Source organism: Corynebacterium sp. CCUG 70398 (genome assembly GCF_024454055.1).
Classification (GTDB): domain Bacteria; phylum Actinomycetota; class Actinomycetes; order Mycobacteriales; family Mycobacteriaceae; genus Corynebacterium; species Corynebacterium genitalium.
The window spans coordinates 115,344-172,251 of record NZ_JAGPYZ010000003.1; the positions used below are offsets into that span (position 1 = coordinate 115,344).

A 56,908-nucleotide genomic window follows, 5' to 3' on the forward strand; every position below is an offset into this window, starting at 1 on the left:
AAGAACAACCGGGAGACCGGTGCCGCGCTCGTCGGCATCGAACTGGCTCGCGCCACGGATCTCGATCCGCTGCTTGCACGCATGGAGGATGCCTCCTTCGACTGTCAGCGCCTCATGCCGGGCACACCGGAGTACGAATTCATCGTCACCGGTTAGCGCAAGTCAAGGCGCGGGGCTATCGTGCGATGATCGCGAAGTCCCATGCGCCCAGCACCGTCTGCTGCTTATCGACGCGCGGCGAGCCGTACGAGTACACCAACTCACCACCCGCGGGCACTGTGACTTCCTCGTCGGAAAAGTTGGCGGCGAGGAAGACGTCGTCGTACCCCATGGTCAACCACTTCTCGCCGTCTGCTCCGTGATCGACCTGGAGCTCGCGCAGGTCGTCTTTGGCCAGCCCGAGCCGGCGGCGCAGCGTGAGCAGATCCTTGTAGATCTCGTACATCTTCACGTTGTCGCCGGCGAAGTTCCAGTCGAGTTTCGCCGACTCGAAGGTCGCGGGGTCGACCGGGTCGGGCACATGATCGAAGTTCCAGCCGTAGCGGGCGAATTCGTGCGCGCGACCTTCGCGGGTGAGCTGCTGCAAGTTCTCGTCCGTGTGGGAGACGAAGAAAGGGAACGGGGTTTGGGCGTAGAACTCCTCGCCCATGAAGATCATCGGTGTGAACGGGCTGAAGAAAATCACTGCCGCCTTCAACGCGTGCTGCGCCATCGTCAGGTTCTGCGACGGCCGGTCGCCCGCTGCGCGGTTGCCTACCTGGTCGTGCGTGGTGGTGTAGGTGATCAGCTTCCACGGGGCGATCTGCTCTAAGTTCAGTGCGCGCCCGTGCGTGCGTCCGCGGAAGTTGGACCAGTCTCTGCGGAAGCGGTAGCCGTGGCGGAGGCTGTCGGCGAGGATTTTCACTGTTCCGAAGTCCTCGTAGTAGGCGATGTTTTCACCGGTGATGACGGTGTGGAGGGCATGGTGGATGTCGTCAAGCCACTGCGCGTCCAGCCCGTACCCGCCGTGGGCGTAGTCGGCAATGATGCGCGGATCATTCAAGTCGCTCTCTGCGATGATGATCGGGTTTGGGCCGTTCTTCACCTCGATCTCGTCGGCGAGCATGTTGATCTCCTCCATGATGGAGTACGCCGCGCGGTCGTCGTAGGAGTGCACCGCGTCGAGTCGCAGCCCGTCGATGTGGAACCCGTCGAGCCACTGCCGGACAGAATCAAGCACGTAGGCGCGCACCTCGTCCGAGTTGGCCCCGGAGAGGTTGACCACATCGCCCCAGCCTGTCGAGCCGGCCGTGGTGTAGGGGCCGAACATGCCGTTGTAGTTGCCGTCGGGGCCGAAGTGGTTGTACACCACGTCGAGGAAGACGCCCACGCCACGGTGGTGGGCAGCATCGACAAGCCGTTTGAGGCCTTCCGGTCCGCCGTAGGACTCCTGGACTGCAAACCAGTCGACACCGTCATACCCCCAGTTGCGCTCGCCCCCGAACGGCTGGACAGGCATGAGTTCAATCGTGGTCACACCGAGTTCAACGAGGTAATCAAGCTTATCGACGATCGCATCGAACGTTCCCTCCGGCGTGAACGTGCCCACGTGAAGCTCATAGATGACTTGGCCCTGCAACTCGTAGTTGACCCAGTGGTCGTCGGTCCACGGGAAGTCTGTACTGACGACTTCCGAGAGTCCGTGAATGCCGTCCGGCTGGCGCCGGGAGCGCGGGTCGGGGAGGGGTTTGGACCAGTCGTTGCCGTCGAAAAGCGTGAAGCCGTAGCGCTGGCCAGGAACCTGCTCGACATCGCTGGTCCACCACCCGCGGCGGCTGTCATCGCGGCGCATATCGTGCTCGTTCTCGTCGACGATGAGACGAACATCGTGCGCGTGCGGGGCCCAGACTTCAAACCTCATGTCTCCCACACTAAGTAATATCTGAAACTCATGCTGACGACATTCACCCTTCCTCCGCCAGGCGACCCGGTGGTCAATGAGATTGTGGTCAAGAAGTCTCGCTTCATCACCTGGATCGCCCGCGCTGAATCCGAGGAGGAAGCCCGCGACGTGATCGCGCGTGCCCGCGCCGAGTTCCCCGACGCGCGGCACCACTGCACCGCCTTCATCGCGGACCCGGAAGGCCGCATTGAGCGTTCTTCCGACGACGGCGAACCGTCCGGCACAGCTGGCAAACCAATGCTCGACGCGCTGCGCGGGTCGGGGCTGCGCTGTGCGGTCGCTGTGGTCACCCGTTATTTCGGCGGCGTGAAGCTCGGCGCGGGAGGTCTCGTCCACGCGTACTCGGAATCGGTGTCGCAGGCGCTGGAGCTGGTGGAACCCGTCGAAAAGCGAATGCGCGAACTCGCCCGCGTCGACTTGCCGCATGCTGACGCAGGCAGAGTGGAGGCGGACCTGCGTGCTGCAGGAGTGGACGTGGTCGATGTCGAATACGGCGCCCAGGCGGCCTACACCCTCGCCGTTGCGCCGGGTGGTGTGGAGGAGTTGAACGAGCTGTTGGCGGCTCTGACTCAGGGCACGAGCGAAGCACGCACGGTGGGGCAGACGTGGGTGGAGCGTGCGTTAGACTGAACCCTATGACGATCCAGCCCCGCCCGAATAACCCGATCGAAGCACGCAAGCAGGCCGTGCGCCGCTATTCCCGCAATGGCGCGTTGTGGGTCGGCGGAGGTGTTGTGGGCGGTGTCGCACTGGCACTTCTGACCCAAACGTGGTCGCTTATCGTGCTCGGTTTCGTAGTTGCCGTTGTCGGCGGAATGGTCAACTACAGCAAGGTTCAGAAGATCATCAACCACCGGGACCAGTACTAGTGCCAGACGGATCCGCCGTCCGCATCGACGTGTGGGTGTGGGCGGTGCGCATGTATAAAACCCGCACCGAGGCTGCGAACGCTGTGCGCGCCGGGCACGTGAAACTCAACGGCAATGCGGTCAAACCCTCAGCTCAAGTCGTGCCGGGGGACCGCGTCAAAGCCTGGAAGGATTACCGCGACCTGGATTACGAAGTCGTCGACACGCCCCGGAAACGTGTCGGCGCACCCATCGCGCGGCAGTGCTACATCGACCACTCTCCGCCGCCACCGCCGAAGGAGTACTTCTACTCCATGCCGAAGCGTGACCGCGGCGCTGGCCGGCCGACGAAGAAAGAACGCCGCGAGCTGGACAAACTGCGTGGCAGGAGCGGCTAAGCGTGGAGCGGGAAGCGCCGCCAAGGGGAGTTCGGGTCAGCCAACGCCTCCGTGAGAATGTGGTCAAACACCTGGAGTTCACCCTGCATGTCGTCCGCGTTGTCGCGGATGGTGTCAGCTGACCAAATCGCGCGGCCCCACCAGAAGCTCGCTGCGGCATCCGCCCAGGACATGAAGTGCTTCTGCAGCTCAGCGACGGCGCGGGCGGCGTAGCTGGAGTACTCTTCCGGGGTGATGATCCCGACGAGGGCGGCGGTCGCAGCGGTCATTTCCACACGCATGATGTCCCAGGCGCGGGTCGTTGCCGGGGCCGACGGTGCATTGACGTTCGCAAACGACGGGTGGGTGCGCACTGCGAGCCAGTGGTCGAAGTCTGTCCAGAGCTGCTTCGGATCCATCCAGTTGGAGATAGCCAGGTGCTCCAGGAAGATCTCCATTGTGCGGCGGCGCTCGGCGAAATCCTGCGAACGCCATTCCTGCGGTGCGAACTCGCCCGTGAGCATCTCGGCGGTGTGCAGCACCGCATCTGACGAGGCTGTGTGCACGTCACCGGCGATGAGCCTCTCCGTCATCTGTCGAGTTTCTTCGGCGGAAGTGATACCCCACCACTGCTCGAGCATGCGCTTGTACTGCACGCGGTCCTTCTTCACGGGCAACGTGGGAGTGTCCACGGGCCGGTCATGCCCGACCCGGTACGGCAGCGCGAAGGAGGCTTCCAGCACTGTCTGACGGTCCGGCTGCGGGGTGCTCCATTCCCACAGGTCAACGGCAACATCCTCAGCCTTAGCGCGGGGGCGTTCAAACCGTGCAGCAGTGATGGCGGTCATCGGGGGATTCCTTCCTCAAACAGCGGACTCAAACCTCAGCTCACTCAGATTTCGCTACATAGATTCTAAGTCCATTTTCACGCAACGCACATGATAACCTGCCGTATGTGGTGAAGGAGAACGAGTTTGCGCGTAAAGCTTTAGAGCGCTGCGGCGACACCCAAATCGCACCGGCCGTCGTGAACGACGTCATGCAGGTGCTCGGCCCTGGAGAGGAAATCCTCGAGGTTGCACTCACGAGTGCTCCCGGGTTCACGTCGGCGTGCGTGTGCACTTCCTCGCGGCTGTTCCTGGGCACTGCACCGGGCCAAGTAACAGTGATCGACCACGCATGGCTCACCGGATTCTGCGGCCGCCCGTACGGGCCGGCTGAAGAGCTGACACTTACCCTCAAAGCCGTGGACGGGGAAGTGAACTGGATCGGATTCAACCGCACCGGACTAATGCGCATCCTGCACGCCCTCGACTTCGCGATGCAGAGCCCTGCACCGGAAGCGACCATCCCCGAACTGTTCAATAAGTGGATTGATGTCCACCAAGAAGCGAACAACGTCGACATGACCCCCGAGCAGTTCGAACTGAACATCCGCGAAGCGATCGGAGAACGCCAGTGGCTGACCTAAACACCTACCCGGAGCCGAGTGCCACCTTCTCTGGCGACGCATTCTTGCCCGATCCGCCCCCGAACCGGCCTCAGCCGAACTACGGCCCGTCGGCCCCGGCCGCGAATAAGTCGAAGAAGGACGACCCCTACGGCGAGAACTACGAGTTCTGGAAGCAAGGCCTGTCGCCCGTGAAGGTCTCCTACACCACCCAGCTGGTCCTGGCCGTGATCGTGGTCACTATTGTGGTGACCCTCGTGCTCATCTTCGCCTAGCCGCTTTTCACGCCTAGCTGTCCCAGCGGGCGGAGTCGAGGTGGTGGCTGACTAAAAGTGCGGTGGGCAGAACGTCGAGAAGCTCTGCGCACGGGATCGTGCCCTCGTAGGTTCTCCCGGTGAGGCGGTCTGTCCACTGTCCCTCGGGGAGCGTGACGGTGGTGTCGCCCCATCCGCCACTGTCTTCGAGAATGAGGGGCCGGCGCACAGCCAAGCCGATCACGGAGAGGCTGGCCGAATCTGCTCCGCGCGCGATCCCCACAACATGGTTATCGGCCTCGCCGACAGCGAAGACTGCCTGATAGTCACCACCCAGGAAGATGTCCGGGTACTGGCGGCGCAGCATCGCGCCTTCGTGGACAACTGCCTGCTTCGCGCGGTCCGCCACGTCTTCTAGGTGCGGGTAGAGGCCAGTGCCGTCAGCATTATCGCGGGCGAAGCAGAGATCTGCGTAGTGGTCCTCGCTCTCCTTGAACTGGGAGAGCGTTTGTTCGCGGTTGACGTAATCAACAAAGCGGCGGTTATCCGGATCCACCAGGGATAGGTCGATGAACTCCTGGCCCTGGTAGGTGTCCGGGATACCCGGCCCCACGAGTTGAAGCAGCTTCCTGCCGAGGGAGACCTGGACAGCACCCCGATGGATTTCCTTGACAAAGTCGGTGATCATGCCACTTGCCGGCCCCTCCACGACAGCGTCGACCCAGTCGGTGATGGCCTTTTCGAAGTCGTGGGCGTTGTCGAACCAGGAGGTATGCACACCCGCCTCGCGCACCGCCTTGACGGCATAATCGCGCAGGCGCTGCTGAACATCCTCGGTGATCCCGTCAGCCGGCCACACCCCGATAATGTTCTGGATCAGGAAGTGCGCGGTGGCCTGATCTGGTGCGGGAACGAGCGCCGTGACTTGCGCGATGAGTTCAGCGAATGTCTTCGGGCGTTCTGTCAGCTCAATGATCCGCGCGCGGGTGTCCTCGCTGCGCTTCGTGTCATGGGTGGTCAGCGCCGTCATGGCGTGCGGCCACAAGTTATTGCGCTCTTGCTGGAGCAGGTGGAATTCAGCCGCCGAGACACCGAATCGTCCAGGTGCCCCGCCCACTTCCTGCAAGGCGACAAGGCGGCAGGCGCGGTAGAACAGCGTGTCCTCCACACCCTTGGCCATGACGGCACCACAGACCTGCGCGAAACGCGTCTTCGCCTCACCGTTGGCCAGCAACGCTGCGGAAATCAGGTCAAGGGCCGCACGCCGGGACGGGAAACGGCGCACCATGTCGGCCACGACAGTAGAAGTCTGACGTGACAGCGAGATGTAGTCAGCGCGGTACACCGGCATGGCAGCAATGAGGTCGATCACCGTCTTGGTCAAGTCTTCTTCGGAGACATTGGAGCCAGCGGTGGAGAAGTTGTCGCGGCGGATGGCGCGTGTCAGACGGCGGATCTCTGCGGCGAGCTCGGACTCGGCGACGTCGCGCTTGAGCTGGTGCTCTGCGGCTTCAATAGCGGGCTCATCCCAGGTAGACCCGGACTGGCGCAAAGACAGCATGCTCATGGAGTCTTCGGCTTCGCGGTTGATGAAGATCCCGTCGAGTTCGCGCAACGCGTCGTAACCGGTCGTCCCATCGACCGCCAGGCGTGGATCGAGCGGCTCGGTGACTCCGAGGATTTTCTCTGCGACCAGCCAGCGGTCATCCCCAATGAGGTCACGAAGCCGGTTGAGGTACGTGAACGGATCAGCCAGACCGTCCGGGTGGTCGACGCGGATACCGTCGATGAGGTCTTCAGCAATGAGCTGCCGCAGCACCCGGTGCGTGTGCTCGAAAACGAGCGGATCCTCCTGGCGGATACCGGCCAGCCCGTTGACGGAGAAGAAACGGCGGTAGGAAATGACACCGTCGCGCCAGTACATCAGCCGGTAGCTCTGACGTTCGTAGACTTCACGCGGATCGTCGTCAAGCGACTCGAAGGACCCAGGCCTCAGCGGGAAGTAGTTCTCGTAATACTTCAGTACCGGCTCATCGATCTCGTCGAGAAGCGTCAGCTCGAACTCGTCTTCGTCGCCAGGCTGCCCCAGCACAGGGAGCCCCAGTTTGCCGCCAGCGCCATTGTCCTCGTGCCAGTCGATGTCGAAGTAGGACTCGTACTCCGAATCTTGGCCGTTCTTGAGTACATCCCACCACCACTTGTTCTTCTGCGGTGTCTCCACACCCAGGTGGTTGGGCACGATGTCCAGGATCAGACCCAGTCCCGCTTCGTGTGCCGTATGGGCCAGCGCGCGTAATCCCTCCAAACCTCCGAGCTCTGGGTTGACCACCGTTGGGTCGGTGACGTCATAGTTGTGGTTCGACTCCGGGTACGAGGTGAACACAGGGGAGAGGTACAGGTGGGAGATGCCCAGCGATTTCAGGTAGGGGACCTGGGCTTCCGCGTCCGCGAAACCGAAGCCGCGGCCCGACGGATCAGCCTGCGTCCCCCGCAACTGCAGACGGTAAGTGGACGTGATCGGGCGGTGCATGCTTCGCTCCTTAAATGGTGGGTACCCCTCACACCCTAGTCACGACAGGGAAACCGAGGGAGTACGTCATGACGGTCGCCTGCGGTACAGCCTTCGCAGCAGCCTCGATTGTGGTGTCCAGCACGAACAGGTCGCGCTGGTCGCGGGTGACGTACACGAGTCCGGTTTTCGGAACGAGCACCTCGAGAAAGTGCTGGTGCAGCATTTGAAACGTTTTCGGGTGCGACAGCCACGCCACTGCAGGCACATCGAAGGGGGCGATTTCGAATCCGCGTGGCGCAGTAGTGCCGAGTGCGCATGAAGCGTTGCGTACCTGGAACTCGACGCGGTGAGAATTCTGGCGCTCCAACAAGGTGTAGGCGGCAGAATCCCACGCCTGTTTCACGCTGAGGCCCCTGTCCCACAGGTCAATCTGGGACAGTAAGTGCCCGGTTTCGGAGATGAGCACTGCCACGACGTTGGGGGAGAGGTTGAGATACGCGGGCGAGTCCCCGCGCTCGCCCCAGGGCCGCTTTTCGACGACTTCCGCCCGCACCGGCAACGCGACGAACCCGGTGACAGGAAGCAGATCGGTAGAGCATGTGGTGGTCATGCCCTAGTTAGACTGCGTCACCGCCCCGTCTGGTTCCCGGTGCCGGAAGGAAAAGGCTAGAAGGGAGGTTCCTCGTCGAGACCGAGCACGTTGAGCAGCTTCTCTGCTGGCCAAATGTCGATGTCTTGGCCTTTATCCATCAATTCCCGGGCCCGTTTTTCCTTTGACGTCATGGTGGCCCACTCGCCGGTGACCAGGATGGTTGTCTTCTTGGTCACGTTCTTTCCTACTTGGCCGCCCTGGTTGGCGATGCCGTCCCAGAGCTGTCCTTTATCGAAGGGATCGAACTCTCCGGTGAGGGTGACGTTTTGCCCGTACAGGGGCGAGTTCGGGTCCGCGTCGACTGCCGGATCCGGGATGGTGTCCGGGGTAGCCACAGATTGCCACGGCGCGGGACCCCTGTTGTTGCCCTGCTGCTCTTTTTTCGGGGTGTCTTTCTCAGCCTTGCTGGCCTTCTGGATGCTCGAGGCTGCACCGGAGAAGTCACGCAACACAGGAATGACGCGGTCAGCGCTGACAGTGCCCATGGCAAAGCCACTTCCGTGGACGAAGTCTTTCAGAGAGCCAGTGTGCTTGGCGTGCCGGGCGAGAGCAGCCATCACCGATGCCGGGTCGGCGTCCACTCCGAAGAAGTCGGCGAGGGTGTCCAGCTTGTGGTTGGGCACGTCAAGTTCAGCTGCGCGAGCCTGCGTGAGCACACACGCGAAGGTGAGATCGGAAACAAGGCCTGCATAGCGCAGGGCAGATGCGTCGAAGTATCCGTTGTAGCCGACGAGGGGGCTATCGCCAATGAAGTCAGCTAACGCCTCCTTCGTCGGTGGTTCGAGGCTGAATCGCTCGGTGACCTCGCTGTCGGTGACGCGGGCGAGGTCCACTCGGTCCACAGAGCCCCAGTCCTGGCTGGCGGTGTGCACAGCCACGGCAACAAAGGAGAAACCGGTGATGGTGTCGACGCTGACGGACTCCCCGGTCAGCAACGCACACAGCTGCTGCGGGCCTTCCGTATCTCCGGGGGCAAAGCGCACCGTGACGGTTTCACCGCCGGATTCGATCGCGACCGTGCTTTCATCCCACGAATCCCCGGAGCGAACCTCGGTGTTCGTGATGTCGTCGAGGTTGATCACCGTCGGTTCCGACGAGCCACGAAGCGCGGCCGCTAACTCCTCCGGGTGAATTTCCGCAGCAGCGCCGGTGACGACGACGCGCGTGCCGAGAGCTGAGATCATGACTCGGGGTTCACCCGGGTCGAACCGCCACCAACAACAGCGCCCTCTTCCGCTGCGTCCTGCTCTGCCTCATCGTCGCCGTCCTCGAAGACCGGCGGCTCGATCTGCCGCAGGACGAGGGTGGAGCGTGCCGGAACGTTCGCGGTACCCTGCGCCTCAATCTCCTCCTTCTCCGCCGGGTACCCGAGCGGCTCAGTGGTGTCGATGAGGACTTCCCACTTCGCGCCCATGTTCTTCGGCGGCAGGGTGAATTCGATGTCCTCGTGGTAGGCGTTGAACATCAACACGAAGGAATCGTCCACGACTTGCTGGCCACGGGAATCAGGCTCAGCAATCATGTTGCCGTTGAAGTAGACCTGCAGGGCCTTGCCAAAGGCGAAGCCCCAGTCATCATTGGTCATCATCTGACCGTCGGGAGCCAGCCACGCAATGTCGCGGTCCTGAGCGTCCATGCCCAGCGGACCGCCGGCCAGGAAGCGGCGACGGCGGAAGACAGGGTGCTCTTTACGGATGCTGATCAAACGGCGGGTGAAGTCGTGCAGTTCCTCCGACTCGTCCAGCCTGTTCCAGTCCATCCAGGCCAGCTCGTTGTCTTGGCAGTAGACGTTGTTGTTGCCGTTTTGCGTGCGGGCGAACTCGTCGCCGTGGGCGATCATCGGGGTCCCCTGGGAAAGCAACAACGTGGTCAGGAAGTTGCGGCGCTGGCGCGAACGCAGCTCCTGGATCTCCGGATCGTCGGTGGGGCCTTCTTCACCGTGGTTCCAGGAACGGTTGTGAGATTCACCGTCGCGGTTTTCCTCACCGTTGTCCCAGTTGTGCTTCTCGTTGTAACTGACCAGATCGTTGAGTGTGAAGCCGTCGTGGGCGGTGATGAAGTTGATCGACGCCGTCGGGCGGCGGCCGTTGTGGTTGTACAAGTCCGACGAACCGGTGAGTCGCGAAGCGAACTCGCCCAGGGTGGAGGGCTCACCGCGCCAAAAATCGCGGACGGTGTCGCGGTACTTACCGTTCCATTCGCTCCACAGCGGCGGGAAGTTGCCCACCTGGTAACCGTTCTCACCGACATCCCACGGTTCAGCGATGAGCTTGACCTGAGAGACGACTGGGTCCTGCTGGACCAAGTCGAAGAAGGTAGCCAAGCGGTCTACGTCGGAGAACTCACGCGCCAGAGTGGAAGCGAGGTCGAAACGGAAGCCGTCGACGTGCATCTCGGAGACCCAGTAGCGCAGAGAGTCCATGATGAGCTGCAGTGAGTGCGGGTCGCGGACGTTGAGGGAGTTACCGGTGCCGGTGTAGTCCATGTAGTGGAAGGCGTCACCGTCGACAAGCCTGTAGTACGCCTCGTTGTCGATGCCGCGGAACGCAATGGTGGGGCCTAGGTGGTTGCCCTCGGCGGTGTGGTTGTACACGACGTCGAGGATGATCTCCATGCCGGCCTCGTGGTAGGCGCGGACCATGCCCTTGAACTCGGCGACGGCATCGCCCGGCTTCTCGCTGGCGGCGTAATCCTGGTGCGGCGCGAAGAAGCCGAAGGTGTTGTAGCCCCAGTAGTTGCGCAGGCCCAAGTCCCGCAGGCGGTCATCCTGAAGGAACTGGTGGACGGGCATGAGCTCGACAGAGGTGACCCCCAAGTCTTGGAGGTACGCGATCACGCTCGGGTGCGCCATGCCGGCATAGGTGCCTCGCAAGTTCTCCGGGACATCGGGGTGCAGCTGCGTCATGCCCTTGACGTGGGTCTCATAAATGACAGTGTCATTATCCGGGATGCGCGGAGAACGGTCGTCGCCCCAGTCGAAGAACGGGTTGATCACCACGGACTTCATGGTGTGACCGAGCGAGTCTTCCTCGTTGCGGCCGGTGCCGGGTTCCTCGGCGTGAATGTCGTAGGAGAACAGGGAAGAATCTCCATCGAACTCGCCGTCGAATGCGCGGGCATACGGGTCGACGAGCAGTTTGGACGGGTCGCAGCGCTTGCCGTTTTCAGGGTCCCACGGGCCGTGGACCCGGTAGCCGTATCGCTGTCCCGGCAGGACGCCAGGAAGGTAGGCGTGCCAGACGTGGTTGTCTACCTCTTCGAGGGGAATACGCGTCTCGTTCTCCTCGCGGTCGAGCAGGCACAGCTCAACCTTCTCGGCGACGTTGGAGAAAAGGGCGAAGTTAGTGCCCGCACCGTCGTAGGTGGAGCCCAATGGGTAGGAGGATCCAGGCCAAACTTGGGTCTGCGCGTTCTCGCTAGGAGTTGTCATGAGACTCGATAGTAATAGCTCTAGCTCACTGTGCGTCGAGGCCCGCGAGCAGAAGGTCAATTGCCTGCTCAACGTGTTCTACACTGCCACGGGGAGCCGTGGCAGCCGAGGTTTGGCGGGCAGCTTCGTTGAACTGAACGCCGGCCTGGTGCATGTTCGCCGCTCCGAGAGTGAGATAGAGCAACCCGGTCGCGGTCGCGTCGATAAGCGCCGCGCGCTCGCTGTCTGCCGAGGGCCCGTCGCTGAGCGTCGCTTTGACTGCATCCAGGAGGTGCGCGTGAATGTCCGCGCCGGGTAGTGCTGCGGCTGTGGCGACCACGTCCGCGCCGTCGCGGTGGGAGAGAACAGCTCCGCGCAGGGCGGCGCAAGCTTCACGCGGCCCGGCATAAGTGCGCTCGAGGACTGGGGCGATAATGATTTCTGCCATCGCGCAAATGAGTTCCTGCTTGTTGTCCACATGCCAGTACAAGGCTCCAGGCGCGACGTCAAGCGACGCGGCGACCCGACGCATGGACACGTCAGCAAGGCCGTACTCGTCTAGGATGCCCACCGCCGCTTGTGCGATAGTGGACTGGGACAGCTGCATAACACGCAAGGGTACACCCGATATTCACAGCTACTTCACTGGTACTTCCCTGCGCAACAATTGAGTAACTGAAGCTTGACGCTGCTAGAGTGTCGGGAGCAGTTCTCGAAAACCTAGAGGAGAGTTCCGATTCATGTCTAACTCGAAGAAGGCCGTCGCCCTCGCCACCGCCGTCTTGGTTGCCCCCCTCGCACTAGCTGCGTGCGGCTCCGGCGAGGATCAGAGCGACGTCGTGTCCGAGGTGGCTACCGAAACCAACCAGGTCACCGCTGGCGCGGAGGTCGATCCGCTGGCTGATGAAAAGAAAGAGGACGACAAGGATAAGCCGGAGGGTGAGGGCGAGAACGCTGACGATCCTCAGGCACAGGGCGCTCCGAACCCGGGTGCTGGCGTGGTCAACCCCTTCGAGGACGGTACGCTGCCGACGCCTGACATTCAGCCGATCGAGAACGGGCAGCCCGCAAGCGAGGCTGACGTGCGGGCCATGACCGACACCATGAACCGCATTTACAACCCGGGCGATTTCGTTTCCTGGACCCGCGTGATCATGGACAACTCCTGCAAGAAGGTGGTCGACCAGACCAACCAGCAGCTGGCTAGCCAGGGCACCAGCCTGGAGAAGACCGAGCGCGAAATGCAGCTCGCAGTCGATGCTGCTAAGGCGCAGGGTCGTCCGATTCCGCCGGTCCCGGCGACGCAGACATCGCTTTCCGACGTGCGTGTGAACGGCGACACTGCTTCCGCCAACGTGACGGTGAACACCAACGGCCAGACCGAGTCCGGCGTGCAGCGCTTCGCTCGTGAGAACGGCCAGTGGAAGGTGTGCAACTAAAGCTTCGCTGGGGAGCGGGGGTCGTCGCACTCGGGGTCATCCTCGGGTGCGTCATCGGTGTCATATGGGGGTTCCTGCGCCCCGGCTATGTTGCCGAGGTTGTTGACGGCGGAGTTCAGATCAACCATGTGTTGAGTCCTGACAGCGTCGAATTCGCATCCTTCGGTTGGTTTGTCATCCTTTCTACTCTCCTCGGGCTGGCTGTCGGCCTTGTGGCGTACGGGACGGGGGAGCGGGAAAGCAACCTTTCCCGCATGGTTTTCGCCGCATGCGTGGCGTTGTTTTCTAGCTGGGCGCTGCACGTTCTCGGCCAATGGTCAGCTAATCTTGCCAACCCTCCGCACGCGGCAGCGGAGTCTGACACATTCACTTTGGTGCCCGCGTTCCAACCCGGCATCGCGTGGTGTGCTGCGCCGTTCATGGCGAGTCTGGCTTATTGGCTGGGGCTGGTCAGCACAGCCGCATTCGAAGGCGGACGGGGGAGTGTCCAAGTGGGTGAATAGGATGTACTTCAACAAGGTTTGAAGGAGATTCTCCCATGCTGAAAGTGACTGATCTGCGGGGCCAAACCCCGTCGAGCGCGCAGCTGCGCCGCATCCTGCCGCGTGGCGGGATGGATGTGGCGTCCGTCCTGCCCACTGTCACACCGATCATTGATGCGGTGAAGACCGGCGGTGCGCCAGCGGCTCTGGACTACGGTGAGCAATTTGACCGTGTGCGCCCTGCGTCCGTGCGTGTCCCGGCGGATGTCATGGCCGCTGCCGCAGACAATCTCGATGACTCTCTTCGCGCCGCTGTGCAGGAAGCGATTCGGAGGATCCGTACGGTCCACGCTGCGCAGAAGCCGCAGGAGCAGTCGACTGACGTCGCTCCCGGTGCGACTGTCACAGAAGTCTTCCTGCCGGTCCCGCGCGTGGGCCTGTACGTCCCGGGTGGTAAAGCTGTCTACCCGTCGTCGGTGCTCATGAACGTTATCCCGGCCCAGGAGGCGGGTGCAGAATCCCTCGTGGTGTGCAGCCCGCCGCAGGCAGAGTTCGGCGGGTGGCCGCACCCGACGATCCTGGCCGCCTGCTCAATGCTCGGTGTCGATGAGGTGTGGGCCGTCGGCGGTGCGCAGGCAGTCGCATTGCTCGCCTACGGCGACGATGAGGCGCAGCTTGAGCCGGTGGACATGATCACCGGTCCGGGAAACATTTTCGTCGCAGCCGCCAAGCGGGTAGTCAACGGTGTCGTGGGCATCGACGCGGAAGCCGGCCCGTCCGAGATCGCGGTGCTGGCAGACGACACTGCAGATCCGCTCTACGTCGCCGCCGACCTGATCTCCCAGGCCGAACACGATGAGAATGCTGCATCAGTGCTGATTACGTATTCGCCAGAGGTGGCGGAAGCCGTCGATATGCTTATCGACGAGCGTGCCACCGCAACCCTCAACGCCGACCGCGCGGGCACTGCTTTAGGCGGGCCGCAGTCGGGCATTGTGCTCGTTGATGATCTGGAGGCAGGCATTGCCGTCGCTGATGCCTATGCCGCTGAGCACCTAGAAATCCACACCCGCAACGCCGCGGACGTGGCCCGGCGCATCAAGCACGCCGGTGCGATTTTCATCGGCCCATTCTCCCCGGTGCCGCTGGGTGACTACATCGCTGGCTCCAACCACGTGCTGCCCACGTCTGGCACGGCGCGCTTCACTCCGGGCCTGACCACGCACACCTTCCTGCGGCCGGTCAATCTCATCGAGTACACCGAGGATGCGCTCGCCGAGGTTGCACCGCACATCATCACCCTGTCCACCGACGAACAACTGCCCGCCCACGGCGAGGCAATCAAGGCGCGAACGGAGGCGCAATAATGGCCGAGCTTTCTGATCTTCCGCTGCGCGAAGAACTGCGTGGCAAGTCCGCCTACGGCGCGCCCCAACTTGAGGTTCCGTACGCGCTGAACACGAACGAGAACCCGTACCCGCCGTCGCAGGCGCTGATCAGCGATCTGCTGGAAGAGATCTCTCGCGTCGCCGGTAGCCTCAACCGCTACCCGGAGCGCGACGCCGTGGAGCTGCGAGCGGACCTCGCGGCGTACGTGAGTAAGCAGACCGGCGTGGCAGTGACCGTGGACAATGTGTGGGCCGCCAACGGCTCCAACGAAGTCCTCCAACAGCTGTTACAGGCATTCGGTGGGCCCGGACGGACTGCCATGGGCTTTGCGCCGTCCTACTCCATGCACCCGATCCTGAGTGCAGGAACGCAGACGGAGTTTATCGGCATTGACCGCGGCGCTGACTTCCGCATCGATATCGATCACGCCATCAGCGAAATCAACGCACAGCAGCCGGACGTTGTGTTCGTCACCACCCCGAATAACCCGACCGGTGATGTCACCTCGATCGATGACATCGAGCGAATCCTCGACGCTGCGCCCGGCATCGTGATTGTCGACGAAGCATACGCGGAATTCTCCCCCTCGCCATCCGCCGTGACGCTGGTGGAGAAATACCCGACCAAGCTGGTGGTCTCCCGCACGATGTCGAAGGCGTTCGACTTCGCCGGCGGTCGTCTCGGCTACTTCGTCGCTGATCCTGCCTTCATTGAGGCCGTCATGCTTGTCCGCCTGCCGTACCACCTGTCGGTCATTTCCCAGGCGGCTGCCCGTGTAGCGTTGCGGCATGCGGACGAGACGCTCGGAAACGTCGAAAAGCTCGCGAGCGAACGCAAGCACGTCCAAGATGCGCTCGCAGAGATGGGATACGAGGTCGTGCCGAGCGAGTCGAACTTCCTCTTCTTCGGGCACTTCGCCGACACCCACGCATCGTGGCAGCAGTTTCTGGACCGCGGTGTCTTGATCCGTGATATCGGCGTGCCGGGGTATCTTCGTGTGACAATTGGTTTGGACGAGGAGAATGACGCATTCTTGACCGCGGCGAAGGAGATTAAGAGCAATGACTGACCGCGTGGGTACAGCGACCCGCACCACCAGCGAGTCCGACATCTCGGTGGAAATCAACCTCGACGGCACGGGCAACGTCGACGTTGACACTGGACTGCCGTTCTTCGACCACATGCTCACGGCTTTCGGCACCCACGGGTCCTTCGATCTGACCATCAAGGCGCGCGGAGACATCGAGATTGACGCGCACCACACCATCGAGGACACCGCGATCACGCTGGGCTGGGCGCTGATCGACGCTGTGGGGGACAAGAAGGGCATCCGCCGCTTCGGCTCCATGGCACTGCCGATGGATGAGACCCTGGTCAGCGCCGTGGTGGACATCTCCAACCGGCCGTACTTTGTCATGAACGGTGAACCGGAGTCCATGGAATGGCAGATCATCGGCGGGCACTACGCCACTGTGATCAACCGCCACTTCTTTGAGACGCTCGCCTACAACGCGCGCATCACCCTGCACGTCAACGTCGAATACGGCCGCGATCCGCACCACATCACCGAGGCCGAGTACAAGGCTGTAGCGCGTGCTTTGCGTGCCGCCTACGAGATCGACCCCCGGGTCAGCGGCGTGCCGTCAACGAAGGGCGCGCTGTAATGGAGGCTGGTTCCAGCATCGCCGTGTGGATGCTGTTCATCCTGGCCGGCCTGTTGGTTGGCGGGACGTGGTCGTTCTACCAGCAGGGCAATAAGCCAGTGACGATCGTGCTGGGCATTCTGGCACTACTGTCACTTTCCGGTGCGCTCATCGTGCTGTTCGGGGCGATGCCGTGACATCTGTGGCACCCGTGTCACCTGGAACGCCCGGACAGCCCACCTCTGTGTGGGCTGTCCGCGGGTTTGTGCCAGCGCTTGTCGCCGTAGCCGCGGCCTTCGGCTCGTGGGGCATGCTGCTCCCGGTCGTTCCAGTGGCCGTGCTGGACTCCGGCGGATCGTCGGCGCTGGCGGGCGCGTCAACAGGCGTATTCATGCTCGCAACGGTGATCACGCAGGTGTTCATGCCCCGGTTACTGCGGCGCTTCACCTACCGATCCGCGATCGCGGTGTCCGCCGTGTTGCTCGGTGTGCCGGCCCTATTGTTCGAACTGTCGATGGCGCCGGCAATGGTCCTGGCCGTTTCCGTTGTGCGCGGTGTCGGCTTCGGTGCCATGACGGTGTCCGAATCCGCGATCATTCCAGAGCTCGTGCCCCGGAAAATGCTGGGTAAGGCCACGGGAGTGTTCGGTGCCTCTGGCGGCTTAGCGCAGATGCTCACGCTGCCGCTCGGTCTTTTCATCGGGGAACGCGTTGGCTACCTGCCGGTGTGGATCATCGCACTGGTCATTGCCGGCGCGGGGTTGGTGTCGTGCTTCTTTATTCCTGCGGTCAAGGGTGCCCCGGCCGACCCCGTGATGGAAGGCGCGGTCTCCGCACCAACGTGGAAACTACTGCTCATCCCGGCGATGGCGCTGGCGGTCGGATCATTAGCATTCAGTCTCATCGCCAACTTCCTGCCCGCTGCGGCACGCGACATGGGCATCGCATCTGGCACCGCACTGGGCGGCGTCTTGCTCGCCGTGGTGAACCTCGCCGTCATGCTGGCTCGCATCCGCGCCGGATCGGTGGCCGATCGCCGCGGTGAACCGGGAACCCTCATGATCCCCTTCCAGGTCTGTCTTGGCGCGAGCATGTTCCTTTTCGCCTGGTGCCTCGCCGCAGGGGCATCGGAGTGGTGGCTTGTCGTCGCGGCCCTGCTATTCGGTGCCGGATTCGGAGTGATTCAGAACGAATCCCTACTCACCATGTTCCATCGCCTGCCGCAGTCGAAGGTGAGCCATGCCTCCGCAGTGTGGAACATTTCCTTCGACGGTGGGCAAGGAATCGGGTCGTTCTTCTTCGGGCTGATCATCGCTGGCGTCGGCGCGACGGGGTCCTTTATTGTCGGTGGGATGATCGTCATCGCCGGGATCATGCTGTCTGTTGCCGATTGGGCTGTGGGCAGGCGGCGCCACCCGTAAGTACCAATTTGGTACCATTTTGCTATGGCGCTCAACCTTAGGCTCACCCCAGAAGAAGACCAGCAACTCACCGCTCTCGCAGAGACCGCCGGCACCTCAAAACAAAAAGTGATCTCGCGTCTAATCCGGCAAGAGTGGGAGATTTCTGAAGCTAAGCGGGCCAATGAGCGGGATTTCTGGGAAATCATGGATGCGCGTTCCGAACTGATGGAACGGTTGAAGAACGCGTGACCATTCGACAGCGGTTCACACTCGAGGCTATCGAGCCAATTCTCGATGCGGCGGGATTTCGTGTTCGGGACATGGGGCTTCTGGCTGCTGCACTTGACCGGCCATGGGTGACGTTCGAGGGGAAGGAGCTGTACCCCAATCCGTGGTTGAAAGCGGGTGCGCTTATCCACAGCATTGAGTCAAGCCATCCGCTTGTCGACGGCAACAAGCGGTTAGGTGTCTTACTGGGTTCCATAGTTCTGCGAACCCACGGAATCGACGATATGCGCATCTCAGACGACCAATGGTTCGAGGTTGTCATTCGTACAGCCGCCGTCGATTCCATACCGGAGGGCATCGGGCATCAGCTGTACGTCGCCTGGCTAGAATCACGCCCATGAGTTCAGTTGTCGCCCTCCTTGATTACGGTGCCGGAAACTTGCGGTCTGCGCAGCGCGCCCTCGAGCACGTCGGCGCGGATGTGGTGGTCACCCGTGAACCCATGGTCGCCGTCGAGGCGGATGGCCTGGTCGTGCCGGGGGTGGGGGCGTACGACGCGTGCATGAAGGGTTTGCGAGAGGTTGCTGGGCCGCGGATCATCGGGAAACGCCTAGCGGGGGACCGGCCGGTGTTCGGCATCTGCGTGGGGTTGCAGGTCATGTTTGACCGCGGAGTTGAGCATGGGATTGAGACGGAAGGGTGCGGGGAGTGGCCAGGAGTCGTCGATAAGCTCTCTGCTCCTGTGTTGCCGCACATGGGCTGGAACACCGTCGATGTTGCAGGCGACTCCGACATGTTTGCGGGCCTAGAGGCGGAAACGCGGTTCTATTTCGTGCATTCCTATGGTGTGCAAACCTGGGAAATGCAGGAAGACGAGTTCATCGCGTATCCGAAGGTGTCGTGGTCCACGCACGGTGACTCCCGTTTTGTGGCAGCAGTGGAAAACGGGCCGTTGTGGGCGACTCAATTCCACCCGGAGAAGTCCGGTGACGCTGGGTTGCACCTGTTGGAGAACTGGGTCAAGACGATCGGGTAGAGGCGAGGATCGACAGCTCCGTGGATGTGCTCATATGAATCTCAGTCTCTACTAGGATGTGAATATGGATTTCACTGTGCTGCCCGCTGTTGACGTTGTAGACGGCCAGGCTGTGCGCCTGGATCAAGGTGAGGCGGGCACGGAGAAGAGCTATGGTGCCCCGCTCGAAGCCGCGCTGCAGTGGCAGGAGCAGGGGGCTCAGTGGCTGCACTTTGTGGATCTGGATGCGGCGTTCGGCCGCGGATCCAATCATGAGCTCATGGCGGAGATCACCCGTGAGCTATCGATCAACGTGGAGTTGACCGGCGGGATCCGCGACGACGCGACGTTGGAGCGAGCGCTTGCCACCGGGGCGAAACGCGTGAACATCGGCACCGCGGCGCTGGAGAACCCGGATTGGGCGGCTGATGCCATTGCCCGTTATGGCGAGGCGATCGCGATCGACATCGCGGTGCGTGAGGAGGGCGGCCAATGGCGCACGAAGGGCCGTGGCTGGACGTCTGACGGCGGCGACCTGTGGGAGGTTCTCGAATTCTTTGATGCCGCCGGGTGCGCACGTTTTGTGGTGACTGACGTGAGCAAAGACGGCACGCTGACCGGGCCTAACGTTGATTTGCTTCGCGACGTCTCCGCCGCAACGGATGCCGCCGTGACCGCGTCAGGCGGAGTATCCACCTTGGATGACATTGCCGAGATTGTGCAGTACGCCGAAGAAGGCATCGACAGCGTCATTGTGGGCAAGGCGCTGTACGAAAACCGCTTCACGCTGCGCGAGGCACTGGAGTTGGTGAACCATGGGCATGGATGAGATTCACGAGTACCTGCGGATTGCGGAGGACGCAGCGGATCAAGCCCGCCGGATGTTCACCGAGGGCCTCGGTGCCGCTCCCGCCTTGCACAAGGGTGGCGGCGACTATGCCACCGAAATCGACTTGCAGATCGAGAGCATGCTGCGTGAGCAGCTTGCCTACACCACGGGCATTTCTGTCCTTGGTGAAGAAGAGGGCGGAGTGTTGCGCTCCGACGCGTCATGGGTCGTTGACCCGATCGACGGCACCGCGAACTTCGCCTCCGGAAACCCGAACTGTGCAGTGCTCATCTCCCTGGTTGTGGACAAGCAACCGGTGCTGTCCGTGACCGACATCCCGCTTCTGGATATGCGCCTCACTGCCCGGGAAGGGTCCCATGTGTGGCTCAACGACCGCCAGTTGCCGCGGTTGACGGACACCCCCATCGTGAGCAACCAAGTCGGTGTCGGAGCTGTCGGTTCCGACGACACAAACCGGATCCCGCCGGATAGCCGCCTGCGGTTGATCAAGGAGCTCGAGCGGACAAACATGCGCCCCCGTATTAGCGGCTCGGTCGGTATCGACCTCGCGTTCGTCGCTCAAGGCATCTACGAGGCAGCGGTGAGTTTCTCTCCGCACCCATGGGACAACGCCGCCGGCGTGCTGCTCACCCGCTGCGCAGGGGCAGTGGTCACCGACATCGACGGGGAGCCGTGGACGCTGGACTCCATCGGTGTGATCGCCGGGTCACCCGGGGCGCACGAAAGGGTGCTCAGTACCATTAAGTCGATCCAGTAACCCCGACAACCCCCATGAAGGAGTGTCTGCAGTGACGGTGGCAACCCGTGTCATTCCGTGCCTGGACGTGGACAACGGCCGCGTGGTCAAAGGCGTCAACTTCGAGAATCTCCGCGACGCGGGTGATCCGGTTGAAATGGCGAAGCTGTACGGGCAGCAGGGGGCTGACGAGTTGACGTTCCTCGACGTGACCGCCTCGAAGGAAGGCCGCGGCACGATGCTGGAGGTTGTCCGCCGCGCCGCGGAGCAGGTCTTCATCCCCCTGACGGTCGGCGGTGGGGTGCGCACAGCTGACGACGTCCGCGAGCTGCTGCGGGCGGGTGCTGACAAAGTCTCCGTCAACACGGCGGCTATCGCCCGGCCGGAACTTCTCGGTGAGTTATCGCGCCAGTTCGGCGCACAGTGCATCGTGCTGTCCGTCGATGCCCGCCGCGTTCCCGAAGGAGGCCAACCCCAACCCAGCGGTTTCGAGGTGACCACCCACGGCGGCACCCGCTCCGCCGGTATTGACGCGATCGAGTGGGCCCAGACCGGAGAAAAGCTCGGCGTCGGCGAAATCTTGCTCAACTCCATGGACGGTGATGGCACGAAGGCTGGCTTCGACATCGAACTCACCCAGCGGGTGCGCGAAGCTGTGTCCATCCCGATCATCGCCTCCGGCGGCGCCGGGGCAGCCGAGCACTTCCCGCCGGCCGTCCACTCTGGTGCGGACGCAGTGTTGGCGGCGTCTATCTTCCATTTCGGTGAAGTCTCCATCCCCGAGGTGAAGCAGGAGTTGGCAGATGCCGGATGCGAGGTGCGTCTGTGATTCCGGAAAAGCCAGAGGATGCAGTGCTGGATCCGCACATCCGCGACCGTGTCCGCTTCAATGCCGACGGACTCGTCCCCGCGATCGTGCAGGCATCGGGGACCGGCGAGGTGCTCATGATGGCGTGGATGGATGCGCCTGCGCTGGCCTACACCTTGGCCACTCGGCAGGGAACGTATTATTCGCGCTCCCGCGGTGAGTACTGGATCAAGGGTCTGACCAGCGGCCATACCCAGCATGTGGACGAGGCGCGGCTCGACTGCGACGGGGACACCGTGCTCCTTTCAGTCCAGCAAGTCGGTGGCGCGTGCCACACAGGTGACCGTACGTGCTTCGAGGCGGACCTACTGCTGGGAGCGGACGATGAACGCTAGGCGTATAGGTCCGCTGCTCATGGGGCTGGGGGCGATAGTCCTCTGGCTCGCATCGCGGCTGACATGGATGACCGTCTCGTACGCTGATGACCGCACAGGTGATGGCCAGATAGGGGTTGCCGGCGGCGAGTGGTCCACTGAAGTCACAGCCGTTGTTCTCCTCTTGCTCGCCGCGACCGTGGCAGGGCTTGCGCTGACGAAGATCGGCCGTCGCATTGTCGGTGCCGTCGGGGCTGCCGCTGCGGCGCTGGTGACGGTGCCGCCGCTGACAGTGCTTGTCGCATCGCCGGATCCTGAACGCATCAAGGCTCTGCTCACCTACGGCGGGGAAGAGGGCGCAATCGGTTCCACGACGGGCCAGGCGGCCCTGCCGGAGTGGGCGCAGATCGTGGAGGTGACCACGCATGCCGCCGGCCCGCTGGTCGGATTGCTAGGCGCCCTGGCTGCGGCTGCAGGCGGAATTGCCCTGGCATTACGGCCCGGCGAGGACACAGCCACCAAGAATAAATACGAAAAGGCGTCGCAGCGTCGCGAGAAGATCGAGCAGGATCTGCAGGATGAACCCGAGTCGGGCCGCGTGCTGTGGGACGCTATCGACGCGGACATCGATCCGACTGATCAGGACGCTCAATTTCGCCGGGGCACGTAGACCCGATACTCTTTTGAAGTATGACCGCGGTGCAAGGTGAACGGAAGGTCAATCCCGTTGTGGCTGGTGTCCTAGCCGATGTCGCCGCCCGCGAAGCCAACATCCCCTTCAAAGAGATCAAGGCGCGCTCCCGTTCCCTGACCGACACCCGCGATGTGATGGGGGCACTCAAGGGACCGGGGTGCGGCGTGATCGTGGAGATCAAACGCACCTCACCCGTGCACGGCCCCACCGGTGCCAGTGACCTCCGGCAGCTCGCGGCCGACATTGAAGCCGGGGGAGCGGCACTGATCGCCTGCCAGACCGAGCGGTTGCGTTTCGACGGTTCCCTCCACGACATGCAGGAGGCCCGCCGGGCCACCGGACTGCCGATGGTCTGCCGAGACGTCATCGTCGACCCTTACCAAATCCACGAAGCCCGCTGCTTCGGCGCCGACATGGTGCCGCTGCAAGTCGGGCTTTTAGAACAAGCGCGCCTGGAAAGCCTGCTCGACCGCGTCGAGTCCCTGAACATGGTCGCCATGGCAGAGGTGCGCACGCCGGAAGAAGCGGACCGCGCGCTGAAGGCGGGAGCCACGGTGATCGGGGTCAACTCATGGACGTTCGACACGAACGAGGTCAACCGTGAAGCGTTCAGCGAGATCGAGCCCGGATTGCCGGAAAGCGTCTTCCGCATCAGTCTCGGCGGCGTACGCAACGCCCGCGACCTCATGTCCGCAGCCTCCATTGGGGCTGACGCTGTCATTGCCGGTGAGGCCGTCATGTCGAGCGACGACATCACCGCAGCCACCCGCACGCTGGTGGCCGCCGGCCAGCACCCGGCCTGCCCGTCGCGCCGCGGCAGCTAAGCTAGCTATCTGTGAGTACCCACATCCTTGCCAACATCCCTTCGCCGCCGCAGGGCGTCTGGTACCTCGGGCCGATCCCGATCCGCGCCTACGCGCTGTGCATCATTACCGGCATCATCGTCGCCATGGCGCTGACCTTGCGCCGCTATGAAGCCCGCGGCGGCAACCCGGACATGGTCTGGGACGCTGCAATTGTGGCTATCCCGACGGGCATCATCGGCGGCCGTGCCTACCACGTGATCACGCAGTACGACGATTACTTCGGCCCTGGCAAGGATCCGCTGCAAGTTTTCAATTTCTCTGCCGGCGGGCTGGGCATTATGGGAGCGGTGGCTCTGGGAACGCTCGCGGTATGGGGTTTGTTCAAATACCGCGGTGTGCCGCTGGCACCGTTCGCGGACTCAGTCGGTCCGACGATCATCCTGGCTCAAGCGATCGGCCGACTAGGCAATTACTTCAACCAGGAGCTCTACGGCCGCCCGACTGACGTCCCATGGGCGCTGGACATTTACTACCGCGTCGACGAGGCCGGCAATTTCGCTCCGCTGACAGGCCGGTCAACGGGCGAAGTCATCGCGAGTGTGCACCCCACGTTCCTCTACGAAATGATCTGGAACATCGCCGCCTTCTGCTTCCTGCTGTGGGCGGAGAAGCGCTTCAACTTGGGCCGCGGCCGCGTTTTCGTCCTGTACGTCGCCTCCTACACGCTCGGCCGCGTACTTATGGAGTTCATGCGCGCCGATGAAGCGCACCTGATCTTCGGCATCCGCATCAACATGTTCATCTCCGCGGTCATCTTCATCGCGGCCGTCATCGTGTTCATCCGGATGCGCTCCGGGCGTGAGACTCCCGAAGAAGTTGATCCCGGGTATCAGGCGGAAAAAGAGACTGCGGAGGCCGACGTCGATAAGCGGAAAGCACCTGAAAAGCGCTGAGTGCGCACACTGCGAACACCGCTCGGCGAAAGACGCTGTGTTTCGGTAGCGTGGGGCGCGTATCCAATCTCTCGCGAGAAAACCCACGAGATGAACCACGAGACGAAGTAGGAAATTGTGGATAGACGCACCAAGATCGTTTGCACTCTCGGACCAGCTGTAGCCAGCAAGGACGCCATTCTCGGACTCGTGAGCGACGGCATGGACGTTGCCCGGTTAAACTTCTCCCACGGCGACTACCCCGACCACGAGCAGAACTACCGCTGGGTGCGTGAGGCCACCGATGAGACCGGCCACGCAGTGGGTATTCTCGCCGACCTGCAGGGTCCGAAGATCCGTCTCGGCCGTTTTGAAGGTGACGGTAAGACCTACTGGGAGACCGGTGAAGAGGTCCGCATCACTGTCGACGACATTGAAGGCACGCACGACCGTGTGTCGACGACCTACAACAACCTCGCTGAAGATGCGCAGCCCGGCGACCGCTTGCTTGTCGACGACGGCAAGGTCGCCCTCGTCTGCAAAGAGGTCGACGGAAATGATGTCGTTTGCGAAGTCGTTGAGGGCGGCCCTGTCTCCAACAACAAGGGTGTGTCTCTTCCGGGGATGAACATCTCTGCTCCGGCTCTGTCGGAAAAAGACAAGGCAGACCTGCGTTTCGCGCTGAACCTCGGGGTGGACTTCATCGCACTGTCGTTTGTGCGCTCACCGTCTGATGTCGACCTGGTTCACGAGATCATGGACGAAGAAGGTCGCCGCGTTCCGGTGATTGCGAAGCTGGAAAAGCCGGAGGCTGTGGACTCGCTGGAGTCCATTATTCTCGCCTTTGACGCCATCATGGTCGCCCGTGGTGACCTGGGTGTGGAGATCGCCCTAGAGCAGGTGCCGCTGGTGCAAAAGCGCGCGATCCAGATTGCCCGCGAGAACGCGAAGCCGGTCATCGTGGCGACTCAGATGCTCGACTCGATGATTGACAATTCCCGCCCGACGCGCGCGGAGGCTTCCGACGTTGCCAACGCTGTGCTCGACGGCACCGACGCCGTGATGCTCTCGGGCGAGACGTCGGTCGGTGCGGACCCGCACAATGTTGTGCGCACCATGGACCGCATCGTCCGCGTTGCCGAGTCCATGGGTTCCGTGCCGCCGCTGAACCACATTCCGCGCACCAAGCGTGGCGTGATTTCCTACTCTGCCCGCGACATCGCTGAGCGCCTCAACTCGCGCGCGCTGGTCGCGTTCACCAGCTCGGGTGAGACCGCTCGTCGTCTGGCCCGCCTGCACTCCTACCTGCCGCTGCTGGTGTTCACCCCGCACCAGGCGGTCCGCTCCCAACTCGCCCTGACGTGGGGCGCGGAGACGTTCCTGTGCCCGCAGGTGGACAACACCGACGAGATGATGCAGACCGTCGACGAGATTCTGCTGTCCGTCGATGCGTATGACGAAGGCGATGTCATGGTCGTTGTGGCCGGCACCCCGCCGGGCGTGGCTGGCACGACCAACATGATTCACGTCCACCAGCTTGGTGAGGACACGCAGCGTCCGCAGTAGCCGCCAGCTCTGGTTACCCTGGTGGGTATGTCTGAAGCTGCTGAGCTAGCCGCCGGAATCGAAGTCAGGGACGCCCACCTGCACAATCTGCGGAATGTCGATGTGGACATTCCGCGGGGCACGCTCGTCGCGGTGACGGGTGTGTCCGGTTCGGGCAAATCCTCCCTCGCGTTCGGCACGATCCACGGCGAGGGGCAACGGCGCTACCTTGAATCGGTCGCGCCGTTCGCGCGCCGTCTCATCGGCTCCGCTGTGGATCCGCAGGTCAGTGAGATCAATGGCTTGCCGCCGACGGTCGCGCTCCAGCAGACCACATCGGGTGGCGGTGCGCGGTCCACAGTGGGAACGGTTTCTGCACTGTCGAACAGTATTCGCTTGCTCTACTCGCGTGCGGGCGATAACCCGAAGGGCCTGTACTCCGATTCGTTCTCCCCGAACACTCCTGAGGGCATGTGTCCGACATGCCAGGGCACAGGTGTCGTCCACGAGCCCACGGAGCAGTCCATGGTGCCGGACCCGACGCTGTCCATTGAGGACGGCGCCATCCAGGCGTGGCCCGGCGCATGGGCGGGGAAGAACTTCCATGACATCCTGCAGACCCTGGGCTACGACCTCAATTCCCCGTGGCAAGAGTTGCCGCAAGAGGACCGGGACTGGATCCTCTTCACTGAGGAACGCCCGGTTGTGACGGTGAAGCCACTGCGCGGCGAGGACCAGATCCAGCGCAACTACAAAGGCACGTGGCGTTCGGTGGCCAGCTACTTGACCAATACTCTCGCCGAAACCCAGTCAGACACACTGCGCAAACGTGTCTTGTCCTACATGGAGTCGCGCACCTGTGAGACGTGCCATGGGCGTCGCCTTAACCCTGAGGCGCTGAAAGTCACCTACGCGGGCATGCCTATCGACGAGCTCGGCGCCCTGCCCCTCGACCGAGTCCACGAGGTGCTGGCCGAGCAGACCCCGGAAGACAATTCCGCCGAGGATCTTCTGCTCCAGCAGATTTTGCCCGCGCTGCAGTCGGCGCTCGACCTTGGGCTCGCTCACCTGAGTCTCGATCGCCCCGCGCCGACGCTGTCCGGCGGCGAACTGCAGCGCATCCGTCTCGCCGCGCAGCTGCGCTCGGGTCTCTTCGGCGTGGCGTACGTGCTCGACGAGCCGTCTGCGGGTTTGCACCCGGCGGAGCGCGACGCAGTATTGGACATGTGCCGCCGTTTCATTGCCGCCGGCAATTCCGTCCTGCTCGTGGAGCACGACATGGAGCTCGTTGCCCAGACCGATTGGCTGGTCGACGTCGGCCCGCTCGCCGGCGAGCAGGGCGGCAAAGTGGTCTACTCCGGCCCCACGAGCGACTACAACGCGGACACTCCGACAGCTCACGCACTGAACAATCGCGCGCTGACGTTGAACGACGCATCGCGTGAGGCCACGGGAACGCTCACCCTTGAAGGAGTGCGCGCCCGGTCCATTGACGGTGGTGCCGTGGATTTCGGGCTCGGGCAGTTCACTGCCGTGGCCGGCGTGTCTGGTTCTGGCAAATCCACCCTTGTCAGCACGGTTCTTGCCGGAGTGCTGTGTGAAGCTGCCGCTGCAGTGACGGATCAGGATGATGAAGACGCATCGCAGGAGCCGGCGGAGTGGAGCGTGGAGAAGCGCAGCGGCTTCGACGCAGTCAGCCGCGTCGTGCAGATCACGCAGAAACCGATCGGCCGCACGCCGCGCTCGACACTGGCCACATACACCGGGCTTTTCGACGGCGTACGCAAACTCTTCGCCTCCACCGACGAAGCGAAAAAGCGGGGCTGGACGGTATCGCGGTTTTCCTACAACGTCAAGCAGGGCCAGTGCCCAACCTGCGGCGGCGCCGGGAAAATCGAGGTGGAGCTGGTGTTCCTCCCCGGCTCATACACCACGTGCCCGGACTGCGAGGGTGCCCGCTACAACGATGAGACTCTCGAGGTGACGTGGCAGGGGCGCACGATCGCGAATGTCCTGGAACTCACCGTGGATGACGCTGCCGGGGTATTCGCCGACGAACCGACGATCTTGAGGGCCGTTGAAACCCTGCAGGCAGTGGGACTAGGGTATCTCCGCTTAGGGCAGGGAGCACCGGAACTCTCTGGCGGTGAGGCGCAGCGCATTAAACTCGCCACCGAGCTGCAGCGCTCCCGTAATTCCCGGCGCGGCCACACCGTGTACCTCCTCGACGAGCCGACGACAGGCCTGCACCCAGCGGATGTGGAGCTGCTGGTCAAGGAACTCAATGGGCTCGTTGATGCAGGGCAAACCGTCATCGTGGTTGAGCACGATCTGTCGGTCATTGCGCAGGCGGACCGGGTCATCGAGATGGGCCCGGGCGCGGGTGCCGACGGTGGACGAGTGATTGCCGAAGGTACGCCAGCCGAGTTGGCAGGGTGCGATACTGCGACGGGAAAGGTGTTGGCTTCCCGTTCGGCTTAGCTCAGAGTCACCGCGGTTGAGACCCGGCTAGGAGCTGTTAGGCGAATTTTGCAAAGTTGCCCCACCACCACGCCTGCCATTCGGCGGTGCGCGGGTGCGCCGGTGGTTTCGTCGTACCCGGGCCTCGAATCTCTGTGACTGGGCTGAGGCCGTGCAGTGAGTTGGCGAACCATAGCGGCATATTGTCGTCAGGGTAGAGGGGGCGGCTGGTCACGCTCAGTCCGATTGCTCGCGCGCGGTCGACGATCTGCGCTGAGGTGACACTGGGCAGCCAGGTGCCGGACGGCAGCACGAGAGTGTCGCCGTCCCAGGCGAGCAGCGCACCGGTAGTGGTTTCGAGCATGTCACCTTCGGCACCGACGATCACAGTGTCGTCTGTGCCGGGCAGTTGTTGGCTGTCCCGGTACTGCGCTAGGGCGTCCAAATCCGGCCCTTTGAGCAATGGCTGCGTTCGCGGGTCGGGTGCAGTCGGCGTGTAGGTGAGCACGGTCGTCGTGCGTGGCGCGGGGGCGGGGCGCACATCGAGAAACAGCCGGGAGCCGCAGCGGGCGATCCGCGGAAAGAGGTCGCCATCTGAGATGAGCGGCAGCATCGCTTGCACGAATCCGTCCGGGACGCCCCCGAAACGCTCTAGGTGATGCGTGAGACCGTTCGCGCGGCCGTCGCGGTGACGCCACGAATCAGCGCGGTCGAACGGGCCAGCCACACGAGAGGACGCAGGGGAGCAGGGAGCGAAGGTACCATTGATCCATTCGTAGGACTTCATGTGAAAGCCCCCAGAACCGCGTCGGCTTTGAGCTGCTTCTCTGCGACCTCTGCGCCTGGATCGGAAGCTAGCACGATCGCGCCACCTGCGCCGACGCTTATACGGTCCCCTGCTCTGACTGCGGTGCGGATCACCACGGAAAGGTCCGCCTGCCCGTCGAACCCGAAATAGCCCAACGCACCGGAGTACACCCCGCGCGGGCCAGTTTCCAGCTGGTCGATGGTCTCGCAGGTGCGCACCTTCGGCGCGCCCGTCATGGATCCCGGCGGGAACGTCGCCCGCAACAGATCAATGAGAGTCGCATCGGGGTTCAGTTCGCCCGTGATCGTGGAGACCAACTGCTGCACGGTGGCGTAACGCTCGACGGCCATGAGGCTGGGCACACGCACAGAGCCGGGGCGGCACACGCGCGCTAAGTCATTGCGCATGAGGTCGACGATCATGAGGTTTTCGGCGTGGGTTTTGTCGTCGTGAAGCAACGCGGGATCTTGATCCGCCGCAATGGTGCCCTTGATTGGTTTCGCTTCCACGCGACGATCGCGGACCGTGAGGAACCGCTCCGGGGATGCACTCATGACCTCCACACCGTCGAAGACGAGGTGCGCGGCGTACGGCGCCGGATTGTGCGCGCGGAGAGCGGGATAGAGCTCACCGGAGGCCTGCGCTTCGAAGGCATCGGTCAGGCACACTTCGTAACTGTCGCCCGCGTGCAACCGGTCTTGCGCTACACCGATGCGCTCACGGTAATCGGGAGTGCGCCAGGAGCCGTTGCTTATCGACGTTCCCTCGTCCCTCTCATCCACCCCGCCCAGCAGTGCTTCAAGCTGGTCGAGGAGTTCTTCTGCGTCCCCGAGGCCGCACAGGTGCGCGGTGTGCTCCCAGTGGTCGTACACGATGAAGGACTGCGGCCGCACGAAGTAGGCGTCGGGGACAGGGGAGGTGTGCCGGCCGAGATCCGCGCTGGGCAGCGTGAGCTGAGCGCACTCGTACCCGAGGTAACCGACCCACCCGCCGGTGAACGGGAGGTCGACGGGGGACTGGATACCCGCGGCCAGTTCTTGCTCAAGGACGTCCAAGATGTCGGGATCGTCGCCGAGGCGGTAGGAGACCGACCGGCTCAGAGGACCGGCGGTGTCGCCCAGGATCGAATACCGTCCGCGGTCGGTGTCCGCCGAATCGAGCCAAAACGCGTCGTTCCCGCGGGCACGGAGAGCAGCGAAGACGCGCTGGCAATCGAGATCGATGTCGACTGCACGGTGGGTGAGCCTCCAGCTGCCGAGGCGAAGGAAATTTTCCATGATGGTGCGTCCGTGCTCTGTCAGGATCGACTCAGGGTGGAACTGCACACCCCAGTGCGGGCGGCCGACCACTTCGAGAGCTTGAATGACGCCATCCTCGCTGCGGGCATGCACCGTGATCGTCGACTCGCTCTCCTCGTGGCCATGAATCGGGGTTTCAATGTGCAGCGAGTGGTAACGCACCGCCTTGAAGTCCTGCGGGACTCCAGCGAAGATTCCCTCGCCGCTGTGGCTAATCGTGCTCACGAACCCGTGCCGGGGTTCCGGCGCGCGGGTGACCGTCGCGCCCGCGAGGTGAGCGAGCCCTTGGTGCCCCAGGCACACACCGAGAAGGGGAGTTTCCGATGCGGCTTCGATGATTGCGCGGGAGGCCGCGAAGTCATCGTCGTTGGTTGGGGTGCCCGGTCCGGGAGAGATGATCACGTGGGTGAAACGGCCGGAGGAGACATCGTCGATAAGCGACAATGCGTCAGCCGCAGGGACGACCGCCGGCTCCTCGCCCGAGACTTCCGCGATGAGATGGGCGAGGTTGAACGTGTAGGAGTCGTAGTTGTCTACAAGCAGAATCATGTCGGGCGGTGATTTACCCGCCGTACGTCATCGGCGTACCCGGGCCGAGCGGAATACCGGCGAAGTACCACAGCAGGAAGAACAAGAACCAGCCGATGATCATCGACAATGAGTACGGCAGCGACAGGGAGATCAGCGTGCCCACACCGGCCTTCTTGTAGTACTGCTGCAGGTACGTCAGCGCGAGCGCGAAGTACGGCGACATGGGGGTGAGAATGTTCGTCGGGGAATCGCCCATGCGGTAGAGCATCTGGGTGACCTCCGGGGACACGCCGACGTACATCATCATCGGCACCACGATCGGCGCCATGAGTGCCCACTGTGCGGAACCGGACGTGATGAACAGGTTGATCACCGCGACCATGATGACGAAGCAGGCGAACAGCACGACCGTCGGCAGATCCCAACGCTGCAAGAGCTCCGAACCGGTAATCGCCGTCCACGCGCCCAAGTTCGACCACTGGAACCACGCCAGGAACTGGGCCACGACGAAGAACAGCACCATCATCGGCAGCATGCTCTTCAGGCCTTTCGCCATGGTCTTAGCCACAAGGCCGTAGACCAGACCAGTGAGGAAGAAGATCAAGGTGATGGGCACGGCCACCTGGCGGATCAGCGGGGACTCCATGAAGCCCTCGTCCGGGCGCGCGAACGGGGAGCCCGGAATGAAGAGCAACAGGAAGTAGATCACCATGAACACAACCAGGGTGATGCCTGCCCAGATCAGCCCCTTGATCTCGTGCGGTGCGAGCTCCAGGTCCTCATCCGTGACCGGTCCGGACGACTCAGAGTCGTCCTCAGCCTCTTCGTTTTCAGCACTGTCAGATTCTTCCGCGAGCTCGTCCGGGTCCTTGCTGGCGTCGTCGAAGGAGAGCTCGCTCTCATCGATCTCGTCGTGGTCGACCAGATCGCGAGCTTTCTTATCCACGTACAGCTCGGTGACAGCGGTGATGATGAGCGACAGGACAATCGCCGACGGAATGACGAAGAAGATGTTCGCCAGCGGGGAGACCTCATACGCATCATCGACCAGGTTGGCCGCAGAGGTGGAAATACCGGCCAGCAGCAAGTCCGTGATGTTCAGGATCAACGAGGAGTTGAAGCCCGCAGACGAGGCCGCAAATGCCACCATCGCACCCACGACCGGGGATCGGTTCTTCGCGTGGAAGGCCATGGCGCCCAGCGGGATGATGATGACGTAGATCGCGTCGGAGGCCACAGAGCCAGTCACACCGGCAAGCGCCACCATGAAGGTGAGCATCTTCGGGCTGACGCGAGCAACCATCGCCCGGATCGCAGCCGAAAGCATGCCCGTCTGTTCGGCGACAGCGACACCGAGCATGACCACGAGGATCACACCCAGCGGCGGGAAGGAGACGAAGTTCTCCACCGCGTCGGTGACCATCATCGACAGCCCCTCCGATGTCAGGAGGTTCTTGACATAAACAGTCTCACCGGAGGCCGGATCCACAGCGGACATGCCCACCATTGAGCCGATCCAGGAGGACACAGCAACGATGCCGGCAATGATGACGAACAGCCAGAACGGGTGGGGGAGCTTGTTGCCGACAGTCTCAATGAAACCGAGGAAGCCGCCCATCGACGAACCGTCGGAGGACACCTTCTTACCGCCCTTTTTGCTTTTTGCTTTCGACGACTCGTCCCCAGCCGCCTTCGGCTTCTGGGAGGTCGCGTTCACTGAGGTAGAACCAGCCATGGTCTGCCTTTCCGGGTCACGTTCCTAAACAGGGGTCCGTACGCGCGCAAAAACGCGACTGTGAAGCAGGCTACACTCCACAACCGCGCTTGCGTGAAACTTTGGATTCACCGGACTGAGCATGTAATCAATCATCGACGCACAACGATCTTGAAAGGGAAACCATCCAGTCGACGTTCAAAAGGAGAAGCATGTTCCGCAAACGTATCGCTACCCTCGCCGTGGCAGCCACGGTCTCGTTCGGTGCCACAGCCGTGGACACGCCGGTTGCTTCCGCAGAGCCGTTGCCATCCTTGCCAGCCGTACTGGGGTCCGCCGAGTCGCTCTACAAGGAGGCGGTCATCGCGGTTATCAAGATGCTCATGTTCCCGCTCGGGCTGTCGAGCCTTGTTCTCGCGCAGTTCGCGCCGCGGGAGCTAGTGTGCGACGGTCTCGTCCCGCGGGAGCTAGTGTGCGACGGTCTCGTCCCGCGGTTCTGCACTGAGGAAGAGTTGGAGCACCGAAGGACGGCGCCCCGCGTATAGCTGTTGTTGATCGGGGTCGGCTCGATCGTCCATACCTCGTTCGCGTAGTCGCCGGGTCACGTTCCTACACGGCGGTCCATATGCGCGCAAAAACGCGACTGTGAAGCAGGCTACAGTTCATTTTTCAAACGTCGAAGGATCCTTCACTCGTTGCGCTATTAGGGGGATGCCACCTCTTGGATACCAAACGCACGGCGCCATGACGGACAGTGATTGCATTCCAGCTTGATCCCCATAGCGGGCTCTACGATCGGAATAAAGTTTTAAGTGGGTAGTTGTCTTGTAGCTTCAACCTTTCCGGACGTGCCCCTAGGCGTGATCCGTTTAGGTTAGGCCGGAAACGAGAAAAGGGCCTCAGGGCGGAAAGTGGGTAATTACGGTTATCTACCGTGAAAAATTCGCACCGTAGTGACTTACATCCTGTTAACCACTAGAAAACTTGGAATATCCGCCTCTGTCAATTCATCAGCATGCAGGTTCTCCTGCCTAACCTGTCCATCTCAACGAGATCTGATCAGAAGCTGCGAGGGGATATTGAAGGTTGGCACCTACCAAAGTGGATGATTGTCGAGGAACCCAGAGTCTGGATCGCAATCTACTGATTTCCCGGACATCTAAAAGAGCTTAACTGTCTTTAGAGGGCCAAAAATTCGGTCGATTTCCGCAGGTAGAACGCGATTGCTCACTGTGAAGACGGGATCCGTTTACCTAACGCGTAGTTACGGAAGCCGGCCTGCGATGCGCGTAATTGTTCAACTATTGTTGCACGATTGTCGTTTGGCGATTACCTTGCGCACAGGGAGGATATGGCATGAATTCAAGACAGTACACACACCCCACTTTGGAAGAAATATCGCTCGAACAGATATTTTCTGCCCTATCTGATCCTGTCCGGTTGCAAATTTTAAAAACTCTTTCTGATGGGTCCGAAAGAGACAGCATTACTCTCGCAGAAGATCTGCCCAGGTCTACCCTCAGCTACCACACACGGAAGCTGAGGGAGTGTGGTCTTACCTGGACGCGTAGTCAAGGTAGATCCTGCCTAATCTCACTTCGAAAAGAAGTCAATGAGAAGTTTCCAGGATTATTGGAAGGAATAATTCGAAATGCTTAAAAAGCTGTGGCCCTACCTATTGGGAAGCGTGGCCTTAGGGTTAGACGCGTACGTCATTGCAGGCTTATTGTCCAACATCGCGAAAGACTTGGACGCATCCGAGTCCATCATCGGTTTGGGAGTAACTGCTTTCACCGCAGCATACGCCTTATCGGGACCGATCCTCTCAGGAAAAGCTGGAGTACATGCCCGCAAGAGCTTAGTAATTGGCATTATTGTATTTTCGCTGGCAAACCTCGCCACTGCACTCTCCCCTAACGCTGTGACTTTCATTCTATCGCGCGTAATAGCAGGCTCTGCAGCGGGCGTCTATTCTCCACTATCGTCCGCAGTTGCGGCCCACAGCGTACCTGAAGAAAAAAGCGGCAAAGCCCTCTCTCTTGTTCTAGCAGGCCTCGCTCTAGGTACTGTTCTCGGTGTCCCCACCGGCTTAATCATTGCAACTAATTTCGGGTGGCGGCTAACTATCGCGATGATTACTGCAATAGGAGTAATTGCACTCCTAGGGGTGGCCCTCAATAAAAAGCAAACGGTTCCGACTATTCCTGCATCTTCCTTCAAGGAGCGGGCGAAGGTCATGGCAAAAAAGACTAATATATTCACTATATTAGTGACGTTATTTGTGGGCACCGCTTCCCTAGGTCTCTACACCTACATATCGACGGTGCTAGCGCATACCCCTCTAGACAATCATCAGATTGTGGGAATCTGGGTATGGGGAATTGGCGGCGCTATCGGCGCTTTTGGGGTAGGGCATCTACTTGATGGGTTTAGAAAGCCAAGAACACTCACTTTGAGCATTATCTGCGCAATGGCCCTATCTTTCATTGCTATACTGTTCGGTGCAACGAACATGATCGTGGTTGTCACAGCCATCTTTGCTTGGGGTCTACTGGGGTGGTCTTCGCTTGCCCCTCAACAAAAAACTCTCCTTGAGACGAATCCTTCAGATGGGGCTACCGCTGTAGCGGCAAATTCATCGGCCAACTATTTGGGTTCAGCCCTTGGTTCCGCACTTGGAGCTTTAGTAGTTCCTAATTTCGACTTTCTACTTTGGGGCGCGCTGGCGTTCGTTCTCTTGGGGGGGATTATGCATGGTTTCGCAGTTAGGGAAGAAAAGCGAGCGTCCTATGTGCAACCACATAATTCGGCTACAGTTTAATTCTATTTAACTTATAAGTCCGTTGAATTTTAAACCAGAGCCTTACTCTTTCGTTGAAAAGTTCTTCGTTTTAAAGGAGAGAGAATGCTATTGGTCCTCCGCAGGATCTAAGGTGAAGCGTCCTGGGTTTGGTTCCGATTTTTTCTAGGGAAGGATTGGGTTCATGCCAAGGGTTTACAGCACTGAGTTCAAGGCGAAGGCGATTCGTCTTGCTGAGGAATATATCGAGCTTGAAGCTTGCTCGATGTGGGCAGCGGCTGTTGAAGTCGGTCAGAAGCTCGATATTCCGCCGCACACGATTCATGGTTGGCTTGAACGCGATTCCGCGCGCAAGAAGGAAGAGGCGGGCCAAAGTGAATCCGTCGAGAATGAACTGAAGCGCTTGCGCCGGGAGAACAAAGAGTTGCGCAGGGCTAACGAGATCTTGAAAACAGCGTCGGCTTTTTTCGCAGCGGAGCTCGACCGTCCCACCAGATGATGATCGATTACATCGATACCTATCGCGATCGCTTCGGGGTCGAGGCCATCTGCCGCACGTTGGGTGCGACAGATTGTGGGTTCATTTCCTCGCGTGGTTACCGTGCAGCGAAAACACAGGCACCATCAGCGCGAACATTGTCCGACAGCATGCTGATCCCGGAGTTAGTTCGCGTCTTCGAGGACAACTTCAGTGTCTACGGCGTACGCAAAATGTGGAAGGCGATGCGCAGGGCGGGGTGGAACATCGGCCGGGATCAAACAGCCAGGTTGATGAAGCTTGCCGGGATTCGGGGCACACGCCGTGGGAGAAACCCTGTGACGACGGTTACGGCGAAAGTACCGGGCCGGCGCCCTGATTTGGTCAATCGTGACTTCAGCGCCGCAGCACCACACCGATTGTGGGTCGCTGACATCACCTACGTGCGCACGATGTCTGGGTTTGCGCACACGGCGTTTATCGCCGACGTCTACACCCGCAAGATTGTCGGAGTGGCAACGCGGGCCAGCATGCGCACTGATGAGCTGCCATTGGAGGCTTTCGAGCACGCGTTGCACAGTGCTGGCGATCTTCGGGCCGAGGGGTTAATCCATCACAGTGACCGCGGGTCGCAATACGTGTCCATTCGCTACGGGGCAGCCCTCGCCGAGGCAGGGGTTGATCCGTCCGCGGGAAGTGTGGGCGACTCCTACGACAACGCGTTGGCTGAGACAATCAACGGGTTGTACAAGACGGAGCTGATTTACCCGCACCGGCCCTGGACATCAGTCGCCGAGGTCAAGCTGGCCACATTGCGGTGGGTGTATTGGTGGAACAACCAGCGTCTTCACGAATCCCTCGGCTACATCACGCCACAGGAGAAAGAAACTCTCTACTATCAACAAACAGCCACACAGACCGTGGCCGCAAAATAAGCGGAACGAAACCCAGGACGCTTCATTCAACTTGACAGAAGTAGTTCCGAAAGATTGGGATAGCCATTAACTATTCTGGCGGAAACCTTGGCCGACTGACCTTTTCGCTAACGCAATACCCTTAGCCTGGCGCTCACGGATAATGGCCCGCTCAAACTTCGCAAACGAACCAAAATGCCGAGCATTGGATCCGCACGCGGATCCGTGGTGCCTTTCGCAAACGTGAGATTCTAATGAAGAAAAGTAACAGTCACGCCCGTGTCGGTAAGTTCATCAACCATACCGCGCGAATCCGTGTGCGCGGTGGAAACTATTGCTGACAACAGCCTGACAGAATCGTTTAGCGTCACGCGCAAGCGTGAAGTACTGCGCGCTCGGAAAGTCTAATCCAATCATGTGCTACCAAGGAGTTTTCCAATGGTGCATGCGCTACAGTACGCACCGGCGACACTCTTAGTGCGACTTTGAACCTCGATGATTTCAAAGCCCTCACTTCGGTAGCGTTGGAGCAAAATCAATCCTATAACCCATCCTCGCCTTTATAAAAGGGAATAAACTGAAGTGACATCATAGGGCACACTCCACAACTGCACCTGCGGGAAAATTATCTTTTAGGCCACTGGCGGACGGCCGGGATGGGCACCTTCTGCAAAACCAGCTTCGTAGAGGAGATCGAGCACCTCGACCCCAGCTAGGTAGGCTTCAATTTCCTGCGCGTACAGCGGGAAAAGACCCAAGAAGTGGACTGTCTCACCGCCGAACTGTGTCTTGAGCAGGTCGAACTCAGTATCCAGGGAAACCGCGCCACCGAGAACGAATCCAGAGAAGTCACTGCCCGGATAGGTTTTCTCCAGGGACTCACCCCACTGGGAAGAGGAGCCGTACGACAACCACGAGTTCGTGCTCCGGGGCAAGCGCGCAGTCATCTTCAGCAAGTCTAGCGGCCATGAGATCCCTTCTCGCCCTTCATTCGCACTCGACGTGACCTCATCTAGGGGCCAGTCACCCGGCAGAGTCATGATCAACTCAATGCGATCGAAGTCTTCTCTGCCCTGAGGCATCTCCATCTTGTGCCAGCTCATACCGGACGTGACCAGTGTCCATAATGGACGCTCTTCGGTGGGCCGCCAGCAGTAGATGTGGACCGGTTGCCCGTCCAGTCCGAGCATTTCGTGGTAGACCCAGTAGTCCTCACCGAGGACGGGGGTGAAGCGCGAAGCGACGAGGTCGTCGGGATTGAACTCTTGTCCTGCAATGTTGTCCATGGCTGGGTTCCTTCCGTGTGTGAATTCAGGGGCCGGGGAGAGTTACCAGCCGTCCTCGTCTGCTTCGACCTTGCTGTCAATCAGCGCGCGGATCGGCTCGTTGTACCACTCCTCCAGGATCTCCTCTTCCGCCAGGCGCATGGCTTGTGCGTGGCAACGACCAGTGACCTCACCCGGTATGAGGGACGTTCCGCCATTCTCCTCGCGCCACTGCTTCTTCAGTCGTGTGGAATGAATGTCACTGCGTTCGGAGACTGCTTCGATCGCTTCTTCAAAAGCGGACTGGATTGTCGCGTCATCGGTAGGTCGACCAAGTTCCTCGTGTGCCGCACGAATCGTTTCTGGGAGAATCATTGTGGGCCTTTCTCAGCGTGGCGGTGTCAGCGTCAATATGGCAGGTGTTGTGGGGTGGTGCTAGGTAATGAGCTGTTTCCTGCCCCGATCCGCTGCGCAGGGGCGGATTCGAGCAGGGGATTTAGCGGTTGATCGGGGTCGGCTCGATCTTCCACACCTCGTTCGCGTAGTCGCGGATGGTGCGGTCGGAGGAGAAGCGGCCGGACTCGCAGATGTTGATCCAGCACATGCGTGCCCAGTGCAGCGGGTCCGCGTAGTACTCGGCTGCCATGCGGTCGCGGGTCTCCTTGTAAGAGTCAAAGTCACCGAGGACGTAGTACGGATCGGCGGTGTTCCAGCCGCCGTCGATAAGCAGGGAGTCGCGCAGGTCGGCGAACATACCGGTGCCGGAGTCGTCGAGGGTGCCGTCGGTAAGCGCATCGATCGCACGCTTGATGGCGGGGTTGTTCTCGTAGACCTCCTGGGGCTGGTAGTTCTCCTTGAGCTCCGGCAGCTCCTCCTCGCGTGCGCCGAAGATGTAGGCGTTGTCCTCGCCGACGGAATCGACGATCTCCACGTTCGCGCCGTCCATGGTGCCCAGGGTCAACGCACCGTTCATCATGAACTTCATGTTGGAGGTACCGGAAGCTTCCTTACCGGCGGTGGAGATCTGCTCTGAGACGTCGGTGGCAGGAATGATCTGTTCCGCCGGGGAGACGTTGTAGTTCTCCACGAACACAACGCGCAGGAACTCGGAGACCTCCGGGTCGTTGTTCACCAGGTCACCGATGGCGTTGATGAGTTTGATGATGCCCTTGGCGCGGTCATAACCGGGGGCTGCCTTCGCGCCGAAGATGAAGGTGCGCTTGGGCACGTCACGCTCACCGTCGTGCTTGATGCGGAAGTACAGGTCCAGGATGTAGAGCGCGTTGAGCAACTGGCGCTTGTACTCGTGCAGGCGCTTGATCTGGGTGTCGTAGACGGACTCGGGATCGATCTCCACGTGCTCGTGGACGCGGACCCAGTCGGCGAAGTCGCGCTTGTTGGAGGACTTGATCGCGCGCAGTTCCTTCATCACTGCGTCATCGTCAGCGTAGCGGCGCAACTCCTTGAGCTTGTCCATGTCGGTGACCCATGCGTCGGAACCGACGAGGCGGTCCAGCAATTCCGACAGACGCGGGTTGCACATGCGCAGCCAACGGCGCGGGGTGACGCCGTTGGTCTTGTTGTTGAACTTCTCCGGGTACAGCTCGTTCCAGTAACCCAGGGTGTCGCGTTTGATGATCTCGGTGTGGATCGCGGCGACACCGTTGATGGAGTACGCGGCGTAGCAGGCGATCCACGCCATGTGCACCTTGTTGTCGTGCACGGGCGAGTATTGGTGAATCGTGTCGGGAGAAAGCTGGCGGGACGCCATGTCCTCGCGGTAGCGGCGGTCGATCTCCACAACGATCTCCCAGACGCGGCCGAAGAGCTGCTGGAAGATGGATACGTCCCAGGTCTCCAGGGCCTCCTGGAGGACAGTGTGGTTGGTGTAGGCGAACGTGTTGGTGACAACGTCCCAGGCATCTTCCCAGGTCATGCCGTGGTCATCGAGCAGGATGCGCATGAGTTCCGGGATGCCCAGCACCGGGTGGGTGTCGTTGAGCTGCACGGAGTTGTAGTCGGCAAAACCGCGCAGGTCGTCCCCGTGGTGCTCGATGTAGTTGTCCACCATCTCCTGCAGCGAGGCGGAGACGAAGAAGTACTGCTGGCGTACGCGCAGCACCTTGCCGTCGTAGGTGGTGTCGTTCGGGTAGAGCACGCGGGTCAGGTCATGCACGGCCTCGCGCTCAAGGATGGCGTCAGAGAAGCGCTGGGAGTTGAATGCGTCGTAGTCGAACTCGCTCATCGGGGAGGCGTCCCACAGGCGCAAGGTGCCTACGTTGTCGGTGCCGTACCCGGTGATGGGCATGTCGTAGGGGATGGCACGGACGTGCATGTCGTCGAATTTGACGATGCGCTGCTGCGTGCCGCGGCGGACCGCGAACGGGTGGAAGCTCTCACGCCACGCGTCCGGGTGCTCCTTCTGGAAGCCGTCAACGATCTCCTGGCGGAACAGGCCGTAGCGGTAGAGGATGCCGTAGCCGGTGACCGGGTAGTCCTGCGCGGCGGCAGAGTCGAGGAAGCACGCAGCCAGGCGGCCCAGGCCGCCGTTGCCCAGCGCGGCGTCGTGCTCAGCTTCGAGCACATCGAGGAAGTCGTGGTCATTCTCTGCTGCTGCGCGCTTCGCATCGTCCACCAGCCCAAGGTTGGTCAGGTTGTTCAGCAGCGCGCGACCCATGAGGAACTCTGCGGAGAAGTACGCCTGCTGGCGGGTGGCAGAGTACGCCTCGCGAGTAGCCTCCCACTTGTCGCCGATGTTCTCGATGACGGCCAGGGACAGGCCGGTCCAGAACTTCTTGCGGGATGCGGAGTCGGGGGCGGAACCAGAGACCGAGCGGACGTGGCCTCCAACAGTGTCAACGAATGCGGGCGGATGTGCTGGCATGTTCATTGCGGTGTTTACCTCAGTTATTCATCTGGTTTCATCAGGGTGCGCTTTCGTGCGCCTGCCACTGTACCGAGATTGCGGATACTGGGTGCCGCCCCAACTAGTGCACCCGGGCGACATCAGACAACGTCAACCAGCACCGAGCTGCATCGGGTAATCCCGAGCAACACAGGGCTACTGCAGCACAGGGTTGTAGCGCAACGCGTTGCGCACGGGCGAGCATTCTGTGGCGATGCGCAGCCCGTCGGCTACTCGTCCCTGCTCACGCAACCTGTAGAGGTTGCTTACCATGCGGTCACGGATGTCGTACGGGGACAATGTATTCACGTAGACCTTGGTGCCGCCTTCGAAGCCGGCCAGGGTGGATACACGCCATTTCAGGTTGATGTGCCACGGCATGGGCATGTCCAGGTCGATGGGTTTGTGGTGCCATTCTTCGTTGCTCGGTACTTCCGGGCCGGTCGCCGCGTGGGCGGCGTGAATGAGGTCGGACATCCCGCGCACCTCGTCTGCTGTTTGCAGCCACGGTTCCGGGGTCGCAGACTTGGAGTAAATGTTCATGGTGGGGTAGCGGTGGCCGATGCCCGCCGTCATCACCGCGTGATCGTTCTCCGCGATGATGAGGTTGTGGTAGCTGGCGTAGTTGATGCCCCACTCGTTGTAAATGTTGGGGTTCTGGCGCAGTTTGTCTATCTCAAAGTCGGCTTGCACACCGCGTTCGTCGATCGCAACGAGCTGTTTGTGCAGATGGTCGAACGAGGCACCGGCAGGAGCGAGCCAGTTTTGGAAGACGGACACGTACGGCGCGTAGCGGTTGCGTTCATAGAGGTCGCGCAAGGAATCGATGGTGAACGCAATGAACGCGTGGTGCTCGTCGGGCGTCAGCGTGCCGGAGGACGCGAGCTGGGAAGAGTCCTGCGCGCCGTCGACAAAGTGGCGGCTGCCGATGATCACGTCGTGTCCGCCGCCGAAGTAGGCGGGCACGTGCGCGAGCAATTCCTCTTCGGTCAGGTTGTCGTCGTGGCCGCCGGCTTTCAGGCGCATGCGCACGACGTCGAAGACGTGGTGGCGCCCGGCATCGTCGGCGAGGTAGCGCTCCATGTGGTCTTCGCGGGAGGTGTCCATGTGGAAGCCGTAGTTCTTCGCCCAGTAGTCGTAGGAGACGATCTCGAAGAGGTTGGGCACGCGGCGGAACATCGGCTGCGTGTCGTCCAATTCATGCGGCAACAGGTCGCGGAGGATCTCCCACCCGCCGTCGCGCTGGACAATGCGGGATTTCTCCGGCGGGGTCTTCAGCTTGCGTTCCGCGCAGAAATTGCAGGAGTCGGTGAAGTCGTGCGGCTCCAGGGAGTGCGGTTCTTGCTTGGGTACGGCCAGCGGCCGGTTGCCGCGCCCCGGCACCGTCCACACCTGGGTGCCTGAGAACGGGTTGTACTGTTTGATGGTTCCGTCCGCCATGTGGCTGATCGGGTCGCGGTGAGTCATGCTCCTCAAGGCTATTAGCTAGTCTGTTTTCATGCCTGCTATTCAGTTTGACGTGCTTGTTCCCGACGATTCCGCCGCGCGCGAAGTGGGGGAGGCATTCACGCGTGCGGTGGAGATTTTGGTGCGGCGCGGCAAGCTTAGCGACGGCTCCGTCCGCCACACCGGCACACCCGACCTCCACGGGGACACCCTTGAGCAGCTGCGCGGCGCCTACCGCGAAGAGCGTGGGGAAGAGCCGGACGGGGCAGTCGTGCACCGCTACGTCATTGAGGCCGACGGGGCTAGCTCCATGAACAGCCTGGCCATGGGCTTGTCGCGCGTACTCACCCCGAAGGCGGATTTGCCGAAGGATCCGGTGGCGCTGGAGCGCCAGATGGACTTCGAGCTTCCGGCTGTCTATCCCTGGGCCGTGGAAGTGTTGAGGTAACCCACCGCGGCCTGGGCGCCGGCACGGATGAGCTGATCGCGAACGTCCTCCTCGGACTCGCCGGGCTCACCGATCTCCACCGTGATCACATCGTCTGGCAGCTCTTCTTCGAAGCCGCCCGCAATGACTGCGACGGTCGCACCGGTGCCCTCGGCGAGCTCGGCGACGACGGAGACCACCTTGCCGCCCGCGGACTGCTCGTCGTATGTTCCCTCGCCGGTGACCACGAGGTTGGCCCCAGCGATCTTCTCCTTGAGGCCGTAGGAAGAGGCGACGGTGCGGGCACCGGAGACGACGTGGACGTGCTCGTCGTGGCCGTGCAGGAACCGCGACAGCCACGTGATGCCCACGGGCAGCGCGCCGGCGGCACCATAGCCGGGCTGGTCCGGGTCGATGCCGGTGAACTCGCAGAAGTGGTGCAACGCGGCATCGACACGCTCGATGTCTTCGTCGCTGGCACCCTTCTGTGGACCGAAGATGCGGGCAGCGCCACGTGGGCCGGTTGCGGGGAACTCGGAGTCCGCCAAGAGCACCCAGTCCACAGACGCTGCCGGAATGTTCAGCTGCGCGGTGTCGATGTCGTGGAGGTCGCCCAAGTTCCCGCCGCCGTGGCGCAGGGGATGCCCGTTGGCATCCATCGGGTTGGCGCCTAGGGCAACGAGGATGCCGGTGCCACCGTCGATCGTGGCAGATCCGCCCATGCCCAGCACGATCGTTGTCGCGCCGCGGCTCTGCGCGTCAGCGATGAGGACCCCAGTGCCGTAGGTGTCGCCGGTGAGCGGGACAGGCTTGTCCTTCACAGCGGGTAGCCCTGTTGCTGCCGAGACGTCGATGTACGCGGTTTCCTCCGCGGCGTTGTAGACGTAGCTCGCCTCGGTGAGACGTCCAGCGGCATCGGTGGTGGGGAGAGTGACCACGGTGCCGTCGAAAAGCGAAGAAGTGCCTTCGCCACCGTCCGCCATGGGCATGTGCTCAATGTCACAGTCGATGATGACGGACTGGATTCCTTCCGCGATCCATTCCGCAGCGTCGGCGGCAGAGGCCGTGCCCTTGAATGAGTCTGGGGCGACGATGACGCGGATGGTCTGCGCATCTGGCTGAAAATTAGCAGGTAAGCCGACGTTGTCCTCATCTTCGTTGCGTCGGGCGGGAGCTGGGTAGGGGTGCGTCATCGAAATCCTTCGTTCATGCTCATCCAGCTGGGTGGGGCCGGACGCGGTAGGTTCATAGCTGCCAGTTCACCGAAGACGATAGCAATGCGGTGGCAGGAAAGAAGCGCGATCAGCTGAGGCGGGACTATAGTGCTTAACTGTCAACCGTTAGAAAAGGAAAGGATCCAGCATGGCTAACTACGACGACGAGATGTCCGGTTACTACGACAAGCTGCTGCGCCGCAACGCCGGTGAGCCGGAGTTCCACCAGGCAGTCGCTGAAGTCCTCGACTCCCTGAAGATCGTCCTGCAGAAGGATCCTCACTACAACGACTACGGCCTCATCGAGCGCCTCTGCGAGCCGGAACGCCAGATCATCTTCCGCGTGCCGTGGGTCACTGACTCCGGCGAGGTACGCGTTAACCGTGGCTTCCGCGTTCAGTTCAACTCCGCGCTGGGTCCTTACAAAGGCGGCCTACGCTTCCACCCGAGCGTGAACCTCGGCATCATCAAATTCCTCGGCTTCGAGCAGATCTTCAAGAACTCCCTGACCGGCCTGCCCATTGGCGGCGGCAAGGGCGGTTCCGACTTTGACCCGAAGGGCAAGTCCGAGCAGGAGATCATGCGTTTCTGCCAGTCCTTCATGACGGAGCTGCACCGCCACATCGGTGAGTACCGCGACGTCCCGGCGGGTGACATCGGTGTCGGCGGCCGCGAGGTCGGCTACCTCTTCGGCCAGTACCGCCGCCTTTCTAACGAGCATGAGTCCGGTGTCCTCACCGGCAAGGGCCTGACATGGGGCGGCTCCCTGGTCCGCACCGAGGCCACCGGCTACGGCGTTGTCTACATCACCAACGAGGCGATGAAGCACAACGGTGACTCCTTCGATGGGGCGAAGGTCATCGTCTCTGGCTCCGGCAACGTGGCCACCTACGCCATCCAGAAGGCGCAGGAGCTTGGCGCCACCGTCATCGGTTTCTCCGACTCGTCCGGCTGGGTGGAGACGCCGAACGGTGTCAACCTTGAGCTGCTCCGTGAGATCAAGGAAGTCCGCCGCGGCCGCGTTGAGGAGTACTGCAAGGAGGCAGAAGGCACCTTCCATTCTGACGGTTCTATCTGGGATCTGTCTGCTGACGTGGCACTGCCGTGCGCCACTCAAAACGAGCTCGACGGCGATCACGCTCAAAAACTCGTGGACAACGGCGTGAAATACGTCGCCGAGGGCGCGAACATGCCGTCCACTGCCGATGCCATTGAGGTCTTCCGCAAGTCCGGCACCCACTTCATTCCGGGCAAGGCCGCTAACGCCGGCGGCGTGGCAACCTCTGCCCTGGAGATGCAGCAGAACGCCTCCCGTGACTCCTGGTCCTTCGACTACACCGACGAGCGTCTCAAGCGCATCATGGAGAACATCTTCCGCAACGTTTCCGACACCGCGGCAGAGTACGACCACGAAGGTGACTACGTTGTCGGCTCCAACATCGCCGGCTTCAAGAAGGTCGCCGACGCTATGCTTGCTCAGGGTGTTATCTAGCCTGATCTAGGCTGCGCCACCTGCAACACACCGCCCCGGCCTGCCGGGGCTTTTGTGTTTCTACCAGTACTTTAGAAGTCATGTACCGCGTATTTGAAGCATTGGATGAATTGGTCACCACTGTCGAGCAGGCTTACGGCGTGCCCATGACATCGAACTGCATGGTTCCCCGCAACGAAGTGCTCGCGCTGCTAGACGACATCCGCAACGCCCTTCCCGTCGAAGTCGACGATGCCCAAGACGTCCTGGACAAGCAGGACGAGATCCTCCGCGGCGCCGAGGAGCGCGCAGACGAGATGATTGTCGAGGCCGAAGATCAGGCTCAGCGCCTTGTCTCCGATGCCCACAACGAGTCCGAGTCGATGCTGGGTGAGGCGCAGCAGCGCGCCACCATGCTCGTTGCCACCGCCGAAGACGACGCGAACACGCTCGTCGACCGCGCACGCGAGGAGGCCGACACAACGGTTGACCGTGCCCGTCGTGAATCTGAGCGCCTGATCGCCGACGGTAATGAGTCCTACGAGCGCTCTGTGGCTGAGGGCCGCGAAGAGCAGCAGCGTCTCGTCTCCGAGGCTGAGGTCACCCGCCGCGCCGACGAGGAAGCGCACCGTATCGTCGAGACCGCCCACACCGAGTCCAACCGCCTGCGCACTGAATGCGATGAGTACGTCGACTCCAAGTTGGGCGAGTTCGAGGAAACTTTGACCAGTGTGCTGCGCACCGTCTCCTCTGACCGTTCCGCTCTGCGCCACGGCGCCGGAGCATCCGGCCGTGCTACGCACGCCGATGGGTACGCTCGTTACGACCGTGAGCGCGCTGAGCGTCCAGAGCGCCCCGACCGTGCCGACCGCGCTGATCGCGCCCGTCGCCCGCGCTCGAACTAACGCATCACCGCCCCTGCCACCTGCTCTGCCTGAATCTGTCGCGGGGGCGGGGACACGGTAGGCTTGTGCGCGTTATGGCTACGAATCCGTTTGTCTTCGATGTAGCCGACGTCCTGCGCGGCGACGGCCTTCCGAAAACTCTCACTCACACCGGCCCATCCCCTTCACGCATCGGCCCCGAGATGATCGCGATCCCGGAAGGCGCCGAAGTTGAGGTGGAGGCAACGATCACGCCGCTGGGCAGTGGCGTGCTCGTTGATGCTACAGCGACCGCTCAGCTGCAAGGCCAGTGCGTCCGCTGCCTGCGTCCCCTCACCCCGACCGAGACCCTGACCGTCTCCCAGGTCTTTTCCGGTGGAGACGACTTCATCACCGGCGACGCTGAGGATGACGCGGATGCCGGCTCCGGCGACGATGTGCCCCGCATTGTGGACGACACAGTCGATCTGGAACAGGCGTTTGTCGACGAAGCAGGCCTGAACCTGCCGTTCAACCCCACCTGCCAGCCGGAGTGCCCGGAAGATTCCGAGGTTCCCGCGCCCGACGGTATCTCCGAAGAAGAGACGGACCGCGTCGACCCGCGCTGGGCCGGTTTGGAGAAGTTCCTCGGCGACGGGGACAGCGGGAGCAAATAGTGCCGCGGGCGAAGAAGAACAAGATCTCGGGTTCTCAGGCGTGGGCTGAGGCGTTCGCGGGAATCGATCACGCTTCACTGCTCGAGCGTCTCGGTGTTGACGTTGAGCCTGATCTGCTGAAACTGGCGCTGACTCACCGGTCTTTCGCGAATGAGCACGGGACCCTACCGAACAACGAGCGTCTCGAGTTCGTTGGTGACGCCGTGCTGGGCCTCACGATTGCCAACGAGCTGTTCGACCGTTTCCCGTCCCGGCCGGAGTCTGACCTGTCGCCCATGCGCGCCCGCATCGTCTCGCGCTACGGGTTGGCGGATGTTGCTCGCAGCATCGACCTCGGCGCACACGTCCTTTTGGGGAAAGGCGAGGAAGCCACCGGTGGCCGCAAGAAGGACTCGATCTTGGCGGACACGACCGAGGCTGTGCTGGGTGCGATCTACCGGCAGCACGGCTTTGATGTGACCCGCGACGTGATTACCCGGCTCTTCGACGACAAGATCGAGAACGCGCATTGGATCCAGGACTGGAAGACGGAGCTGCAAGAACGCGTCGCAGAGCTCGGCGGCAACCCGCCCGTCTACACCGCCACGGCCAAGGGGCCGGAGCACGAGCAGATCTTCACCGCCGAAGTCGCCATCGACGGGGTTCGCCGTGGCGCAGGCCGCGGCCAGAACAAGAAGACAGCGGAGCAGAACTCGGCCCGCGAGGCATTCTTCTTCCTCAAGGAGCACCCTGAAGCTGTCGCGCTGAGGCAGAAGTAAATGCCCGAACTCCCCGAAGTCGAGGTAGTCCGGCGGGGGTTGGACACGCACATCGTCGGCAGCACCTTCGACACCGTCGAGGTGCTTCACCCGCGCGCTGTGCGCGGCAACGATGTCGATCTCACGGAGATCCTGCCTGGCCTGAGTGTCACGGGCACAGGTAGGCGCGGCAAGTTCATGTGGCTCGAGCTTTCCGACGGCGCCGCGGTCATGGTCCACCTCCGCATGTCCGGCCAGATGATCGTCGGGGAACCAGGGCTCGTCGACAGCCCTCATCTGCGCATCCGCGCGCTCATGCACGGCGTGGGTTCCGCGCCATTCGAGCTCGACTTCATTGACCAGCGCACATTCGGGTCCTGGCAGTATACGCAGCTTATCGACGGCATCCCCGCCGCCATCCCGCATATCGCCCCGGACCCGTTCGAGACGGATTTTGACCCAGTGGCTACCGCCCGTGCGATCCGGAAGAAGAACGTGGCCATTAAGACGGTTTTGCTGGACCAGTCGGTGGTCAGCGGCATCGGTTCTATTTATGCCGACGAGGCGATGTGGGCTGCATGGATCAAACCCACCCGCAAGGGGCGCGCCCTACGGCAGCGCGACGCAGTCCGGTTGCTGGAGGAATCTCGCGCCGTGATGGCCCGCGCGCTCCAGGCAGGCGGAACGAGCTTCGATTCGCTCTACGTCAACGTCAACGGCGCCTCCGGTTACTTCTCCCGATCCTTGAATGCGTACGGGCAGGCGGACGAGCCGTGCGCCCGCTGCGGTACCCCCATCGCCCGGACCGTGGTCAATGGCCGATCCAGTTATTTTTGCCCGGTCTGCCAGGTGCTTTAGGCACTGCTCCTAGTAACCATTACGTCGATGGGGCGGGTTGCCGATAAACTCCCCGGCATGGAAACCGCCTTAAACGTTGTTGACGGCACCATCAACGACATTCTCTGGACATACATCGTTCCACTCTTCCTGGTGCTGGGTGGGCTGTACTTCGGCCTGCGCACGATCTTCGTGCAGATTCGGTCGTTGCCGGACATGTTCAAAGCCATTACCGAGTCCCCAAAGGGCAAGGACCGGGAAGGGCGCGACCTGGATGAGGAATACGGTGGGCTCTCCGCGTTCAAGTCCTTCACCATCTCTGCTGCCTCCCGTGTGGGCACCGGCAACGTCGCCGGTGTTGCCCTGGCTATCTCTGTCGGCGGTCCCGGCGCTGTGTTCTGGATGTGGATGCTCGCCCTTCTCGGAGGAGCGACGGCCTTCGTTGAGTCGACGCTTGCCCAGCTGTGGAAGACCAAGGACGAGGACGGCAACTACCACGGTGGCCCCGCTTACTACATGACCCGCGGTCTGGGCTGGGCCCCGCTGGCCACGATCTTTTCCGTCTTTCTCGCGTTGACCTACGGGTTCGTCTACAACGCCATCCAGACCAACTCGATCGTTGAGGCAGTCGGCGGTTCCCTGGGCACCGACTCACTGGTTATGAAGGGCGCGGTCGCAGCGATTATCGCGGCGCTGACTGCAGTGGTCATCTTCGGCGGTGTCACACGCATCGCTAACTGGACCCAGGTCATCGTGCCGTTCATGGCCGGCGCATACATCATCATCGGTGTCACCGTCGTTGTGTTGAACATCGGCGAGGTCCCTGGCATGGTCAGCCTCATCGTGGGCCACGCCCTCGGCTTCCAGCAGGTTGCTGGTGCCACGGTCGGCTTAGCGCTCATGCAGGGCATGCGCCGCGGCCTGTTCTCCAACGAGGCAGGCATGGGCTCCGCGCCGAACGCTGCCGCCACGGCAACCGTTTCCCACCCGGTCAAGCAGGGCCTGGTGCAAACGCTCGGCGTGTACTTTGACACCCTCATCGTCTGTTCCATCACGGCGTTCGTCGTGCTGCTCGGCCCGGCGGTGAGTTACGGAAAAGACGACATCCAGGGCGCCGCGTTGACCCAGTCCGCGCTGGCTGATTCCGTCGGTGCATGGGGCGCCCACGCGATCACATTCATCTTGTTCTTCCTGGCGTTCTCCTCCGTGCTGGGCAACTACTACCTTGCACAGGCCAATGTGGAGTACCTGACGGAGAACAAGACCGTCATGCTCGTCTTCCGCCTTGTGGTGATTGGCTTCGTCATCTTCGGTGCATTCGGCTCCGTGCCGCTCGTGTGGGCGCTCGGCGACACCATGGCTGGTCTGCTGGCCGTCTTCAACATTGCGGCAATTGTTCCGCTTGGCGGAGTGGCCATCAAGCTGCTGAAGAACTTCAACGAGCAACGCCAGCAGGGCATGGATCCGGTCTTCCACCGCGACATGCTGCCTGAGGTGAAGAACGTCGAGTTCTGGGACGGCTCCGACCCAGTCACCCGCCGCAGCATCGAAGACCGTGTCACCGCACGCGATGCACGCCGCTCTGGCGAGAGCAACGACGAGGGCGGCCTGACAGAAGCACGCTAATCTGGTCTGCATGGCAGACACACGCATGACAGCCCACGTTCACGGACACGTCCAAGGCGTGGGCTTTCGCTATTGGGTGAAATCCCAGGCGAAGAAGCACAACATCACCGGTTACGCGAAGAACCTCGAAGATGGCCGCGTGGAGGTTGTGGCTGAGGGGGAAGAGGCGGACGTCGATAAGCTTCTGGCGCTGTTGCGCGAAGACCCGTCGACGGCTGACCGCCCGGGGAACGTGACTCACGTTGAGGCGCAGCACAGTGAGCCGAAGGGCGCGCAGGGTTTTGAGGAGCGGTAGGTACTCCGTCAACTAACTGTCGACTAGAATCACCCGAATGCACCTCAGTTCGTTGACGCTTAAAGGATTCAAGTCCTTTGCGTCATCGACGACGATGAAATTCGAGCCGGGCATCTGCGCGGTCGTTGGCCCGAACGGTTCTGGCAAGTCGAACGTGGTCGATGCGCTGGCGTGGGTGATGGGGGAGCAGGGGGCCAAGAATCTCCGCGGCGGGAAGATGGAGGACGTCATCTTCGCTGGTGCTGGCGAGCGCAAGCAGCTCGGCCGCGCGGAGGTGACGCTGACGTTCGACAACTCGGACCGCAAGCTGCCAATCGAGTACACGCAGGTGGCCATCACCCGCCGCATGTTCCGCGATGGCGCGTCGGAGTATGAGATCAACGGCTCCAAGGCTCGCCTGATGGATATTCAGGAGCTGCTGTCGGACTCAGGCATTGGCCGCGAGATGCACATCATCGTCGGCCAGGGCAAGCTCAATGAGATTCTCGAGTCGCGCCCGGAGGACCGCCGCGCGTTCATCGAGGAAGCTGCCGGTGTGCTCAAGCACCGCCGCCGCAAGGAGAAAGCACAGCGCAAGCTGACGGGCATGCAGGCGAACCTGGACCGCCTCACCGACCTCACCGACGAGCTGGGCAAGCAGCTCAAGCCGTTGGCGCGCCAAGCTGAAGCCGCGCAGCGGGCGGCGACGGTCCAGGCGGATCTGCGCGACGCTCGCCTGAAAATCGCAGGCCACAGGGTTGTCACTCTTCGCGCGTCGCTTATCGACGCCACTCGCGCAGCCGAACTCCACGCCCAGAAAGTCCAGGACGTCACCGCCGAGTTGGAAGACGCCGAAGGACACCAGCAGACAGTAGAAGAAAACCAGGCACGCGCGACGGCCGCTGCTGACGCTGCGCAACAGCTCTGGTTCGGCCTGTCGTCGCTGGCAGAGCGAACGTCGGCGACACTGCGCATTGCCTCCGAACGCGCCCGTCATGCTGACGAGATTGTGGACTACCGCGGCCAGGATCCGAAGAAGCTGATTGCGCTCGCCGAGCGGGCGGAGGAAGACCACGCCGCGAAACAGGCCGCGCACGACAAGGCCCAGGCTGCATTGAACGCTGTGCTGTCCGAAGTCGCGGAACTGAAGGAGAAAGCCGCCGCGGCCGAAGCTGAGCACAAAGCCCAAGTCAGGGCGATTGCTGACCGGCGTGAAGGCGTAGTCCGCCTGCTCGCCCAGGAGGAGAGCCAAGCGGGAGCGGTTGAGTCCGCCCAGCAAGAAGTGGAAAGGCTTGCGGCAGCGGCGGAGGAGACGCGCCAGCAGGCCCGCAATGCGGAGGAGCAGGCGGCACAAGCTGCTGAGAAGCTGGCGTCCGTCGACAGTGAGCGGGAACCTCTCGTCCAGGCGCACACCCGCGCCGGGGCGGAAGCCGATGCGGCGGAGAAGCGCCTCGACCAGCTCCGTGAGGAGCAAAAACAGCGTGAGAAGACTGTCTACTCTCTATCTGCACGCATCTCCACACTCGCTGAAACCGCCCCGGTCGCCGACGCGGCCGATGTCTTAGGCCAAGGTTTCGCCCCGTTGGCCGACTGGGTCAAGGCAGAAGCAGGGTTGGAGAAAGCTTTGGCAGCGGCGCTCGGCCCGCACGCTGAGGCTCTCGCCGGCGAGGTCGGCGAGGAGGTTGCAAGTGAGCTCGGTCAGGCGACGCGCACAGTGGTGGTGGACACCCAGGCCGGTGGCCGCTCCTGGCGTCTCGACGGTGCACCCCCAGCCGGCACGACCTGGCTGCTCGATCACGTGACACTGGCACCGGAGATCACCGGCCCTGTCACGCGCGTGCTTGTCGATGTCATTCTGGCCAAGAATGTCACCTCCGCCCGTGCTGCGGTGCAGGATGATCCGCGCCTGCGTGCCGTGACGGCGGGCGGCACCGTCGTCGGTGAGGGCTGGATCGCGGCCGGATCCGGTGGTGCGTCGTCGGTTGAGGTCGCCGCCCAGATAGAACAAGCGACAGCGGAACTGGAACGCGCTCAGGCTGCGCTCGATGAGCTCTCCGGCACCCTTGAGGGCGCGAAGATCGCTGCGGAGGAAGCCCGGGTCGCAGCCGCCTCAGCGAAAGCTGCGCTCAAGGAGCACGACGCGCACGCCGCCTCGTGGAAACGCGACCACCAACGCCTGACCAGTCAGGCGCAGCAGGCGCGGCAGCAGCATGAGCGCGCCGCCAAACAAGCCACCGAGGCAGAAATCCGGCTCGCTGACCGGGTGAAGCACCTTGCGGAGACCCGCGACCGGCTGTCCCGGGTCGAGCAGCCCGACACTGACGAAGAGGCAGATTCTACTGCCCGCGACGAGGCAGCTGCGCAACTAGCGGACGCCCGATCCCGCGAAATGGAAGCCACACTGGCCGCCCGTTCCGCCCAACAGGCGGTGGAGCAGGTTGCGGGCCGGGGCGCTGCGCTGCGTCGTCAAGCGGAAAGCGAACAGCAAGCCAAAGCACGTCACGAGGCAGCAATGGCGCGGAAGCGAGCCCAGGCACAGCTCGCGCAGACCGTGGCAGCGCACGCCGAAACGCTGCAGGAACGCATCGCCGACGCGCTCAGCCGCGCGACCGAACAGCGCGACGAGCTCACCTCCCAGGTCAAGCAGCTCACCGTCGCGCAGTCACAGGCGCGCGACAAAGTCAGCGCGTTGCGCCAGCAGTTGAGCCGGCTTGGTGACACCGCACATGCGGCTGACATCGCCCGTGAGCAGGCGCAGGTGCGCATTTCTGAGGCGGAGGAGAAGATCGTCGAGCAGCTCGGCATCGCCATCGACGATCTTCTCGAGGGGTACACGCCCGGCGAAGACTTCGACAAAGATGCCGAAACCAAGCGCCTCAAGCAGGCCGAGAAGGATCTCGCCGCGTTAGGCAAGGTCAACCCGCTGGCGCTGGAAGAGTACAAGGCGATGGAGGAGCGGTACAGCTTCCTGTCCACCCAGCTCGCTGATGTCGTCCAGGCGCGGAAAGATCTCACCGGGGTGATCGATGACGTCGATAAGCAAATCCTGCAGCTGTTCACCGACGCGTGGCACGACGTGGAACGCGAATTCCCCCGCGTATTCCAGACGCTGTTTCCCGGCGGTGAAGCGCGGCTGCTGCTGACTGACCCTTCGGACATGCTCGCCACCGGGATCGAGATCGAGGCGCGTCCCCCGGGCAAGAAGGTCAAACGGCTCTCGCTGCTCTCCGGCGGGGAGAAGTCACTCACGGCGTTGGCGATGCTCGTGGCCATTTTCCGTGCCCGCCCGAGCCCGTTCTACGTGTTGGACGAGGTCGAAGCAGCGCTTGACGACGTCAACCTCCGTCGCCTCATCGCCCTCCTCGAAGAGCTCCGCGAGGACTCGCAGCTCATTGTGATCACCCACCAGAAGCCGACGATGGATGTCGCGAACGTGCTCTACGGCGTGACCATGCGTGGCGACGGTGTGACCCGCGTGATCTCCCAGCGCATGAGCCCCTCGCCGAACCCGCAGGAGTAGGGTGCCGCCCCGCTCGCTGTGATCTGGTGGCACTATGGGGGCCATGATGAATTCAACCGTTCTGTGGATCATTGTCGCCGTCATCGTGGTGCTTCTCATCATCGTGGGCATCATCGTGGTGGTGGGCAACAACCGCAAGAAGTCCAAGACCGTCTCCTTTGACAAGGCGGAGCCGGAGGAGCCGAAGGAACTCACCCAGCAGGAGAAGTCCGGTAACTACCAGGCTAAAGGCGGTTTCAACTTCGCCCCGGCGGGTGCTGCGACCGCGGAGAAAGAGCCCGTGCGTGTCGACGAGCCCTTGAACACGCCGACACCCGCCGAGCCTGAGCCGGCAGCTGCTGCGGCCAGCGCTGAGCCTGATGCTGTGGTGGATGTTGACGGTGATCCGGTCGTCGACGACGACATCGTCGAGGTCGACGAGCCTGTCGAGGTCGAGGAGCCGGTTGAGGAAGAGCCGGTTGAGGACGAACTGCTTGATGACGCACCGGCCGAGGCTGTTGATCCGGACGGTTTGAGCGTGGGTAAGCCACTCGGGGCGATGTCCGCCAATCCGGAAGCTGGTGCGGCTGATGATGCAGCTGAGGATGCCGTGTCTGCCCAGGTGCACGACGACGCAGCCGATGTTGCCGAGCCGGCTGCCCCAGTCAACCAGACCCCGGAGGAGGAAGCAGAAGAAGCGGCTGAAATCGCCCGCACCACTGCGGATGTGGCTGAGGAAGCCCGTGCGCAGACCCCGGTGCCCGAAGGCGAACCTGCCCCTCAGCAGCAGCCACTGGATGACATTGCCCCGGCTGCTGGCCGCATCGGCCGTTTGCGCGGTCGCCTGTCCCGCTCCCAGAACGCCATCGGTCAGGGCCTGCTGGGCATTCTCACCGCCGGTGATTTGGACGAGGACGCGTGGGAAGAGATCGAAGACACCCTCATCATGGCAGACCTCGGTGCAGAGCTGACCATGAAGGTGACGGAGAATCTGCGCGCGAAGATCGCTGAGCGCGGTGTGGCCTCTGAGGAAGAAGCTCGCGCCATGCTGCGGGAGACCCTCATCGAGGCAGGCCGTCCCGAGCTGGACCGCTCCATCAAAGCGATGCCGAATGAGGGCAAGCCCGCCGTCATTCTGGTCGTGGGTGTGAACGGCACCGGCAAGACCACTACGACGGGCAAGCTTGCCCGCGTGCTCATCTCCATGGGCCACCGCGTTGTGCTGGGCGCGGCTGATACCTTCCGTGCTGCAGCCGCCGACCAGCTTGAGACTTGGGGTCGCCGTGTCGGTGCGTCCACGGTCCGTGGTGCTGAGGGTGCTGACCCCGCCGCAGTTGCTTTCGACGCGGTGAAGACCGGCGTCGAGGAGCAGGCTGACGTGGTCATCGTCGACACCGCTGGGCGCCTGCACACCTCGACCGGCCTGATGGATCAGTTGGGCAAGGTCAAGCGCGTCGTCGAGAAGAAGTCTCAGGTCGATGAAGTTCTGCTCGTCCTCGACGCGACAGTGGGGCAGAACGGCCTGACTCAAGCCCGCGTGTTCAAGGACGTTGTGGAGATCACCGGTGTGGTACTGACCAAACTCGACGGCACAGCCAAGGGCGGCATCGTCTTCCAGGTGCAGGAAGAGCTTGGCGTGCCGGTCAAGCTCGTCGGCCTCGGCGAGGGCGCGGACGATCTCGCACCGTTCGAGGTGGAGGGCTTTGTCGACGCGCTGCTGGGCACGTCGAAATAGCAATGTGATTTAGGTGGTGGGTAGCAGCTAGGCTGTACCCACCACTTTTTTCATTTGCTACGAGGGAGCTTTTTTCGTGTTCGAGTCATTGTCAGACCGCTTGCAAACAGCGCTGAAAGGTCTGCGGGGCAAGGGCAAACTCACGGAAGAGGACATTAACGCCACCGCCCGTGAGATCCGCATCGCGCTGCTTGAAGCCGATGTCTCCCTGACCGTCGTCCGCGCCTTCATCAAGCGGGTCAAGGAGCGCGCGCTCGGTGCCGACGTGTCTGAGGCGCTCAACCCGGCGCAGCAAGTGATCAAGATCGTCGACGAGGAACTGACCAACATCCTCGGCGGTGAGACGCGCCGCCTGAACCTGGCGAAGAACCCGCCGACTGTGATTATGCTGGCCGGTCTGCAAGGTGCCGGTAAGACCACCTTGGCCGGCAAGCTCGCACTGCACCTGAAGAAGCAAGGGCACGCCCCCATGCTTGTGGCCTGCGACCTGCAGCGCCCTGGTGCTGTCCAGCAGCTGCAGATCGTCGGCGAGCGCGCCGGGGTGCGTACTTTCGCGCCGGACCCGGGTACCTCGCTGGATTCCGCAGAACACGAAATGGGCACCTCTCACGGCGATCCGGTTTCCGTGGCCCAGGCGAGTATCGACGAAGCCCGCCGCACGAACGCGGATGTGGTCATCATCGATACCGCCGGCCGGTTGGGTATTGATGAAACCCTGATGACCCAGGCCCGCAATATCCGCAACGCGGTCAACCCGGACGAAGTCCTCTTCGTCATCGATGCCATGATCGGCCAGGACGCGGTGACCACCGCGCAAGCCTTCGCTGACGGTGTGGACTTCACCGGTGTCGTGTTGACCAAGCTCGATGGTGACGCCCGCGGTGGTGCAGCGCTGTCGATTCGTGAGGTGACGGGCAAGCCGATCCTGTTTGCGTCGACAGGCGAAAAGCTCGAAGACTTCGATGTCTTCCACCCGGACCGCATGTCCAGCCGCATCCTCGGCATGGGTGACCTGCTCTCCCTGATCGAGCAGGCAGAGACCATGATGGACCAGCAGAAGGCGGAAGAAGCCGCCATGAAGCTGGGGTCCGGCGAACTGACGCTGGAGGACTTCCTGGATCAGCTGCTGATGATCCGCCGCA

Annotated in this window: 55 protein-coding genes (2 of these 55 only partly in view); 40 read left to right on the forward strand and 15 right to left on the reverse strand. The window is 62.1% G+C overall.

Annotated features, from left to right (window positions below):
• Positions 1-156, forward strand: the 3' portion of a protein-coding gene (gene ilvA / locus KBX07_RS05115; RefSeq protein ID WP_256023291.1) for a threonine ammonia-lyase IlvA. Its footprint begins 1,128 nt before the window's first position; the window shows 156 of its 1,284 coding nt (coding positions 1,129-1,284); its start codon lies beyond the left edge, outside the window; the stop codon is at positions 154-156.
• A gap of 19 nt (positions 157-175) precedes the next feature.
• Here ilvA and treZ read toward each other — a convergent pair whose 3' ends face one another.
• A complete protein-coding gene (gene treZ, locus KBX07_RS05120) occupies positions 176-1,900 on the reverse strand; it encodes a malto-oligosyltrehalose trehalohydrolase (protein WP_256023292.1) in 1,725 nt (574 codons plus the stop codon).
• Positions 1,901-1,930: 30 nt separating this feature from the next.
• Here treZ and KBX07_RS05125 point away from each other — a divergent pair, with 30 nt between their 5' ends.
• From KBX07_RS05125 to KBX07_RS05135, 3 genes are read left to right on the forward strand one after another with little or no spacing between them, the layout of a single operon-like run.
• A complete protein-coding gene (locus KBX07_RS05125; RefSeq protein ID WP_256023293.1) occupies positions 1,931-2,572 on the forward strand; it encodes a YigZ family protein in 642 nt (213 codons plus the stop codon).
• 5 nt (positions 2,573-2,577) lie between these two features.
• Entirely contained in the window at positions 2,578-2,811 is a 234-nt protein-coding gene (locus KBX07_RS05130) for a hypothetical protein (RefSeq protein ID WP_005289620.1), read from the forward strand.
• Positions 2,811-3,188: an RNA-binding S4 domain-containing protein gene (locus tag KBX07_RS05135; protein WP_255997923.1), complete on the forward strand. Its 378-nt coding sequence runs from the start codon at positions 2,811-2,813 to the stop codon at positions 3,186-3,188. Before KBX07_RS05130 ends, KBX07_RS05135 begins: the two co-directional genes overlap by 1 nt.
• Here the strand turns inward: KBX07_RS05135 and KBX07_RS05140 are convergent.
• Entirely contained in the window at positions 3,185-4,015 is an 831-nt protein-coding gene (locus tag KBX07_RS05140) for a DUF1266 domain-containing protein (protein WP_256023294.1), read from the reverse strand. The genes KBX07_RS05135 and KBX07_RS05140 overlap by 4 nt on opposite strands.
• Before the next feature lie 110 nt (positions 4,016-4,125).
• On the opposite strand from KBX07_RS05140, the gene KBX07_RS05145 reads away from it, so the two are divergent.
• Positions 4,126-4,638 carry a hypothetical protein gene (locus KBX07_RS05145; protein WP_256023295.1) on the forward strand — a complete coding sequence of 171 codons (513 nt, stop codon included), beginning with the start codon at positions 4,126-4,128 and terminating at the stop codon, positions 4,636-4,638.
• Positions 4,626-4,892, forward strand: a complete 267-nt coding sequence (locus tag KBX07_RS05150) for a hypothetical protein (RefSeq protein WP_256002476.1) — start codon at positions 4,626-4,628, stop codon at positions 4,890-4,892. Before KBX07_RS05145 ends, KBX07_RS05150 begins: the two co-directional genes overlap by 13 nt.
• Before the next feature lie 13 nt (positions 4,893-4,905).
• Here the strand turns inward: KBX07_RS05150 and treY are convergent, their stop codons facing one another.
• From treY to KBX07_RS05175, 5 genes are read right to left on the reverse strand one after another with little or no spacing between them, the layout of a single operon-like run.
• Positions 4,906-7,401, reverse strand: a complete 2,496-nt coding sequence (gene treY, locus KBX07_RS05155) for a malto-oligosyltrehalose synthase (RefSeq protein ID WP_256002477.1) — start codon at positions 7,399-7,401, stop codon at positions 4,906-4,908.
• 28 nt (positions 7,402-7,429) lie between these two features.
• Positions 7,430-7,993, reverse strand: coding sequence for a hypothetical protein (locus tag KBX07_RS05160; protein ID WP_255994821.1), 564 nt, complete (start codon positions 7,991-7,993; stop codon positions 7,430-7,432).
• A gap of 56 nt (positions 7,994-8,049) precedes the next feature.
• Positions 8,050-9,219, reverse strand: a complete 1,170-nt coding sequence (locus KBX07_RS05165; protein ID WP_256023296.1) for a BRCT domain-containing protein — start codon at positions 9,217-9,219, stop codon at positions 8,050-8,052.
• Positions 9,216-11,465, reverse strand: a complete 2,250-nt coding sequence (glgX, locus tag KBX07_RS05170) for a glycogen debranching protein GlgX (RefSeq protein WP_005289628.1) — start codon at positions 11,463-11,465, stop codon at positions 9,216-9,218. The genes KBX07_RS05165 and glgX overlap by 4 nt, the downstream gene beginning before the upstream one ends.
• A gap of 25 nt (positions 11,466-11,490) precedes the next feature.
• Positions 11,491-12,051: a TetR family transcriptional regulator gene (locus tag KBX07_RS05175; RefSeq protein ID WP_255994823.1), complete on the reverse strand. Its 561-nt coding sequence runs from the start codon at positions 12,049-12,051 to the stop codon at positions 11,491-11,493.
• A gap of 133 nt (positions 12,052-12,184) precedes the next feature.
• Here KBX07_RS05175 and KBX07_RS05180 point away from each other — a divergent pair, with 133 nt between their 5' ends.
• From KBX07_RS05180 to KBX07_RS05270, 19 genes are all read left to right on the forward strand, one after another.
• Positions 12,185-12,883 carry a hypothetical protein gene (locus KBX07_RS05180; protein WP_255994824.1) on the forward strand — a complete coding sequence of 233 codons (699 nt, stop codon included), beginning with the start codon at positions 12,185-12,187 and terminating at the stop codon, positions 12,881-12,883.
• Positions 12,874-13,386, forward strand: a complete 513-nt coding sequence (locus KBX07_RS05185; RefSeq protein ID WP_255997930.1) for a hypothetical protein — start codon at positions 12,874-12,876, stop codon at positions 13,384-13,386. Before KBX07_RS05180 ends, KBX07_RS05185 begins: the two co-directional genes overlap by 10 nt.
• Before the next feature lie 35 nt (positions 13,387-13,421).
• A complete protein-coding gene (gene hisD / locus KBX07_RS05190) occupies positions 13,422-14,732 on the forward strand; it encodes a histidinol dehydrogenase (protein WP_255997931.1) in 1,311 nt (436 codons plus the stop codon).
• Complete coding sequence (locus KBX07_RS05195; RefSeq protein WP_255997934.1) at positions 14,732-15,823, forward strand: histidinol-phosphate transaminase; 1,092 nt, start codon at positions 14,732-14,734, stop codon at positions 15,821-15,823. The genes hisD and KBX07_RS05195 overlap by 1 nt, the downstream gene beginning before the upstream one ends.
• Positions 15,816-16,418 (forward strand): imidazoleglycerol-phosphate dehydratase HisB, encoded by a 603-nt coding sequence (gene hisB, locus KBX07_RS05200; RefSeq protein ID WP_005289634.1) that lies wholly within the window; start codon positions 15,816-15,818, stop codon positions 16,416-16,418. The genes KBX07_RS05195 and hisB overlap by 8 nt, the downstream gene beginning before the upstream one ends.
• Positions 16,418-16,594: a hypothetical protein gene (locus KBX07_RS05205; protein WP_256023297.1), complete on the forward strand. Its 177-nt coding sequence runs from the start codon at positions 16,418-16,420 to the stop codon at positions 16,592-16,594. Before hisB ends, KBX07_RS05205 begins: the two co-directional genes overlap by 1 nt.
• 5 nt (positions 16,595-16,599) lie before the next feature.
• A complete protein-coding gene (locus KBX07_RS05210; RefSeq protein ID WP_256023298.1) occupies positions 16,600-17,817 on the forward strand; it encodes an MFS transporter in 1,218 nt (405 codons plus the stop codon).
• 24 nt (positions 17,818-17,841) lie between these two features.
• Positions 17,842-18,048 (forward strand): CopG family transcriptional regulator, encoded by a 207-nt coding sequence (locus KBX07_RS05215; RefSeq protein ID WP_255997937.1) that lies wholly within the window; start codon positions 17,842-17,844, stop codon positions 18,046-18,048.
• On the forward strand, positions 18,045-18,428 hold the full coding sequence (locus tag KBX07_RS05220; RefSeq protein ID WP_256023299.1) for a Fic family protein: 384 nt from the start codon (positions 18,045-18,047) through the stop codon (positions 18,426-18,428). Before KBX07_RS05215 ends, KBX07_RS05220 begins: the two co-directional genes overlap by 4 nt.
• Positions 18,425-19,063: an imidazole glycerol phosphate synthase subunit HisH gene (gene hisH, locus KBX07_RS05225; RefSeq protein ID WP_256023301.1), complete on the forward strand. Its 639-nt coding sequence runs from the start codon at positions 18,425-18,427 to the stop codon at positions 19,061-19,063. Before KBX07_RS05220 ends, hisH begins: the two co-directional genes overlap by 4 nt.
• Before the next feature lie 64 nt (positions 19,064-19,127).
• Complete coding sequence (gene priA / locus KBX07_RS05230) at positions 19,128-19,871, forward strand: bifunctional 1-(5-phosphoribosyl)-5-((5-phosphoribosylamino)methylideneamino)imidazole-4-carboxamide isomerase/phosphoribosylanthranilate isomerase PriA (RefSeq protein WP_005289640.1); 744 nt, start codon at positions 19,128-19,130, stop codon at positions 19,869-19,871.
• Positions 19,858-20,649, forward strand: coding sequence for an inositol monophosphatase (locus KBX07_RS05235; protein WP_370687276.1), 792 nt, complete (start codon positions 19,858-19,860; stop codon positions 20,647-20,649). The genes priA and KBX07_RS05235 overlap by 14 nt, the downstream gene beginning before the upstream one ends.
• 31 nt (positions 20,650-20,680) lie before the next feature.
• The gene (gene hisF / locus KBX07_RS05240) at positions 20,681-21,457 is read left to right on the forward strand and encodes an imidazole glycerol phosphate synthase subunit HisF (RefSeq protein WP_256023304.1); all 777 of its coding nucleotides are present in this window, start codon (positions 20,681-20,683) and stop codon (positions 21,455-21,457) included.
• Entirely contained in the window at positions 21,439-21,831 is a 393-nt protein-coding gene (gene hisI, locus KBX07_RS05245) for a phosphoribosyl-AMP cyclohydrolase (RefSeq protein ID WP_256023305.1), read from the forward strand. Before hisF ends, hisI begins: the two co-directional genes overlap by 19 nt.
• Positions 21,821-22,480, forward strand: a complete 660-nt coding sequence (locus KBX07_RS05250; protein ID WP_005289644.1) for a TIGR02234 family membrane protein — start codon at positions 21,821-21,823, stop codon at positions 22,478-22,480. The genes hisI and KBX07_RS05250 overlap by 11 nt, the downstream gene beginning before the upstream one ends.
• Before the next feature lie 20 nt (positions 22,481-22,500).
• Positions 22,501-23,328: an indole-3-glycerol-phosphate synthase gene (locus tag KBX07_RS05255; protein WP_005289645.1), complete on the forward strand. Its 828-nt coding sequence runs from the start codon at positions 22,501-22,503 to the stop codon at positions 23,326-23,328.
• An 11-nt stretch (positions 23,329-23,339) separates the two neighbouring features.
• Positions 23,340-24,263, forward strand: a complete 924-nt coding sequence (lgt, locus tag KBX07_RS05260) for a prolipoprotein diacylglyceryl transferase (protein ID WP_005289646.1) — start codon at positions 23,340-23,342, stop codon at positions 24,261-24,263.
• 117 nt (positions 24,264-24,380) lie between these two features.
• Positions 24,381-25,808, forward strand: coding sequence for a pyruvate kinase (gene pyk, locus KBX07_RS05265; RefSeq protein WP_005289647.1), 1,428 nt, complete (start codon positions 24,381-24,383; stop codon positions 25,806-25,808).
• 27 nt (positions 25,809-25,835) lie between these two features.
• A complete protein-coding gene (locus tag KBX07_RS05270) occupies positions 25,836-28,268 on the forward strand; it encodes an excinuclease ABC subunit UvrA (protein WP_256023307.1) in 2,433 nt (810 codons plus the stop codon).
• 37 nt (positions 28,269-28,305) lie between these two features.
• On the opposite strand, the gene KBX07_RS05275 is transcribed toward KBX07_RS05270, so the two are convergent.
• Genes KBX07_RS05275 through KBX07_RS05285 form a run of 3 tightly spaced genes read right to left on the reverse strand, consistent with a single transcriptional unit; the run spans position 28,306 to position 32,502 of the window.
• On the reverse strand, positions 28,306-29,034 hold the full coding sequence (locus tag KBX07_RS05275) for an aminotransferase class IV (RefSeq protein ID WP_256023308.1): 729 nt from the start codon (positions 29,032-29,034) through the stop codon (positions 28,306-28,308).
• Positions 29,031-30,902, reverse strand: coding sequence for a chorismate-binding protein (locus KBX07_RS05280; RefSeq protein ID WP_256023310.1), 1,872 nt, complete (start codon positions 30,900-30,902; stop codon positions 29,031-29,033). The genes KBX07_RS05275 and KBX07_RS05280 overlap by 4 nt, the downstream gene beginning before the upstream one ends.
• Positions 30,903-30,915: 13 nt before the next feature.
• Positions 30,916-32,502 carry an AbgT family transporter gene (locus tag KBX07_RS05285; RefSeq protein ID WP_256023388.1) on the reverse strand — a complete coding sequence of 529 codons (1,587 nt, stop codon included), beginning with the start codon at positions 32,500-32,502 and terminating at the stop codon, positions 30,916-30,918.
• Positions 32,503-32,810: 308 nt separating this feature from the next.
• Here KBX07_RS05285 and KBX07_RS05290 point away from each other — a divergent pair, with 308 nt between their 5' ends.
• The 4 genes from KBX07_RS05290 to KBX07_RS05305 all read left to right on the forward strand — a co-directional run bounded on the left by KBX07_RS05290 (position 32,811) and on the right by KBX07_RS05305 (position 36,811).
• Positions 32,811-33,143, forward strand: a complete 333-nt coding sequence (locus KBX07_RS05290) for a hypothetical protein (protein WP_256023311.1) — start codon at positions 32,811-32,813, stop codon at positions 33,141-33,143.
• An 811-nt stretch (positions 33,144-33,954) separates the two neighbouring features.
• Positions 33,955-34,257: a helix-turn-helix transcriptional regulator gene (locus tag KBX07_RS05295; protein WP_083770279.1), complete on the forward strand. Its 303-nt coding sequence runs from the start codon at positions 33,955-33,957 to the stop codon at positions 34,255-34,257.
• Positions 34,250-35,419 (forward strand): MFS transporter, encoded by a 1,170-nt coding sequence (locus KBX07_RS05300; RefSeq protein ID WP_255994843.1) that lies wholly within the window; start codon positions 34,250-34,252, stop codon positions 35,417-35,419. Before KBX07_RS05295 ends, KBX07_RS05300 begins: the two co-directional genes overlap by 8 nt.
• A 163-nt stretch (positions 35,420-35,582) precedes the next feature.
• Positions 35,583-36,811, forward strand: a protein-coding gene (locus KBX07_RS05305) for an IS3 family transposase (protein WP_256023313.1) whose coding sequence is annotated in 2 segments (ribosomal slippage) — positions 35,583-35,859 and positions 35,859-36,811 — 1,230 coding nt in all. Because the reading frame shifts where the segments join, the coding sequence is not laid out codon by codon here.
• A 611-nt stretch (positions 36,812-37,422) separates the two neighbouring features.
• Here KBX07_RS05305 and KBX07_RS05310 read toward each other — a convergent pair.
• The 4 genes from KBX07_RS05310 to KBX07_RS05325 all read right to left on the reverse strand — a co-directional run bounded on the left by KBX07_RS05310 (position 37,423) and on the right by KBX07_RS05325 (position 42,427).
• Entirely contained in the window at positions 37,423-38,076 is a 654-nt protein-coding gene (locus KBX07_RS05310; RefSeq protein ID WP_256023314.1) for a suppressor of fused domain protein, read from the reverse strand.
• Between the two features lie 42 nt (positions 38,077-38,118).
• Positions 38,119-38,430: a hypothetical protein gene (locus KBX07_RS05315; RefSeq protein ID WP_256023316.1), complete on the reverse strand. Its 312-nt coding sequence runs from the start codon at positions 38,428-38,430 to the stop codon at positions 38,119-38,121.
• A gap of 121 nt (positions 38,431-38,551) precedes the next feature.
• Entirely contained in the window at positions 38,552-40,945 is a 2,394-nt protein-coding gene (locus KBX07_RS05320) for a glycogen/starch/alpha-glucan phosphorylase (RefSeq protein ID WP_256023317.1), read from the reverse strand.
• A 171-nt stretch (positions 40,946-41,116) separates the two neighbouring features.
• Positions 41,117-42,427 carry a DUF4921 family protein gene (locus KBX07_RS05325; protein ID WP_255998289.1) on the reverse strand — a complete coding sequence of 437 codons (1,311 nt, stop codon included), beginning with the start codon at positions 42,425-42,427 and terminating at the stop codon, positions 41,117-41,119.
• Between the two features lie 31 nt (positions 42,428-42,458).
• On the opposite strand from KBX07_RS05325, the gene KBX07_RS05330 reads away from it, so the two are divergent.
• Entirely contained in the window at positions 42,459-42,854 is a 396-nt protein-coding gene (locus tag KBX07_RS05330) for a hypothetical protein (RefSeq protein ID WP_005289659.1), read from the forward strand.
• On the opposite strand, the gene KBX07_RS05335 is transcribed toward KBX07_RS05330, so the two are convergent.
• Positions 42,824-44,026, reverse strand: a complete 1,203-nt coding sequence (locus KBX07_RS05335; protein ID WP_256023319.1) for a glycerate kinase — start codon at positions 44,024-44,026, stop codon at positions 42,824-42,826. The genes KBX07_RS05330 and KBX07_RS05335 overlap by 31 nt on opposite strands.
• A gap of 169 nt (positions 44,027-44,195) precedes the next feature.
• Between KBX07_RS05335 and gdhA the strand changes: the two genes are divergently transcribed.
• The 10 genes from gdhA to ffh all read left to right on the forward strand — a co-directional run.
• On the forward strand, positions 44,196-45,539 hold the full coding sequence (gene gdhA / locus KBX07_RS05340) for an NADP-specific glutamate dehydrogenase (protein ID WP_256002511.1): 1,344 nt from the start codon (positions 44,196-44,198) through the stop codon (positions 45,537-45,539).
• 80 nt (positions 45,540-45,619) lie between these two features.
• A complete protein-coding gene (locus tag KBX07_RS05345; RefSeq protein WP_005289662.1) occupies positions 45,620-46,423 on the forward strand; it encodes a DivIVA domain-containing protein in 804 nt (267 codons plus the stop codon).
• A gap of 74 nt (positions 46,424-46,497) precedes the next feature.
• Positions 46,498-47,058, forward strand: a complete 561-nt coding sequence (locus KBX07_RS05350) for a DUF177 domain-containing protein (RefSeq protein ID WP_005289663.1) — start codon at positions 46,498-46,500, stop codon at positions 47,056-47,058.
• Positions 47,058-47,816, forward strand: coding sequence for a ribonuclease III (gene rnc, locus KBX07_RS05355; RefSeq protein ID WP_256023320.1), 759 nt, complete (start codon positions 47,058-47,060; stop codon positions 47,814-47,816). Before KBX07_RS05350 ends, rnc begins: the two co-directional genes overlap by 1 nt.
• On the forward strand, positions 47,817-48,653 hold the full coding sequence (mutM, locus tag KBX07_RS05360; protein ID WP_005289665.1) for a bifunctional DNA-formamidopyrimidine glycosylase/DNA-(apurinic or apyrimidinic site) lyase: 837 nt from the start codon (positions 47,817-47,819) through the stop codon (positions 48,651-48,653).
• A gap of 57 nt (positions 48,654-48,710) precedes the next feature.
• Complete coding sequence (locus tag KBX07_RS05365; protein ID WP_050748806.1) at positions 48,711-50,258, forward strand: sodium:alanine symporter family protein; 1,548 nt, start codon at positions 48,711-48,713, stop codon at positions 50,256-50,258.
• Between the two features lie 10 nt (positions 50,259-50,268).
• A complete protein-coding gene (locus KBX07_RS05370) occupies positions 50,269-50,553 on the forward strand; it encodes an acylphosphatase (protein ID WP_040423615.1) in 285 nt (94 codons plus the stop codon).
• A 37-nt stretch (positions 50,554-50,590) separates the two neighbouring features.
• On the forward strand, positions 50,591-54,052 hold the full coding sequence (gene smc / locus KBX07_RS05375; RefSeq protein WP_256023322.1) for a chromosome segregation protein SMC: 3,462 nt from the start codon (positions 50,591-50,593) through the stop codon (positions 54,050-54,052).
• A 34-nt stretch (positions 54,053-54,086) separates the two neighbouring features.
• Positions 54,087-55,766 carry a signal recognition particle-docking protein FtsY gene (gene ftsY, locus KBX07_RS05380; protein ID WP_005289669.1) on the forward strand — a complete coding sequence of 560 codons (1,680 nt, stop codon included), beginning with the start codon at positions 54,087-54,089 and terminating at the stop codon, positions 55,764-55,766.
• Between the two features lie 76 nt (positions 55,767-55,842).
• A protein-coding gene (ffh, locus tag KBX07_RS05385; protein ID WP_256023324.1) for a signal recognition particle protein crosses the window boundary here: on the forward strand, positions 55,843-56,908 show its 5' portion. 659 nt of this gene lie beyond the right edge of the window; only the first 1,066 of its 1,725 coding nucleotides appear in the window; the start codon lies at positions 55,843-55,845; its stop codon lies off the right edge, out of view.

Bases quoted from the DNA above. Each gene is read 5' to 3' on its own strand.
- gdhA (WP_256002511.1), top strand. From the start codon at position 44,196: ATGGCTAACTACGACGACGAGATGTCCGGTTACTACGACAAGCTGCTG.
- KBX07_RS05350 (WP_005289663.1), top strand. From the start codon at position 46,498: ATGGCTACGAATCCGTTTGTCTTCGATGTAGCCGACGTCCTGCGCGGC.
- KBX07_RS05290 (WP_256023311.1), top strand. From the start codon at position 32,811: ATGTTCCGCAAACGTATCGCTACCCTCGCCGTGGCAGCCACGGTCTCG.
- smc (WP_256023322.1), top strand. From the start codon at position 50,591: ATGCACCTCAGTTCGTTGACGCTTAAAGGATTCAAGTCCTTTGCGTCA.
- KBX07_RS05125 (WP_256023293.1), top strand. From the start codon at position 1,931: ATGCTGACGACATTCACCCTTCCTCCGCCAGGCGACCCGGTGGTCAAT.
- hisI (WP_256023305.1), top strand. From the start codon at position 21,439: ATGCGAGGTGCGTCTGTGATTCCGGAAAAGCCAGAGGATGCAGTGCTG.
- KBX07_RS05315 (WP_256023316.1), bottom strand. From the start codon at position 38,430: ATGATTCTCCCAGAAACGATTCGTGCGGCACACGAGGAACTTGGTCGA.
- KBX07_RS05345 (WP_005289662.1), top strand. From the start codon at position 45,620: ATGTACCGCGTATTTGAAGCATTGGATGAATTGGTCACCACTGTCGAG.
- treZ (WP_256023292.1), bottom strand. From the start codon at position 1,900: ATGAGGTTTGAAGTCTGGGCCCCGCACGCGCACGATGTTCGTCTCATC.
- KBX07_RS05335 (WP_256023319.1), bottom strand. From the start codon at position 44,026: ATGACGCACCCCTACCCAGCTCCCGCCCGACGCAACGAAGATGAGGAC.
- KBX07_RS05215 (WP_255997937.1), top strand. From the start codon at position 17,842: ATGGCGCTCAACCTTAGGCTCACCCCAGAAGAAGACCAGCAACTCACC.
- KBX07_RS05330 (WP_005289659.1), top strand. From the start codon at position 42,459: ATGCCTGCTATTCAGTTTGACGTGCTTGTTCCCGACGATTCCGCCGCG.
- KBX07_RS05250 (WP_005289644.1), top strand. From the start codon at position 21,821: ATGAACGCTAGGCGTATAGGTCCGCTGCTCATGGGGCTGGGGGCGATA.
- ftsY (WP_005289669.1), top strand. From the start codon at position 54,087: ATGGGGGCCATGATGAATTCAACCGTTCTGTGGATCATTGTCGCCGTC.
- KBX07_RS05280 (WP_256023310.1), bottom strand. From the start codon at position 30,902: ATGATTCTGCTTGTAGACAACTACGACTCCTACACGTTCAACCTCGCC.
- KBX07_RS05365 (WP_050748806.1), top strand. From the start codon at position 48,711: ATGGAAACCGCCTTAAACGTTGTTGACGGCACCATCAACGACATTCTC.
- treY (WP_256002477.1), bottom strand. From the start codon at position 7,401: ATGCACCGCCCGATCACGTCCACTTACCGTCTGCAGTTGCGGGGGACG.
- KBX07_RS05255 (WP_005289645.1), top strand. From the start codon at position 22,501: ATGACCGCGGTGCAAGGTGAACGGAAGGTCAATCCCGTTGTGGCTGGT.
- KBX07_RS05310 (WP_256023314.1), bottom strand. From the start codon at position 38,076: ATGGACAACATTGCAGGACAAGAGTTCAATCCCGACGACCTCGTCGCT.
- KBX07_RS05130 (WP_005289620.1), top strand. From the start codon at position 2,578: ATGACGATCCAGCCCCGCCCGAATAACCCGATCGAAGCACGCAAGCAG.
- KBX07_RS05175 (WP_255994823.1), bottom strand. From the start codon at position 12,051: ATGCAGCTGTCCCAGTCCACTATCGCACAAGCGGCGGTGGGCATCCTA.
- KBX07_RS05275 (WP_256023308.1), bottom strand. From the start codon at position 29,034: ATGAAGTCCTACGAATGGATCAATGGTACCTTCGCTCCCTGCTCCCCT.
- KBX07_RS05205 (WP_256023297.1), top strand. From the start codon at position 16,418: ATGGAGGCTGGTTCCAGCATCGCCGTGTGGATGCTGTTCATCCTGGCC.
- mutM (WP_005289665.1), top strand. From the start codon at position 47,817: ATGCCCGAACTCCCCGAAGTCGAGGTAGTCCGGCGGGGGTTGGACACG.
- KBX07_RS05320 (WP_256023317.1), bottom strand. From the start codon at position 40,945: ATGAACATGCCAGCACATCCGCCCGCATTCGTTGACACTGTTGGAGGC.
- KBX07_RS05270 (WP_256023307.1), top strand. From the start codon at position 25,836: ATGTCTGAAGCTGCTGAGCTAGCCGCCGGAATCGAAGTCAGGGACGCC.
- KBX07_RS05370 (WP_040423615.1), top strand. From the start codon at position 50,269: ATGGCAGACACACGCATGACAGCCCACGTTCACGGACACGTCCAAGGC.
- KBX07_RS05160 (WP_255994821.1), bottom strand. From the start codon at position 7,993: ATGACCACCACATGCTCTACCGATCTGCTTCCTGTCACCGGGTTCGTC.
- glgX (WP_005289628.1), bottom strand. From the start codon at position 11,465: ATGACAACTCCTAGCGAGAACGCGCAGACCCAAGTTTGGCCTGGATCC.
- KBX07_RS05285 (WP_256023388.1), bottom strand. From the start codon at position 32,502: ATGGGCGGCTTCCTCGGTTTCATTGAGACTGTCGGCAACAAGCTCCCC.
- hisB (WP_005289634.1), top strand. From the start codon at position 15,816: ATGACTGACCGCGTGGGTACAGCGACCCGCACCACCAGCGAGTCCGAC.
- KBX07_RS05165 (WP_256023296.1), bottom strand. From the start codon at position 9,219: ATGATCTCAGCTCTCGGCACGCGCGTCGTCGTCACCGGCGCTGCTGCG.
- KBX07_RS05235 (WP_370687276.1), top strand. From the start codon at position 19,858: ATGGGCATGGATGAGATTCACGAGTACCTGCGGATTGCGGAGGACGCA.
- hisH (WP_256023301.1), top strand. From the start codon at position 18,425: ATGAGTTCAGTTGTCGCCCTCCTTGATTACGGTGCCGGAAACTTGCGG.
- KBX07_RS05325 (WP_255998289.1), bottom strand. From the start codon at position 42,427: ATGACTCACCGCGACCCGATCAGCCACATGGCGGACGGAACCATCAAA.
- KBX07_RS05300 (WP_255994843.1), top strand. From the start codon at position 34,250: ATGCTTAAAAAGCTGTGGCCCTACCTATTGGGAAGCGTGGCCTTAGGG.
- KBX07_RS05180 (WP_255994824.1), top strand. From the start codon at position 12,185: ATGTCTAACTCGAAGAAGGCCGTCGCCCTCGCCACCGCCGTCTTGGTT.
- KBX07_RS05195 (WP_255997934.1), top strand. From the start codon at position 14,732: ATGGCCGAGCTTTCTGATCTTCCGCTGCGCGAAGAACTGCGTGGCAAG.
- KBX07_RS05140 (WP_256023294.1), bottom strand. From the start codon at position 4,015: ATGACCGCCATCACTGCTGCACGGTTTGAACGCCCCCGCGCTAAGGCT.
- priA (WP_005289640.1), top strand. From the start codon at position 19,128: ATGGATTTCACTGTGCTGCCCGCTGTTGACGTTGTAGACGGCCAGGCT.
- hisD (WP_255997931.1), top strand. From the start codon at position 13,422: ATGCTGAAAGTGACTGATCTGCGGGGCCAAACCCCGTCGAGCGCGCAG.
- KBX07_RS05295 (WP_083770279.1), top strand. From the start codon at position 33,955: ATGAATTCAAGACAGTACACACACCCCACTTTGGAAGAAATATCGCTC.